This window comes from Pseudoclavibacter sp. RFBI5 (genome assembly GCF_002931395.1).
In the GTDB taxonomy this organism is placed as follows: Bacteria; Actinomycetota; Actinomycetes; order Actinomycetales; family Microbacteriaceae; genus Pseudoclavibacter.
This window is the reverse complement of record NZ_PSYA01000002.1, coordinates 1-56,004: the sequence shown is the minus strand read 5'-3', so window position 1 is coordinate 56,004 and position 56,004 is coordinate 1. Positions and strand designations below refer to the sequence as shown.

The following is a 56,004-nucleotide window of genomic DNA, read 5'->3' as shown; positions in this document are numbered from 1 at the left end:
CCCTCAAGACGAGAACCGCGCCGCCCGACGCAGCTGTCCGCCAGAGCGTGGATGCGTTCCGCCGGCTGTCCGAGGCAGGCGCACGCCAGCTGTACTTCAAGTACTGCTCGACCTTCGACTCGACCGAGCAGGGCAACATCGGCCCCGTCATCGACGCCATGCTCGCCGAGCTCGACCTCACGACGACGATCGTCGTCCCATCGTTTCCCGGCAACGGGCGAACCGTGCGCGACGGCCAGCTCTCCGTCTGGGGCGAGCTGCTCGAGCACAGCTCGATGCGCCACCACCCGCTGACGCCCATGACCGAATCCGACGTGCGTCTGCTGCTCAGCCGGCAGGCGCAGACCCCGGTCGGCTTCATCGACCTCGCGACGGTTCGCGACGGCGCGGAGGCGCTGAGCGCGGCGCTCGAGGGCGCCTCGACTCCAAGCGCGGTGGTCATCGACGCCGTCACGGACGCCGACCTCACCACCATCGCGGCAGCCAGCGCAGAGCTGAGGTTCGTCACGGGCGGATCCGGACTCGCGCTCGGCATCCCAGTGCCCGAACGTCGCGCAGCCGAGGCGCCCCGACTCGCGGCGCTCGCTGGCCACCGCGTCATCCTCTGCGGCAGCGCCTCCAAGCGGACCCAGGAGCAGGTGCAGGCAGCCAAGAAGGCGGGATTCCTCAGCCTGCAGGTCGATCCGCGCGCCGGCACCGAGCAGACCGTGTCCATCGTCAGGTGGGCCCGTGAATACTGGGCGGAGCGCCCAGACGTACCCGTCCTCGTCTACGCGACCGGCTCCCCCGACGACCTCGCCACCGACGACGCGTCAGCGCACGCCGACGCCGCCGATCGCATCGAGCGCACGCTCGCCGAGGCCGCAGTCGCGCTCATCGACGCCGGCGCCGTCGAGGTCATCTCGGCAGGCGGCGAGACCTCCGGCCGCATCGTGACCGAGCTGGGGATCAGCAGCCTCAAGCTCGGACAGCCGATCTGCCCTGGCGTGAGTTGGGCCCGAGCGACGACCGCAGACAGCCACGTGATCAACCTGGCCCTCAAGTCCGGGAACTTCGGCTCCACCGAGTTCTTCGTCGAGGCCTGGGACGAGCTCGCGTGAGCCCGACCGCCAAGCTCGACCAGGTCGCCGAACTCCTCGACGCCGGCCGCCGACTCTCCGACCTCGGACTCAGCCCCGGCACCTCAGGCAACATCTCCATGCGATTGGGCGAGCGGATGCTCATGAGCCCGACCGGCACGGAGCTCGGACGCCTCCAGGCCGACCACCTCTCCGAGGTCTCCCTGGCGGACGGCGCGCACCTCGCCGGCCCCCGACCGTCGAAGGAGCATCCGCTGCACCGGGCGTTCTACGAGCGCAACCCGGGCACGCACGCCGTCATCCACCTGCACTCCATGCACGCCGTCGCCGTGTCCCTGCTGGACCCGTGGACCACGAGGTCGGCGCTCCCGCCGCTCACCCCGTACTTCGTCATGCGCGTGGGGCAGACCCCGCTTGTGCCCTACGCGCACCCCGGCGATCACGACCAGGCCGACGGCATCCGCGCACTCGACTTCGCGTTCGACGCCGTGCTCATCCAGAACCACGGGCCAGTGACGAGCGGCGCCAGCATGGACGCCGCGATCCAGGCCGCGATCGAACTCGAAGAGGTCAGCAAGATAGCCCTCATCACCCGAGGGCACCGGGTCGCCCAGCTCACCCAGACGCAGGCGCAGGAACTCGCGCTGCAGTACGGACGGAACTGGGACTGACCCGGGCCGAGCCGGCTGCTAGAGCGCGCCGCCTGCCGCCGCAGGCGCGTCCGCGTCCTGGCCGCTGTCGCCGATGGTCTCGCGGGCGATGAAGTTCTCGATGTCGAACAGGTTGTCGCCCGCGCGCTTCGCGATCGTGACGAGCGTCGACATGGAGGCGACCTCCTCGACCTGCTCCTTGAGGAACCAGAGCATCGCCTGCTCGCCGATCGCGTCGCCGTCAGCACGCGCAGCGCGGAACAGCGCCTCGATCTGCGAGGTCACCTCCTGCTCCTGCGCGAGGGCAAGCGCGATGGGCTCGACCACATCTGCGAACTCGGTCTTCGGCGCGGCGACGCCGGGGATCGTGACGCCGAGGTCGCGGTCGAGGCGGTACTGCACGAGCATCATCGCGTGGTTCCGCTCCTCGACCGACTGCTGGTAGAAGTGCGCCGCGAGCTGCGGGAGGTCGTGGTTGTCGAACCAGACGGCGATCGCGATGTACTGCTGCGAGGCCGAGAACTCGTTGCCGATCTGGGCGGTCAGAAGGTCATTGAACGTAGATGAAGTCACGCCGCAACGCTACTCCTGGCAGGTTTCGCGTGGCGGTCAAGTTTCGTCGCGGTGCGAATCGTCCACAGGAGCAGGGCGACACCGGTCGCCGCCACGAAGGGGAGGCAGGTCAGGCCGAAGGCATCCCCGATGATCGCCCCCGTGCTCCCCCAGTACCTGGTCTGGTCCGCATCAACGCCGATCCCCGCGACGATGCTGTCCACGATGACGGCGACGCTCAGCGCTGCGCAGGCGGATGCAGCCAGGACGGCGACCGAGGCAAGCCACAGCAGCGACGCTCGCAGGCTCAGCGCGATGGCCCTCGTCACATCGAGCGCCAGCCATACGCCGAGCACCACCGCTGCCGCGATGCTCGCGTACGCGATCGGGATGAGCGTGCCGGCGAGGCGCGCACCCTCGGCGGAGTCGCGATCAACGTCGGATCCGGCAGCCGCGTTCGGGAACACCAGCAGCATGTACGCCAGGTACCCGGCGATGATGACGAGCAGCACCGCCCTGATCGCGGCGCGCGCGACCCAGCCACGGTCAGCACCAGCGCTCGTCTCGCTCATGACCGCAACGCTAGAGCCAGGCGCGCCCAACACCAAACGACGCGGGCGGGCCGGTCGGCGAAAGCTAGGCTTGAACGGAACCCCGGAGGCTGCATGAGCGACGCACACGACCACGACGAGATCGGCGTGGGCTCCGTGCACCGCGAGGTCGACCCGGCCACGGTCGGACCGCAGCCGGGCGACCTCGAGCGTGCCATCGCCATCCAGGTGCGCGCGTACCGCCTCGCGACCGGGATGTCGGTCGCCGAGATGGCCGACAAGGTCGGCATCTCCAAGGCCATGCTCTCGAAGATCGAGAACGCCCTCACCTCCTGCAGCCTCACCACCCTCGGCCGCCTCGCGCACGGCCTCGACGTGCCCGTCACCGCCCTCTTCCGCGGCGTCGACTCCGACAGGGAGGCCGTCTACGTGCCGGCAGGCCACGGGGCGCAGATCGTGCGCCGCGGCTCCCGATCCGGCCACCTCTACGAGCTCCTCGGCGCCCTGCGCGGCCAGCACAAGCGCATGGAGGCGGTGCTCGTGACGCTGACCGAGGCGAGCGAGGTGTTCCCCCTCTTCCAGCATCCGGGCACCGAGCTGCTCTACATGCTCGAGGGCCGCATGGCCTACGGGCACGGGGACGCGCGCTACGAGATGGGCCCCGGCGACACCCTGCAGTTCGACGGCGAGGGCCCCCACGGCCCGGAGGAGCTCATCGAGCTCCCGGCGCGTTTCCTCTCCGTCACGGCGTACGGAGACCGCGCGGAGGGCTGAGCCTCGGCTGGTACCTTGGCCGGCACGACGACTCGCGCACCTGCCAGGGGGAACCATGGAACAGCCCGACCACATCCCGACCATCGGCCCCGAGGAAGCGAAGCCGCTGCTCGCCGAAGATCTGCTGCTGCTGCTCTTCAATCCAGACGACGGAACGATCGGCGGCGAAGGCACCCTCTTCTACGTGCTCGCCGGTGCCGTGCTCACCGAGCTGGCCCTGAACGACCAGGTCGCTATCGAGAAGGCCGGCCTGCGCGGGACCCTGGTGCTCTCCGTGGGTGAGACGGCGCCGGAGGACGAGATCCTCCGGGGCGCGTGGGAGTACTCCGACGGGAAGCGGCGCGAGGTGCAGGGCATGCTCGCGTCCATCGGCCCCCAGCTGCGCGGCCAGCTGCTGGAGAGCCTCATCTTCCGTGGCGACCTGCACCGCGAGCAGGGCAAGACGTTCGGGTTCATCCCCAAGACCACCATCAGTCTGGGCGACACGGGCCGACGAGCCGCACTCATGAGCCGAGTCCAAGCCGTGCTCATCGACGGCGCCGAGCCCGACGCCCGCACCGCCGCACTCGCGGCGCTGCTCTCCGCGAGCGGCTCGCTGCCCACCCTGCACCGAGAGCTCCCGTGGGAAACCGAAGTGATCAACCGAGCGAAGGCACTCGAGGCCGGCGACTGGGGAGCTGCCGCCGCGAGCTCGGCGGTCTCGCGCACCATGAACGCGATCACCATCAACGCCGCCGTCGCCGCGAGCGTCGCCGCCAACGCGAACGCAGCGAACAGCTAGCCCTGCGCTGCCCCGGGCACGCGCGAACCCCGCGAACCCCGCGGCCCCCGCGACCCCCGCGAGCAGTTTCCGGGTGGGTTCCACGCCTCGGGATGGCTTGCACCCCATCCCGAAGCGTCAAAGCCATCCCGAACACGGTAGGAAAGCGCACGCAACGCGCGCCCGCCCGCCGGAACCCACGCGGACCCGACCGACCCCCGCGGCCCCCGCGAGCAGTCTCCGGGTGGGTTCCACGCCTCGGGATGGCTTGCACCCCATCCCGAAGCGTCAAAGCCATCCCGAACGCGGTAGGAGAGCGCGCGCAGCGCGAGCCCGACCGAACCCCGCGGCCCCGACCGAGCCCCGCGGCCCCCGTGGCCCCCGCGAGCAGTTTCCGGGTGGGTTCCACGCTTCGGGATGGCTTGCACCCCATCCCGAAGCGTCAAACCCATCCCGAACACGGTAGGAGAGCGGACGAGACGCTCGCCCGCCGACAACTACCGAACCGCAACCGGCTCCGAAACAGCCGCCGCCGGGGCCGCCGCTGGCTTGAGGCGCTCCCGGCGCCGCTTGAGCGCGATCGACAGGGTGGTGAGCGCGAGGGCGGCGACGAGCCAGACGGTGAGCATCCCGTATGCCTCGCCGATGCCGATCGACCCGCCGGCCACGAGTGAGCGGAACGCCGTGACGGCGTAGTTCAGCGGCAGCCAGGAGTGGATCAGCTGGAAGAACGCGGGCGCCGTCTCGACCGGGTAGGTGCCGCCGGCCGAAGAGAGCTGGAGCACGATCATGACGAGCGCGAGGAATCGACCAGGAGGGCCGAGCAGCGCGTTGAAGGCCTGGTTGACGGCGACGAACGTGACGCTCGTGAGCAGCGCGAGCGCGACGAGCCCGAGCATGTTCGCCGGCTCGAGGCCGAGACCGAACCGCACGATCGTGAGCATGAGGAGGCTCTGGGCCGCGCCGAGCATCGCACCGGGTGCGAAGCTGCGCAGTGCCACGACGATCGCTGGCTGGCGGCCGAGCACGAGCCGCTCCCGCAGCGGCGGGAACATCAGGTAGAAGGCGAGCGCGCCGACCCAGAGGCCGAGCGTCATGAAGTACGGCGCGAGACCGTAGCCGTATGCCGGCACCTCGTTGAGGCGGGTCTTCGTGATCTCCACGGGCGTCGACGTGACCCCGGCGAGGTGGTCGGCCTGCGCATCCGTGTAGCTGGGGATGTCGGAGACCCCGTCGTCGAGGCCGTCGGCGAGGGTCTTGCTGCCGTCCGCGAGCTGCGTGATGCCGTCGTTCAGCTCGGTGCCGCCCGACTCCGCGTCGGCCGTCCCGTCGGCGAGCGTCGTCGCGCCCTGCTCGAGCTGCGTCGCGCCGGAGGCGAGCTGCGGCGTCGACTGCGCGAGGGTGGATGCACCAGCCGAGAGCGTCTGCGTTCCCGTCGCGAGCGTGGATGCGCCATCGGCGAGGGACTGCGTGCCCGTCGCCAACGTGGCTGCGCCGTCGGCGAGCGACTGCGTGCCCGTCGCGAGGGTCGACGCGCCGGATGAGAGCTGCGAAGCGCCAGCCGCGAGTTCTGCGGACTTCGTCGAAGCCGTCGAGATCGCCGCGACGAGCTCGTCGGCCTTGCCGCTGAGCGGCGCGACGGATTCGGAGAGCTGGGTTGCACCGGCCGCGAGGCCTGCCGACTTCGACTGGAGGAAGCTGAGCCCCGTACCGGCCGCCGCGTCGCCGACCAGGCCCGTCATGCCGGCGCTGAGCCCCGCGGCTTGCGTGTCGGCGGCTTGTGCGGATGCGGAGAGCTGCGTGATCTGCTCCTTGCGCTGCTCGTCCGAGAGCGTGTCCCAGCTCGAGAGCAGCGAGTCGACGTCACCCGAGAGCTCGCTGGTGCTCGACGCCAGCTGCGACGCCCCGCCGTTGAGTGTCTCGGCTCCGGTCAAGGCGGTGTCCACTCCGCCGGCAAGAGCTGTCGCCCCTGTGTCGAGCGCCGTGGCACCGGATGTGAGGGCGGTGACCTTCCCTGGCAGGTCGGTGGCGGCCGTGGACAGCTCCGCGAGTCCATCGCTGAGGAGCTGCGCACCGGAGCTCGCCGTGCCCAGCCCCGTGCTGAGCTCCTGCGCGCCGCCGTTCGCGCTGGCCGCGCCCGCGCTGAGCTGCTGCGCGCCCGTGTTCGCGTCCGCGGCGCCGGAGCTGAGCTGCTGGGCACCCGAGTTGGCGGTGACGAGGCCGGTGTTGAGCTGCTGCACCCCCGCATCCACCTGGGTCGCCCCATCGGCGAGGGTCGCGCTGCCGTCGGCGAGCGCGAGGCCGCCCTCACGCAGCTGCCCGAGACCCACAACCAGCTCACCGGACCCCGTGCGCGCCTGCTCGGCGCCGTCGTTGAGCTCGGTCGCGCCGTCGGCAGCCTCCGAGACGCTCTCGTGGATGTCGGTGAAGCCCACGTAGACGTTGCGGAGGTACTCGTCGGAGACCTCGGCGGCGAGCTCGTCGGCAACCGTGGTGCCGACCGTCGACGCGATGTTGCCGACGATGATGTTCGCGCCGTCGTTGGTGGTGATGGAGAGGCGGGCGATCGCCGCATCGAGCGGGTCGTCGCCGCCCGCCGAGACAGCTGCCGCCGAGAAGCCCGCCGGAATGTCGAGCACGGCGAGCACCTTGCCGGACTCGAGCGCGCTCTGCGCCTCGTCCGCCGACATCTCGTGCCAGCTGAAGTTGTTCGACTCGGTGCTGTCGACGAGCTTCTCGGTGAGCGTCGCGCCGAGGTCGACGGGCTCGGCGGGCTCGCCGTCGGTCGTCGTTGCGGGCGTCGCAGCCTGGTCGCTGTTCACGATCGCCGCGTTGATGTGGTCGAGGCGGTGCGTCGGGTCCTCGTTCGACCAGATCAGCGAGCCCGCGTAGATGAGGGGGATGAGCATGATGCCGACGATGACGACGAGCGTCCGCCGGTGCGTGCGCACGAAGTCGGGGAGGGAGAAGGAACGCATGGGCGTGGGGAGTCCTATGAGCGAGCGTGCTCGACGCGGAGGGCGTCAAGCTCGGCGACAGTCGCGCCGGAGGATGCGAGAAGCAGGGAGGAGAGGCGTTCGACGAGCTCGTCGATGGATGCGCGTGCATCCGCTGCCGTGCCGGCTGCCGTGGCCGCCTCGGCCGGGGCATCGGCCGGGGTCGCGACCTCAGCGGCGGCGAAGAGCCACCTCGTGACGTGCCACATCGCGCCGGCCGCGAGGAACTCGGCGCGATCCTGCGGGGTGTCGGGACCGCGGCGGCGGCGGATGACGGGGCCGAGCGGCGACGACTCGAGCAGGCGCGTCGCGAGGTAGGCGATGATGTCGCCCGTCAGGAGGCCGAAGCTGCTCTCGAGCGCCGCCCGGTAGAAGGGCGCGTCGGCGGCGAGCTCGCCGAGCAGGGCGCGCAGCGTGCCCCGCACGAAGGTCGGCCACGACGGGTCGTCGCCGACGCTCGGGATGCGGTCGAAAGCCGACTGCAGACGCCGCAGCGCGGCCTCGCGGATGAGGGCGGCGGTGTCGTCGAAGTGCTTGTAGAAGGTGGGGCGGCTCACTCCTGCGCGACCGACGATGTCGGTGATGCTGAGCTGCGCCGCATCCGTCCCCTCATCCAGCAGTTCGACGACGGCTGCGACGAGCGCCGCCCGCGAACGGACGAACCTCGCATCTTCCTGGCTCACGGCACTCCTCGATCACATCTAATTTACAAATGTAAATTAGCACGATCGAGTGAGAACGCAAGGGCCAGACCGGAGATGGCCAGGGTAAGGCCAGAGCGGACCGGGGTCGAACCAGGGACGGACGCCAGATGCCCGCAAGCCCTGACCAACATCAGTGCAGAAACCTGCAGATTCGGGCGCGGGGCCGCGAAACGAAGCCGAATTGCACTGAAGTTGGTCAGGCGTCGCGGCGAGCGACCCCCGGCGCACCGCCAGCGCGCGGGCCGCCGCGCTACCGCAGCACGCGCCGCGTGAAGTCGTTGGCGAAGACGCCGCTGGGGTCGTAGCGTTCGACGAGCTTCCGGAAGTCGGCGAAGCGCGGGTACAGTTCCGAGGCCTTCACGCGCTCGTCGAACACCTTGCCCCAGTGGGGGCGCCCGCCGAGCGGCGCGAAGATCTCGTCGAGCAGCGGCAGCAGCTCGGCGACCTCCGGGTCCTGCTTCCACGTGAAGTGCAGGCCGACGACGTCGTTGCCGTGCATGGGGCTCAGCCACAGCGAGTCGCGCGCGACCGTCCGCACCTCGTTGACCAGCAGGTGGGGGCGGATGCGGTCGGCGATGCCCGCGAGCGCGAGCAGCGCATCCTGCGCCCGAAGCCGTGGGATGAGGTACTCGCTCTGCAGCTCGGCGCCGTTGGAGGGCTGGAACTCGAGCTTGAAGTGCGGCAGGCGCTCGTACCAGGGGCCGGCGACGCCGAACTGCTCGCTGCAGGCCACGGCGGAGACGCCGCGGATGGGGTGCATCGCCTCGGTGGCAGGTGTTGCGCCGAAGAAGTCGCCAGGTGCCACCTCGCTCGCGAGCTGCTTCACCCACACCTGGTCGATGAGCTCGTGCTCCGCCCACGTCGTGAAGGCGCTCACGCTGTACCCGGCGCCCGTGATCTCGTCGAAGTTCTCGAGCAGCGCCGCGAACGGCAGGTTCTCGAAGACGCGCTGCCGCACCTCGAAGTGGGGCACGACGTCGAGGCGGATGCGCGTGACGACGCCGAGAGCGCCAAGCGACACGACGGCCCCGTCGAACCCCTCGTCTCCCCGCTCGAGCACGACGACATCCCCATCGCCGGCGACGAACTCGATGGCGGCGACGGCTGCCGCGAGGCTCCGGTTGGTGTTGCCGGAGCCGTGCGTTCCCGTGGCGACCGCGCCGGCGATGGAGATGTGCGGGAGGGAGGCGAGGTTCGCGAGCGCCAGGCCGTGTTCGGCGAGGTCGATCGCGAGCTCGCCGTAGCGGGTGCCCGCTCCGATGGACACCCACCGACGGTCCTCGTCGATGCGGAGCGGGCTGCGCAGGCCGCGCGTCGAGACCTGCACGCCGCCCGTGTCCGCTATGCGGTTGAACGAGTGCCCACTGCCGAGCGCGCGCACCGAGTGCCCGCCGGCCACCGCAGTCCGCACCACCTCGCTGACCTCGGCCGTGCTCGTGGGGGTGGCGATCTGCTCCGCCTCGAAGGTGATGTTCCCGGCCCAGTTGGAGGTCACTGCGGTCCTGCTTTCTGCGACGTTGCGAAGTGGATGCACCCGGCGGAGCCAGGCCAGAGAGTCAGGCCCGAAGCTCCACCGCCGACCACCATACGGGGGCAAGGCGGGTTGATCAGTCGCTGGCCGACTTCCGCGACCAAACCCGCACGTCCGACTCGGGCAACACGCTGGCCCGCCTGACCAACATGAGTGCGATTTCGCGCCGAATCGCCGCCGGACACCGGCAACGCGCTGTCTTCGCACTGATGTTGGCCAGCCGAGCGCGAGCTCGCGGACCCGCCCCCTGGCGGTGAAGATGCGCACCACCTAGGCTCGCCTGCCATGCGGATCGTCGTGTCGGGAACCCACGCAAGCGGCAAGAGCACGCTCATCGGCGACTTCGTGGCCGCGCATCCGGAATACCGTGTCCTCCCCGACCCGTTCGAGGAGCTCCTCGACGACCGCTTCGATGACCTCGACGCGGCCCTCTTCAGCCGCCAGCTCGACATCGCCGCCCACCGGCTTGCCGAGCTGCCTAAAGGCTCGGACGTCATCGCGGAGCGCGGCCCTCTCGACTTCCTCGCCTACCTGCACGCGCTCGAGGCGCTCGGCAGGCCCGGGCGCTCGCGCGCGGCGATCCGGCGCGGTGCAGCGCTCACCCGGCACGCGGCCGAGCGGGTGGATCTCCTGGTACTGCTCCCCCTCGCTTACCGCGACCAGATCTCGGTGAGCGATGACGAGGACCTCGAACTCCGGGATGCCATGAACGACGCGCTCCTGGACCTCGCCGCCGAGCCGGAGCTCAGCAGCCCACGCGTCGTGGAGCTCACGGGCGACCGAGCGGAGCGCCTCGCGGGGCTCGAGGCGGCCTGCCTCGAGCTCTGACCAGCCTCCGTGACAAGACCCCCAGCTCCGGGGCTTCAAAGCCGGGAGGTGGGGGTCTCGTCACGGAAGTCGGTCAGGCGGCGTCGGTGGCCGCAGACCGGCCGTCGCCCTAGTACTGCTTGCCGGGGATCCAGCTCGTGCCGGCGAGCGGCACGTTCGCCATCGCGGCCGACTCGACGGTCAGCGCGACGAGGTCCTCCGGCTCGAGGTTGCGGATGTGCGACTTGCCGCACGCGCGGGCGATGGTCTGCGCCTCCATGGTGAGCACGCGCAGGTAGTTCGCGAGGCGACGCCCTCCCTCGACGGGGTTGAGGCGGGAGGCGAGCTCCGGGTCCTGCGTCGAGATGCCGGCCGGGTCGCGCCCGTCCTGGAAGTCGTCGTAGAAGCCGGCGGCCGAGCCGATGTCGGCGTACTCCTGCTGGTAGCGGGGGTCGTTGTCGCCGAGCGCGATGAGCGCGGCCGTGCCGATCGCGACGGCGTCGGCGCCGAGCGCCATGGCCTTCGCGACGTCGGCTCCCGTGCGGATGCCGCCGGACACGATGAGCTGCACCTTGCGGTGCATGCCGAGCTCCTGGAGCGCCGCGACGGCCTGCGGGATCGCGGCGAGCGTCGGAATGCCGACGTTCTCGATGAACACCTGCTGCGTCGCAGCCGTGCCTCCCTGCATGCCGTCGAGCACCACCACGTCGGCACCGGCCTTCACCGCGAGCGCCGTGTCGTAGTAGGGGCGGGATGCCCCGATCTTCACGTAGATCGGCTTCTCCCAGCCGGTGATCTCGCGAAGCTCGGCGATCTTGATGGTCAGGTCGTCCGGGCCCGTCCAGTCGGGGTGGCGGCTCGCGGATCGCTGGTCGATGCCGATCGGCAGGGTCCGCATCCCGGCGACGCGCTCGGTGATCTTCTGCCCGAGCAGCATGCCGCCGCCGCCCGGCTTCGCGCCCTGGCCGAGGACGATCTCGATCGCATCCGCCTTGCGCAGATCGTCGGGGTTCATGCCGTACCGGGAGGGCAGGTACTGGTAGACGAGGTGCTTCGACTGTCCACGCTCCTCCGGCGTCATGCCGCCGTCGCCCGTCGTCGTCGAGGTGCCGACCTCGGAGGCGCCGCGCCCGAGGGCCTCCTTGGCGTTCGCGGAGAGAGCGCCGAAGCTCATCCCGGCGATCGTGACCGGAATGTCGAGGTGCAGGGGCTTCGAGGCGAAGCGGTCGCCGAGCACGACGTCGGTGCCGCAGCGCTCGCGGTACCCCTCGAGCGGGTAGCGCGACATGGATGCGCCGAGGAACAGCAGGTCGTCGAAGTGCGGCAGCTGCCGCTTCGCGCCCCACCCGCGGATGTCGTAGATGCCCGTGCGGGCGGCGCGCTGGATGTCGGAGATCGTCGCGCGGTCGAACGTCGCGGACTCGCGGAGGCCGAGCTCGGCGAGGCGAGCGGGTGACTGCGGTGCGCCGACGGTGGACGTGGGCTGGTCGATGAGAGTCATGAGTGGCGCTTCCTGCTCGGCCTAGTAGGCGTTGTCGACGTTGAAGTGGTAGAGCTTGCGGGCCGAGCCGTAGCGCTTGAACGCGGCCGGGTCGTCGTCGCGGCCGGCTGCGATGAGCAGCTCGGCGAGCTCGGCGAGGTGCTCCTCGCGCATGGGCTTCTCGATGCAGTCGGCGCCAAGCGATTCGACGGTGCCCTGCACGTAGATGCGGGTCTCGTAGATGGAGTCGCCGAGAGCTTCCCCGGCGTCGCCGCACACGACGAGGCGGCCGGCCTGCGCCATGAACGCAGACATGTGCCCGATGCTTCCCCCCACGACGATGTCGACGCCCTTCATGGAGATGCCGCAGCGGGCTCCGGCGTTGCCGTCGATGACGACGAGGCCACCATGGCCGGTCGCGGCGGCCGACTGGGAGGCGTCGCCCGTGACGTGCACGCTGCCGCTCATGATGTTCTCGGCGAGCCCGACTCCGGCGTTGCCGTTGATGGTGACGGCGCCCCGCTGGTGCATTCCGGCGGCGTAGTAGCCGACGTGCCCGTCGATCGTGACGTCGATGGCCGAGCTGATGCCGACGGCCACGTTGTGCTTGCCGGCAGGGTGCTGGATGCTCCACCTGGTTCCGTCTTCCGCCGCCTGGACGGCTGCGTTCACGACTCGCACATCCTGGCCGGCGAGGTCGATCGTGGTGGGGCTGGCCTCAGCAGTCGCGGACGACGAGGGGGCCGCCGCGGGAGCAGCGGCGCGAGGAGCTGCGGGTGCGGCCGCTGGGGCTGCCGCGTACTGGGTGCTGTCTAGAGTGACCACGTGTAGACCTTTCCGGGGACTGGTTCGAAGATGTCGGCGGACTCGATGCCGGGGAGCTGCGCGAGGGCGCGGTACTCGGAGGCCATGGCCACGTAGTCGTCGGTGACGGCCACGATGGCGGGCTTGCAGGCGATGGGGTCGCGCACGATGGCCATGCTGTCGGCGGTCGTGACGACAAGCGTGTAGAAGCCGTCGAAGACGTCGCCGAGGTTGATGAGCGCCTCCTCGAGGGTGTCGCCCTGCTCGAGGCGGGAGGCGATGTAGCGCGCACCGACCTCGGTGTCGTTCTCGGAGTCGAACTGCACGCCCGTGCGCTTCAGCTCGCGACGGATGGAGGCGTGGTTCGAGAAGGACCCGTTGTGCACGAGGCAGAGGTCGTCGGCGACGGCGAAGGGGTGCGTGCCGCCCGCGGTCACGGCCGATTCGGTGGCCATGCGGGTGTGCGAGACGCCCTGGCTCCCCGACATGGACTCGAGGCCGTGGTTGGAGGCGACGTCCATGGGATTGCCGACGCTCTTCATGACGGCGAGGTGGCCGCCGCGGCCGATGATCGTGGCGGTGGGGAGGGCCGCGCTGACCGCATCCGCGAGGATGCTCGTCGACAGCTCGCCGCTCACGAGCGTCGTGTCACCCACGACGGACACCTTCGGCGCCGCCCCGGCTGGGAGGGTGCGCTCGAGTTCGGCGGTGAGCTCCTCCACGGTGAGCAGCTGCGTGCCGCCGAGGAGGCTGAGCGTCGACGCGGCGCTGCCCGTGAGGTCGGGGTTGTCGTACACGGCGAGGCCCGCGGAGTCGGGTCCACGGTCGACCATCTCGCAGAGCATGGTCTGGAGCAGGTCGCCCATCTGCGGCCTGAGCTGGGGGTTGCGCAACTGCAGCGCGGCGATTCCACACACGGGCGTGGTCCTTTCGGGGTGGTCTTGTCTGGTCTCTGGATGCGGGTGGATCAGAAGGCGGTGAGGTAGGTGTCGAGCTCCCAGTCGCTGACCTGCGCGTGCCAGGTGAGGAACTCGGTCTCCTTCGCGTCGGCGAAGTAGCGGCCGGTGGCCTCGTCGCCGCTGAGGCTGGCGAGGATCACGGGATCGCGGCGCAGCGCCTCGACGGCGTGGAGGAGCGTCGCGGGCAGCACGGCCGCGCCTTCGGGCGCCTGGCCTGGACCGGAGGGGTTGCCTGGGTCGATGCTGTTGTCGATGCCATCGAGGCCGGCCATGATCGAGGTCGCGACCGCCAGGTAGGGGTTCGCTGCACCGTCCCCCGAGCGGAGCTCGACGCGCTTGTTGTCCGGGACCCGCACCATGTGCGTGCGGTCGTTGCCACCGTACGACGCCTTTCGCGGCGACCAGGTCGCGCCCGAGCTGGACGTGGCCGTGCCGATCCGCTTGTACGAGTTCACCGAGGGAGCGAGGAACGCCTGCAGGGCGGGCGCGTGCTCGAGGAGCCCTGCCACGAAGCCGTACGCGACGGGCGAGAGACCGAGGCCCCGCGCATCCGGTGCCGACTCGCTCGCGGCGTCGCCGGTGGATGCGGCGGTGCCGCTCGCGCTCGGGTCCGCCGGGAAGAGCGGCTCGTCCTGCTCGCTCCACAGCGACAGGTGGAGGTGCAGGCCCGTGCCCGTGCGGTTCGTGAAGGGCTTCGGCATGAACGTCGCCGTCATGCCGCGCTCTTCGGCGAGCACGTTGAGGATGTAGCGGAGCGTGATGACGCGGTCGGCGGTCGTGAGCGCGTCGGCGTAGTCGAAGTTCTGCTCGAACTGGCCGGCGCCGTCTTCGTGGTCGTTGGCGTAGTTGCCCCAGCCGAGCGAGTTGATGGCGGTCGAGACGGAGGCGAGGTGGTCGTACATGCGAGTCACGCCGCGGGCGTCGTAGCAGGGGCGAGGGCCGTTGTCGCGCTTGTCGGCGGGGGCGAGGGTGCCGTCTTCGGCGCGGTCGACGAGGAAGTACTCGACCTCGGCGCCGACCTTGGCGGTCATGCCGCGCGTGGCGAGCTCGGCGATGGCGCGCTTCAGGATGTTGCGGGGCGCGTACGGCCACGGCTCCCCGTTGACGTGCGGGTCGCAGTGCACGAGCGCGAGGCCCTCGCGGACGAACGGCAGAGGGGTGAACGAGTCGAGGTCGGGGATCGCGATGAGGTCGGGGTCGTGCTGCTCCTGGCCGATGAGGCCGGCGGCGAAGCCCGCGAAGCCGAGGGCGCCCGCCTCGAGCTCGTCGGCGGCCGAGGTCGGCACGAGCTTCGCGCACGGCTTGCCGTTGAGGTCGACGAACGTGGCGAGGATGAACTGCACGCCGTGCGCCTGGGCGAGGTCGCGGAGCGTGATGCGGTCGCCTGCCGCGAGCTCTCCTTCGACCAGCTTGGGGGCTAGTTGTGTCATGGTCGTCTCCCGCATGGTGTTGATGTTACCTGACATGAAACCTTGTTCGCCAATAGTAGACAGACGGATGTTTCCACAGCGTTCGCCCCTGTAAACACTGGGTTACGGGAAACGGGGTGAGGGCCGCCCATCCCATCCGCAGACCTCGCGCATCCGCAGACCTCGCGCCTGCGCACCTCAGCTGGCGCCTTCCGGTGCCCTAGCCCCAGGTCTGCAGCCGACAGGCCAGGCCACAGGGCGCGGGGCAGGGCAGGGCAGGGCAGGGCGCAGCGCAGGCCAGGGCGCAGGGCAGGGCAGGGCGCGAAGCAGGGGGCACTGCCAGGGCCTCCCTGGTGTCGGTGGTGCGACATACGCTCCTGGCATGGAGCACACGAACCTCGGCCGCACCGGCCTCCGCGTCAGCCGCCTCGCACTCGGCTGCATGAGCTTCGGCGACCCGACACGCGGCCTGCACAGCTGGACCCTCGACGACGACGCGGCAGCACCGCTGCTCCGCCAGGCGGTCGAGCTCGGCATCACCTTCTGGGACACGGCGAACGTGTACCAGCAGGGCACGAGCGAGGAGATCATCGGGCGCGCGATGCGTCGCTTCAGCCGCCGGGAGGAGATCGTGCTCGCGACGAAGCTCTCCGGCAAGATGCACGACGGCCCCGGCGGCTCCGGCCTGTCCCGCACGGCGATCCTCGAACAGGCGAACGCGTCCCTCGAGCGACTCGGCACCGACCACATCGATGTGCTCTACATCCACCGCTTCGACGACAGCACCCCCGTCGAGGAGACCATGCAGGCGCTCGACGACCTCGTGCGTGCCGGCAAGGTGCGCTATCTCGGCGCATCGTCGATGTACGCGTGGCAGTTCGCGAAGCTGCAGCAGGCCGCCGCGGTAGGCGGATGGACCCCGTTCGTCGCCATGCAGGACCAGTACAACCTGCTGAAGCGCGAGGAGGAGCGGGAGATGATCCCCATGTGCGCCGACATGGGCGTCGGCCTCGTCCCGTACTCGCCGAACGGCAAGGGGCGCCTGACCCGGCCGCGCGGCGAATCGACGGCACGCGCCGAGCTCGACTCGGTCGCGAAGGCGTTCGATGCCGATGCCGACGGCCCCATCATCGATGTCGTCGAGCAGATCGCGGCCGAGCGCGAGGTCCCGATGGCACGAGTCGCACTGGCGTGGGTGCTGCGCAACCCGACGGTCGCAGCGCCCATCGTCGGGGCGACCAAGGCGAAGCACCTCGATGACGCCGTCGCGGCCCTCGAGCTGACGCTCACCGAGGACGAGGTCGCGCGACTCGAGGCGCCGTACGTGACCCAGCCTCCATTCTGGTGGTGACCCGACGCCTCTGGCGGTGATCGAGCGGCGGGCGTAAACACTGCGTTAAGAGCGGTCGCAGGCAGGTTTCCGGAGGGTCATCGCGCCCTTCCGGGGCGATGGAATGGGCGCATCCACCACATTCGCGAAAGGCGCACCATGCCAGCTGCTCCCCTGTTCGACCTCTCCGACACTCGCGTCGTCGTCACCGGCGGCACAAAAGGCATCGGCTTCGGCATCGCCAGCGTGTTCGCACGGGCGGGCGCGCGGGTCGCGGTCGCTGGTCGCTCGCAGGCGGGGGTGGATACGGCCGTCGCCGCGCTCTCGCTCGTCGCCGACGCGGACGCGAACGCAGACACTCGGGCCCAGATCTCGGGGTTCACGGTCGACGTCACCGACCCCGAGTCGTGCCGCGCGCTTGCGGCGTCGACCGCGGCGGCGTTCGGCGGCATCGATGTGCTCTGCGCCAACGCGGGGATCTTCCCGCAGGCGGACCTCGCGACGATGACGCCGGCGCAGCTCGACGAAGTGCTCGACACGAACGTGAAGGGCACCATCTACGCCGTGCAGGCCTGCCTGCCAGCCCTACAGGAATCAGGCCGCGGCCGGGTCGTGCTGACCTCATCCATCACGGGCCCGACGACCGGCTACCCGGGCTGGTCGCACTACGGGGCCTCCAAGGCCGCGCAGCTGGGCTTCATGCGCACGGCCGCGATCGAGCTCGCGAAGCACGCCATCACCGTGAACGCAGTCCTGCCCGGCAATGTCGAATCCGCTGGACTCGACGAGATGGGCGAGGACTACCTCGCGTCGATGACCTCCGCAGTCCCGCTGCGGAGACTTGGCCGCGCCGAGGAGATCGGCTACGCCGCGGCGTTCCTCGCCAGCCGCGAGGCGGGATACATCACGGGTCAGACGATCGTCATCGACGGCGGCCAGACGCTCCCCGAGTCTCCGGATGCACTGGGCTGACCCGAGCAGCACCGCGTCCAGCGAACCCTGTGGCGACTCTCAGGATTAGCTAGCTAACCTAACTATCCGATCATCCACTCTTGAACCGAGGAACCCCATGAGCCTGCTCGAGATCCCCCGCGAGTCCACGACCCGAGCGGTCGTCGATTCCGCTCCTCGACAGCTCCGCTGGCTCTCCCCCGCGAACGGACTCTGGGTCGCGATGCGGGAGACGGCCTCCGGCGACGACTTCGCCGGGTTCGTGGAGCTCGTGCACGGAGAGTTTCGCGCACACGACGGGCAGGGCACCTTCCTCGGCGCCTTCGCGACCCGCGAGGCCGGGCGAGACGCCATCGAGGGCGCAGTCCGCAGCTGAACAGGCGCACCGGGCGGCCGGAGGCCGGAACCGACCAGCTGGTAAAGTTGGGTCCACCAGACACCAACGACCAGCGACGCTTCCGTCGCCGGCCGTCACGCGCCAGGGCTGAGCCCGCGCGAAGCGGTCCGCCGAGGACGCTGCTGGCCTACCGCGAGATTGGATCCCATCCCGCATGCCTCTCCTCACCATCCTCATCGGTGCCGCCCTCGTCGTGACGGGCGCGATCGCCTATTTCGTCAGCGACACCGGCAGCCTCACGGCCCTCATCCCGGCCGCCGTCGGCCTCCTGCTCGTCATCGCCGGCCTCATCGCCCGCAACCCGAAGCTCCGCAAGCACGCCATCCACGGCGCGCTCGCCGTCGCGCTCCTCGGCGCGCTCGGGTCGCTCATGAACGTCGCCCAGCTGGGGGACCTCTTCGCCGGCACCGCCGAGCGCCCCGGCGCGATCATCAGCAGCACCGTCATGCTGGTCCTGCTCGTCGCCCTCATCACGGCCGGCGTGCGCTCGTTCATCGCCGCCCGCCGCAGCCGTCAGACGTCAGCCGTCACGAGCTAGCGGCAGCTCCCCGCCCCAGGCTCGCCTGGAAGCGGATCAAGTACCCGTCGGGGTCCGTCACAAGGAATTGGCGGACCCCGACTTCGTCCCCACCCACCCGGTACCACTTCGTTTCCGGCGGCATGAAGAGCTCCCGACCGGTCGCGAGGACAGCCGCCGCGACCTCGTCAGCATCGGCCACGGAGATCTGGAAGTTGATGCCCCTCCCGAGCGGCGGCTCGAGCGGCCCGGTTACCCAGTTCCGGCCGACGCCGCGCTGTTCGAGCATGAGATGAGCGTTGCCACGGGTCAGATACGCGAACCCCTCCTCGGGTCGGTCGTACTTCACCTCGAAACCGCATCCATCGACCCAGAACGCAAGGCTGATTCGGACGTCGGTGACGAGCAGCTCGGGTACGAGGTCGGGCAGATACTCGGATGGGTCGAGAGCACTCATGTCCGCATCGTCGCACGTCGATGCAGCCATGTTCCCGTCGTGTCACCGAGCTACGGCGTGACCCGCATCCGCCGCCCGCTTCCACTGACCCGACGCCCAGTCTCGCGACGTACCGTCGATCGATGATCGGACTCAACCCAATGCACACCGTCGTGATGGTCGCCTACTTCGCGGTCATCCTTGCGATCCTGGTCCTCACCATCTGGGCACTGATCCTCGCCATCAAAGCCCTTCGCAAGTACCTGCGCACCCCGGATGCGCAGCAGCGGCTGCAGCCGCCAGCTCCGCCCGAGATCGACTGAGATCGACTGAACCCGGACTCGGGACTCCGACCTGCCCCGAGGTCCCGCGCGTCGAGGCCTAGACCCGGGTGAGCACGCGGAGCCCGGCGATCGCGCAGTCGGTGCTCCCGTAGCCGTCGAGGTCGCGCACCGAATCTCCCGGCGCGAGCCGCGATTCGGTGGATGCGAGCACGCGCTGGGCTGCGTTCACGACGCTCACGTCGCCGAACTCACGCAGCGCCGGGAGCAGCTCTCGTTCGACGTCGTCGACGAGGAGGTCCATGGCGACGACGCCGAGGAATCGCCGCCCGTTCCAGACGGGCATGCTGACGGTGAGCGTGTACTCGTCGCTGCACAGGTAGTCGACGTGCGGGCCCGCGACATGACCCTCGCCGGTCTCCCGGGGCACGCGGAACCATTCGAATCCGCTGTAGTCGATGTGCTCTCGGCTTGGCGTCTGCGCTGCGAGCCGCAGCTGCGAGCGCATCGGGCCCTGCCACCAGGACAGGTGGCCGCGGGACGGGCCGCGAAGGTCGAGGGATGCGACGAATCCGGCCCCGAACGCGGCCGGCCAGGTACGAGTGAAGACCGCGAGCGCGAGCGGCTCGACCAGCTCGTCGAGGCGACGGTCGCTGAGTTCGCCCCGCGACTCGAGGTCGCCGAGCACGGCACCGAGGTCGCGGCTGAGCGTTTCGAGCACGTTGAGTGTCGATCGGAAGTAGTCGTCGAGGAGCGCAGCTGGGCCGCGTCGAACCGCGGTGGCGTCGATCGTCATGGAGCGGCTCCTCTGCCTCGGTGTTGGCCGATGGTACACAGCGGAGGGCCGCTTTCACTGGGTCGACCGGCGAAGATCGGCGAGAGCCCGTTCCGCGTCACCAGGCGAGCGGCGACATGCGACCATTCAACAGCACCCGCAGCGCCGCGTGCACCTCGAGCGCGTTCCTTCGGTGGTCGTCGGGTGCGACGTCCCGCGCCGCACGGAGGCACACTCCCTCGAGGTCTCGTTCTGTGACCCCGTCGGGGAGGCACAGCATCCACTGCACCGCCCGCGGGGGCGCCGGCACCCCAGCATCTGCGAGGTACTGGACCATGTCGTCGTGGATCCCGCTGATGTCCTCCTCACTTAAGAAGGTGCCGTCGGCTGGCCCGCCGACACGCTGGCCACCGCCGTCCGTCTCGACGACGGGGTCGTACCGCGCCGGCTCCTGATACACCCAGCTGGGGCCGGCGAGGTAGGCGATGAGCGCCAGCCACCCGTTCGGCTCCAGCCTCATGAGATTGGTGGTCTGCATCACGTTCTCCGTGAAGTCGCTCCAAGACCAGTTCGGCAGCCCCGCGAGTGCGGCGATCCTCACCTCGTTGTCGTTGATCGGCATACGTTGGCCCCCCAGCCATAGTCGTTCCCCGGCACCCGGCACCATCACGGCGCCGGCGCGCCTACCGCTCGAGCAGCGACCTGCGCTTTGCCTCGAGCCGTTCGACGACGTCGCTCACCGTCGCGCGCAGAGTCTCGCGCGCGCCAGCGGTGTCCCCCCGAGCGACATCATCGACGAGTCCAAGTATCTCGCCTCGCTGCGCCTCCCGCTCGGCGTCGTCCACAGCGAGCAGCCCGAGCAGCGGCGAGAGCTCGGATTGCACGCGCATCTGCTCCTTGGTGAGCCGCACCGACTGCCCGAGTGCGCACAGTTCGACGACGATGTCGTCGGCGACGTGTCGCCAGAGCGCGGGCGTCGGCTGAGCCTGCCGCCCGGAGATCGCGGCGTCGCCGAACGCCGTGAGCCGAGCGCGGATCGCGTCGACCTCGCTCGGCGCAGCCCTGGAGGCTGCGAGTTCGAGGCAGCCAGCGGTGACGGCGAAGTAATGGGCGGCGAGGTCACGCAGCGCCGTGCGGGAGATGGATGCGAGCTCGGCGGCGGCGTGTGAGGCAGGGTCGGCGCCCGCGGTGACGAAGCTGCCGCCTCCGCGTCCTCGTTTCGTCGTGACGAGGCCGCGTTGCCGCAGGAGGACCAGCGCTTCGCGAACGGTGACCGGCGAGACCCCGAGCGACTTGGCGAGCTCGCTCTCTGGGGGCAGGCGCTCCCCTGCCTGCAGAACGCCGCGGTTGATGGCGACGCTCAAGCGACGCTCGACGAGCGCGGCCTTGCCCTGGTCGGCGACGGACCGAAACACCGCGTTGCGCAGGCGCGACGGCACCCCGGCTTCGGGGTTTGTCCGCTGCGGCGTTGGCACCCCGCCATTGTCGCCCATCCGCCCCTGTACTGGCAGGGTGCAGATGAGACGCGGCGGGCGCGGCGGCCCCTGTCCAACATGAGTGCAGAATCGGCCCCTGAATCGCCAGTGACGTCCAGAGGCGACGAGTCTGCACTGAAGATGGTCAGCCCCGCAGGCGCGGACTGAAGAACGGCAGCGCGATGGGGGCGAACACCACGCCGCGCGAGGCCTTCACGCTGCCCACGATCGAGAACACGATGTGCGTCACGGAGACGGCGAACCAGAGCGTGATGGGGATGCCGATGGGGAAGAACGACCCAGAGTAGGTGTCGTCGAGGACGAAGAGGAACGCGATGTGCAGGGCGATGAGGATGATCGAGGAGAGCAGGTAGGTGAGCCCCCAGTTGGCGGCGTTGGTGCGGTTTCGCTCGCCTTCCTCGGTGGCGGGCGCGCGCGACCTGCCGGCCGCGATCATCACGATGCCTGCCGTGATGGCGGTCACGAACGGGAACGGGATCACCGCGATCAGCCCGAGGCTCCACTGTGTCGCGCCGTTCGCCAGCGGCCGCGTCAGGAAGACCGGCGAAGCCGACGCACCGGTGGGCGGGGCGAACTGCGGTGCGTTCGGGCTCGTCGGCGGGGCGCTCTGGGAGGGCAGGCTCGTCGCAGGGATATTCGGCGCCGCCTGGACCGGTGCCGCCTGGGCGGGCGGCTGCGGCTCTCCGGACGGCTCGAAGTAGAGGTTGCTCGCCCACGCCCCGGAGCCCGTCAGCTCCTGCAGCCGCTCCGGCGGCAGCTCGAGTGCTGTGCGGATGAGCGCGTCCACGTGCTGCTCGGTGTCGCAGACCATCCCCTGCGCCTCCCGGAGCATCTCGGGGTGCGGGTTCTCGTCGTCCGTGGCGCTGAGCACGTGGATCTCCGCGACCTCGAGCAGCAGGTAGCGTCCACGGTTCGCGGGGTCGCGCAGCACGCTGCGCGCCTCGGCGATCTGCCGCTGCGTCTCCTGGTCCTGCGGGAGCCGAGCGAAGAGGCGCTCGAGGTTGGCGACGCCCTGGTCGTAGTCGCCGAGGATCGCTGCCGCCGGCGCATCCCAGATCGTCGACGGCACCAGCCGACCAGACCCCGAGACGAGCAGCTCGTGCACGAGCGGCACATCCCAGTTCCACTCCGACAGCCCGGAGACACGAGCGAGCGGAGCCCCCTGCCCCGGAACCTCGTCGACAACGTAGAGATAGCTGCGGTTCGCCATCACGCGAGCCTAACGGGAGACGCCCGCACGCCGAGATCGCTCGCGGCGATCCGGGGTGCGGGCGTCGAGATCGACCCGGTCAGTCTTCGTCCTCATCCTCCAGCTCGGCCTTCTTCTCCACCTTCGGGAGGCAGTTGAAGAGGGCGTAGCCGATGAGGCCGACGACGATGGCCGAGATGATGGCCGGATGGAGGAGCGTCTCCGAGGCTCCCTCGATGAGCCAGGGCTGCGCGAAGATGAGCCCGATGACCTGGGCGAAGACGAGCACGAACGCCAGCAGCAGGAAGACGATCATCGCGATGCCGAAGAGCGGATGCAGGATGCGGTGCAGTGAGGTGCGCATGATTTCAGACTCCTATCCGCCGGGGACCGGGACGATCCCGAGCGCGATCAGGACGCCGAGCGCGAAGAACGGCACGACGTAGTAGATGATGAGCGGCACGAACGTGGACTCCGGTTTGGCTCCCGTGAGGCCGCTCGCGACGAAGATGGCGCCGGAGGCGGGCGGGGAGGCGCCCTCCGTCGAGGCGAACACGAGGATCGCGATGACGGCGAGCAGCGGGTCGATGCCCGCGGCGATGAGCGTAAACAGCGACACCTGACCGACGGCGGTGAGGGTTGCCGTCGACGACAGCGGGCCCGCGACCAGCACGATCAGCAGCCCGATGAACGTCACGAGCAGCCACAGCGGGATGTCGACGCCGCTCAGCAGGTTGTCGACGTCCTCCGCGAGGCCGAGCTCGGCGAGCACCTCGCTCGCGACGACGGCGAAGAAGAGGAGCGCGACGATCGTGTAGAACTTCGGCGCCCCGCTCGTGATGAGATCCCACCATCCGCGCGGCGAGCGCGGCAGGTCCTTCCAGGCGACGAGCGCGGCGAAGAACATGATGAGGACGGGGATCCACACGATGAGCGAGATCGATCCCATGGCTTCGGAGAGCACCGGCGACGCCTTGAGGGCGTCGGCGAGGGGCCCGACCGAGATCGCGATCGGGATGATCGCGCCAAGGAAGATGAGGGTCGACGTTCCGCCGCGCTTCATCGCGCTGCGCCACGGCAGGATCTCGGGTCCCGAGGCTGCCGTGATCTTGTCGCGCTTCACGAACCAGCCGATGAGGCCCATCCGGAACACGAACTGGTAGATGCCGGCGACGAGCAGCGCCAGGTAGACCTCGCTGGTCGTCACGAGCGTGCCGGCGAATCCGATCATGATGACCATGGACGCGCTCGGGGGAAGCGCGGTGCCGAGGCCCGCGTTGCCGGCGATGACGGTCGCGGCGCGCGAGCGCTTCCATCCGGTGCGCACCATCCACGGACCGGTGATCGCTCCGGAGGAGGCCGCGTTGCCCGTGTTGGAGCCGCCCGCGACGGCTCCCATGGCACCGGATGCGAGCGTGTCGACGATCGCGGGGCCGCCTGGCAGCTTGCCGAAGAGGGAGGAGAGAATGGCAATGAGGCGATCGATGACGCCGGTGCGCTCGACGAAGTGCGTCATGAAGACGAACGCGACGGCGGCGTAGAGGACCTGGTTCTCGGATGCTTCGACGACGGCGGTCACGGCGTACTCGGGGGCGTTGAACCCGGCGAAGGCGAGCGTGACGAGGAAGCCGAGGATCATGGCTTCCGCCATGTTCCGCTTGACGACGACGTTCCAGGTGACGATCGTCGCGATGAAGGCGACGAGGGCGATCAGTGCGACAGGCATGACCCTCCCCTGCGTCGGCGGGGCGGGTGCCCCCGGTCGGTGATGCTCATGGCAGCTCCTTTGCTGTCTATGGTCTGGTGCGCCGGATCAGGCGCTGGGATTCGCTTCGGCGCGCTGGCGCAGGATCTCGACACGGCGGCCCGCCTCGTCGGCGAGCACCGCCCGGCCTGCCCTGAGCGCGGCAGCCGCGCGGTCGATCGGGAGGACGAGCACGCCATCCTCGTCGGCGACCACGTAGTCGCCGGTCGAGCAGATGGCGCCTCCGAGCGAGATGGTCTCGCCGACCCGCCCGGGGCCGGACTTGTAGGGGCCCGCCGGGGAGACTGCGACGGCCCAGACGGGCAGGCCGATCTCGGCGATGGCGGAGACGTCGCGCACTGCGCCGTCGACGATGATGCCGCGCACCCCCGCGTTGACCGCGCGCTCCGCGATGAGCTCGCCGAGCAGCGCACGCTCGGCGTACCCGCCGCCCGCGATGACGAGCACCTCGCCGGGCCGGACCACCTTGAGCGCCTCGTGCAGGGCCCGGTTGTCGCCTGGATTGACGAGCACGGTGCGTGCGCGTCCGGCGATGGGGCCGGAGGGCCAGATGGGCTTGATGCTCGAGTGCGCGAATCCGAGCCGGTCCCCGCCGTCGCCGAGCGCCGCCGTCGGCACCGACTCGAGTTCCGCCGCGAAGTCGGGCTTCGCCTCGAGGGCGAGGTCGACGTGTCGGCGCCTGGCGCCTTCGGTGACGGGCCAGTTCCCCGGAAGCGCGCTCAGCAGCTCGAGGCTGTCGCCGAGCTCGTGGCTTCGCCGGTCTGCGTGGATGCGCGTGCCCTCGTCGAGACGCGTGACGGCAGCCTCTCCGTCGACCAGGGTCTCGACGATCTGGGCGCGCATCCACGCTTCCTCGCCAGCAGCACGGCCGGCGGACATGGCCTCGCTGATGAGCGCGCCGAGTCCCTTCATGTACACGCTGCGCAGGAGCTTGCGGCCGGATGCGTCCCCGATGGTGTCACTGACGACGTCCGCAGTGGCGCCGATGGAGCGCAGTACGTCGGCGGCCGAGTCCGCGTCGGGGCCGGAGAGGATGACGCGCACCTGCGCGCCGAACTTCTTCACCGAGCCGATCACGGCCCCGTCGACGACCTTGGCGCGTTCGCCGATCTCGTCGGCGACGGCCTGCTTCAGCTGCGGGGATCCGGCGTTGAGGTCGAGGAACACCGCGGTCGGCTCGAGGTGCGGTGCCGCGTCTCGCGCTGCCCCTGCGGCGTGGGCCGCCGTGGTGAGGCCGAGCACCGCGTCGGCGCCGGCAACCGCCTCGGCGATCGAGGTGGCGCTGGTCATTCCGGGGATCTCGACGCTCCTGGGGTCGAAGCCGACGACCTCCCAGGAGGCTTCGACGAACGCCTTCGCGTACATGCTTCCGGCTTCACCGAGGCCGAGGACAGCGATTCTCATGAACGACTCCGTTGTCATCAGGCAGAGTTTTCTATCACTCTGCGCAAGTTGATTTCGCGTAACGATAGCAGGCGTCCACGTTCGCGGCCAGGGACGGGACCAAGCAAGGTCTCGTTGCACCCGGTGGTACGTTGAGGAATCACCTGGCACGGAGGGGAAAACGCAGTGAGCGTTGAGCGCGTCAATCAAGGCCGGACGCTCGAACGAGCGCTCGACGTCATCGAGTGCGTCGAGGCATCACGGACGCCGCTGAAGCTGACGCAGATCTCCAAGGCCACCGGCCTGCACATCACGACCACGCAGCGCATCACCACGACCCTCGCGCGGCGCGGGTACCTCAACTCGACCGAGGCCGGCTACACGCTCGGCCCCGTCGTCCTCGCACACGCGCACGCGTTCATGCTCCAGGACCGGCTCGCCTCCGTCTCGCATCCGGTGCTGCAGAACCTCACCGAGACGACCGGATTCACGTCGTCCGTCTACGTGCGCTCGGGCTGGTCGCGCATCCTCGTCGCGCGCGTCGAGCCACCCGAGTCGCTCCGCTACCGGTTCCCGATCGGGCAGCGCCTCGACCTCGACGTCGGTGGCGGCAAGGTGCTGCTCGCGGCCGTCGCACCGGAAGAACTCGACGAGTTCCTGAAGGACTACTCGGGGCTCGCACTCGCCAGCGGACGGCATCAGACCGCCGACTCGCTTCGATCTGAGCTCGCCGAAGCCGCGGCGACGGGCACCTACGAGAGCCATTCAGAGCGCTACCCGGGAACGGTGAGCCTCACCGCCGCCATCACGGACTCGCGCGGCACCGTCATCGGCGTCGTGAATCTCGTGACGACGGAAGAGACGATCAGCGAGGACGGGCTCGCGAGGTTCAGGTCCCGCGTCATCCAGGCAGCTCGCGTCATCGGCGAGCAGCTCTGACGGATCAGGCTCCCAGCGCCGGCCCTTCTCCCGGGTGCGCCAAGGCGTGCATCACTTGCCGAACAGGTCTCCGAGGCCGGGGATGTCGAAGCCGAAGTTGCCTGCCTGCTCCTCGACGCCGCCGAGGAACTGGTCGCCCCCGCCCGTGAGCTGGTCGCCGGCGCCCGCGAACTGGTCGCCGAATCCGCTGACCTGGTCGCCGAGCCCCGAGACGGCCTCACCGATCCCGCCGAACTCGCCGAGGTCGGCCGTGAGCCCCTCGAAGCCCTCGATCCCGGACGCGGCGATGCCGTCGAAGTCGATTCCGGATGCCATCGCGTCGCCGATCAGCGGAAGCGCGACGGAGCTGGCGACGGCACCGCCGACGACGCCGAGCGCGATGCCGCCGAGCGCACCAGCCCCGACACCCGCCGCAGCTGCACCGGCGACGCCCGCGCCACGGCCGAAGCGAGCGGACCCGCCACGACTCGAGCCGGGCGTGAAGTTGGAGCCACCGCGGGAGCCCGCGATGCGCTTGCCCGCCCCGAGCACCTTCGCCATGAACCCGGGTCGCTGCACCTCGCCGCGCGTCGCCGCCCGTGCCAGGTCGTCAGGGGAGCTCGACTGCGGGCGGTCGTACGGACCGGACTCCGCGCTCAGGCGCTCACGCACCTGGTCGCGCTGCTCCGGCGTGAGTCGCTGGAACGCCTCACGGTGCGCCTGCTCAAGCTGGTCAGGCGCCGCGGTCTTGAGGAGGTAGTCGTACTTCGCAATGGCCGCCTTGTCCGCGGCAGTCCCTGAGCTCGGATTAGAGGCCGGGCGCGAGCCATAGCTCGGAGCGCTCGGCGGCTGCTGCCCGTACCGTGGGCCGGAGTCGCGGGCGGTGTACTGGTCAGACTGCTGGTACTGGTCGCGCTGCTGGTGCTGGTCACGCTGCTGCGCGGCGTCCCGGGCGGGGTAGCCCTGCTGGCCGCGTGGCTGCTGCCCATCCCCCGTCACCTGATCGGCGACCTTGCGGACCATGTCCTTCCAGTCCCCGGAGCCGCTCTTGCCGCCCCGGTTGCCCCCGGAATTGCCGGAGTTGCCGAGGGCCTTCGAGGCCGCGCCGAGGATCTTGTTGAAGTCAACCATGCGCTTATCGTCACCTATCGATCTATGGAGAACGTATGGAGCGCGTGCGCGTCCGCTCAGAGCGTCTTCGGCAGCATCCGGCAGAGTCCGACAACCGACCTCTTCTGCCCGACGCCCGCAGGCCGTATCGTTCGCAGAGCGGCGCCCCCACGCCGCAGACCGGAGCATCATGCCTTCCTTCCTCCCCTCGAGCCACACGACCGCAGAACGGCCTGCGCCTGGCCGCCCGTCCCGCCGAGCACTGCTCTCGACCGCGGCCTGGACCACCCCTGTCTTCGCCGCCGCCCTGGCAACTCCCCTCGCCGCCGCATCCACGGCCCTCTCCACGATCGAAGGCAACTTCACGCCCTTCGACACCGAGCTGGCAGTCGGCCAGAGCACGGAGGCGGTCATCGCCTTCATCGAGACCTCCGGCGTCGACTACACGGGCACCGTGTCGATCCTCATCTCCCCCTCCCGCGAGACGGATACGGTGATCGCCACCCTCTCCGCGTTCGGCCCGATCACCACCGACCCGGAGACGACCGGACAATGGAGCTACGCGCAGGAGGGCACCAAGCTGCGCGTCACCTACTCGGGCTACATGGAGGGCTCCGTCGGCATCCGCGGCTACCTGCAGTCGGACACGAATTCCGGGATCACGGTCGACACCGGCGGACAGTACCTGCTCACGGAGACCAGCCACACCATCGAGGTCGAGTCGGCGAAAGCCGTCGCCGACAACGTGCAGACGGCGTGGACGATGACCTACGGCACTGACGGCATCGGCGCCCCCTGATCTGGTGCGGGTAGCGTGACGCCATGAAGTTCACCGTCGAACCTGCATCCGTTCCCCGCCGATGAACACGCGTGCTGTGCAGGCCGGTGCGGCCGCGGAGGTGCTCGGCCCGTATCTGGAGCGGCTCCGCACCGAGCTCGAGATCCCGGCCGACTACCCAGCCGACGCGCGAGCCGAGGCCGAGGTAGCCGCAGCCCACGAGTTCGGCTCGGACTCCGGGCGACACGATCTCCGCGAGCTGCCGTTCGTGACCCTCGACCCTGTCGGCTCGCGTGACCTCGACCAGGCATTCTTCCTTCGCCGCGTCGAGGCCACCGGCGAGGACGCTGACGGCTTCGAGGTGTTCTACGCGATCGCGGACGTCGCATCCTTCGTCGAGCCCGGTGGGGCGCTGGACGCGGAGACGCACCGCCGCGCCCTCACCGTCTACGGGCCGGACGGCCGATTCGGCCTGCACCCGGCCGTGCTCAGCGAGGGCGCCGCGAGCCTGCTCCCCGGGGTCGATCGGCCCGCCGTCGTGTGGCGGATGCGTCTCGACAGCTCGGGCGCGCTGCTCGATGACATCGAGGTGCGTCGATCCATGGTGCGTTCCCGGGCGCAACTCGACTACCCCTCGGTTCAGGCACGGCTCGACGCCGGAACCGCCGACGAGCTGCTCGGGCTGCTGGCGGAGATCGGCCGGCTGCGCATCGACGCCCAGTTCGCGCGCGGCGGCGCGACGCTCGAGGTGCCCGACCAGGAGATCGAGCGCAGCGACGACGACAAGCGCTACCGGCTCGTGCTGCGGGAGCCGCTCGCCTGCGAGGAGTTCAACGCGCAGCTGTCGCTGCTCACGGGAATCGCAGCCGCGACCCTGCAGCGACGGGCGGGAGTGGGAATCTGGCGCACCCTGGATCCCGCCCGCGACGAGGACGTCGAGCGCCTGCGTCGCGTCGCCGCCTCCCTCGGCTTCGACTGGGCACCGGAGGTCTCGTACGCCCAGTTCGTCAGGACCATCGACGTGGCCCGGCCCGAGTACGCGGCGTTCGCGACCGAAGCCACCCGCCTGTTCCGCGGAGCCGGGTACGCGGCCTTCGGCACGCGGGAGCATCCGGACGTGCCGAGCGCCGCATCCCACAGCGCCATCGCCGCCGAGTACGCGCACGTGACCGCCCCGCTGCGGCGCCTCGTCGACCGCTACGGCACCGAGATCGCGCTGGCGTTCTGCGCCGGAGAACCCGTGCCGTCGTGGGTCGTGGATGCGCTCGAGGCGCTGCCCGGCGAGATGGCCGAGGGCTCACGCCGTGCGAACGCGTACGAGCGGGCGGCGGTCGATCTGCTCGAGGCGGTCCTGCTCGCGCCCCGTGTGGGCGAGGAGCTCGACGGGATCGTCGTCGATTCGTCGCCCACCGGGCCCGCCGATGCGGGTCAGGCGAAGGCGACCGTGCTGCTGCGCGACCCCGCAGTCCGGGCGAGGGTCGTCGGCGGCGCCGCGGCCCTGGAGCTGGGCGCCGCCATACGAGTCCGCGTCGACTCGGCTGATCCGGAGAAGCGCGCCGTCACGCTGAGCGTCGCATGATCCGCCCCTGCCGCCGAGTAGGGCGCTTTCAGCCCGTCGCGGGGGCCCAGGTGGGGCGAAAGTGACCCGCTTGAGCCGCGCGAGCTCGCCTGAACCGCGCGACGCCGCGCTGCCACCCCCGCCGCCGCCGCCAAGTAGGCCACCTTCAGCCCATCCCGGGAGCCCAAGTGGGACGAAAGTGGCCCATCTGGACCGGATGAGCCCGCCTGGCCTGCGCGAGCCCGCCGAACCGCGCAGCGCCGCGGGCGCCGCGCTACCGCCGCCAAGAAGGCCACTTTCAGCCCATCCCGGCAGCCCAAGTGGGGCGAAAGTGGCCCGCCTGGCCCGCGCGACGCCGCTGCCGCCGCCGCCAAGTAGGCCACTTTCAGCCCATCCCGGCAGCCCGAGTGGGGCGAAAGTGACCCGCCTGAACCGCATGAGCCCGCCTGGCCTGCGCGAGCCCGCTGAACCGCGCAGCGCCGCGGGCGCCGCGCTGCCGCTGCCGCTGCCGCTGCCAAGAAGGCCACTTTCAGCCCATCTCGGGAGCCCAGGTGGGGCGAAAGTGGCCCATCTGAACCGCGTGAGCCCGCTCTACCTGCGCGACGCCGCGGCGCCGCCCCTTACACCGCTGCCGCTGCCGGCGCCGAGTAGGCCACTTTCATCCCGTTGCGGGGCCCGGGTGGGGCGAAAGTGACCCGCTTGAGCCGCGTGAGCTTGCCGGATCCGCTTGAGCCCGGCTGAGCCGCATGAGCCCGCTTGAACCGCGCGACGCCGCGCCGCGTATCCGCCGCCGCCGAGTAGGCCACTTTCTGCCCGCTCCGGGAGCCCGGGTGGGGCGAAAGTGACCTTCTTGCCGCAGATGCGTTGCCCGGCGGTGCGCAGGCGACGCGCGCAGAAGGCGCGGTCAGGAGAAGCCGACCAGGGCGAACCAATCAGGCCAAACCGGTCGGGACAGAGCTATCAGGACGAACCAATCAGGCCGAACGGAGCATCCACGACCTCGCCGGAGACGCCTTAGAGCGAGGTCCAGGTGAACGAGTAGCCGTTGCCGTTGCGGTGGCAGGCCTCGGTGATCTTGGTCCACGAGCTGATGTAGGTGCGCTGCACGGCCTGGCAGTCGGCGAGCGATCCGCCGGTCCAGTACGACTGCGTGGTGCCGGCGCTTGCTATCGCGGGTGCTGAGACGGCGATGCCGACGGCGAAGAGGGCTGCGGTGACGGTCGAGACGATGCGACGCATGTTGACTCCTTCGACTGGCCCGGCTGGTCCGGGGTGTCGGCGAGCGTAGTCCCGCGCATTGGGGTGGGCTGGTGGATCCGCGCTCCACGGCGGGGCGGGGAGAACTCCCCTCCCCCGAACCGGCGGGCGAAGCGGCGCAGAGCTGGGCGTTTCCTTGGCGATCTCGCCGGGTCTTGGAGCAGAGAGTGCTATCCACCCGGAGGAGAAACAGGATCAGCCGGACCATGTGAGCAGTTCAGCAGGGCCCGCCTCCATTTGCCGGTCGAGGAAGCGCCATGTCCGGATCCCGCTCGGCACCGCGGTCGGCCAAGGCGAAGTCATCTCGGGTCAAGACGAGCAGCCGTTCGCTCTCGCGGCGGCTCAGCTCGTGGAATCCCAGACGCTCCGCGAGCCTGAGCGATCCGGTGTTGCGCGAATGCACGACCGCGAGGACCATCCGGGCATGCACAGCCTCGAATGCGAACTGGATGACGGCCTCCGCCGCCTCCCGCGCGTATCCATTGCCCTGAGCATCGGGATGCAGCACCCACCCGATCTCGACGCTGCGCACTTCGCTGGCAACGGCCCGCAGCTGCAGGGAGATATCACCGATGAGCCGCCCCTCGAGTTCGACGGCCAGCGCCATGAAGTCCTCGGCCCTGCAGAGCCTCGTGGACTGCGTGCGGACACGGAGGTGGCGCAGTGCCTGGCCGCGACTCCTCGGTGGCCAGTTCAGGAACTCGCGAACTCGCGCTTCCTCGTGGAGGAGGAACCACTCCTCAGCGCTCGCCAGAGTGTGGGCGCGCAGAAGGAGACGTCGAGTCTCGAGCGTCGGAGCGGAGACCGCTTCGCCGATGCCTTTCCCCCGGAGTCGCCCCACGCTCGCCCTCAGGAAAGCGCGGAAGCTCATGCTTTCCCATCACCTGATCCCGTCTCCCTCTGCCGGAATGCCGACCGCCGGCCGACGAAGGTCAGCAGCAACGCCACCGCCCCGAGCAGCATCATGGCAGCGGGCAGGACAAGGCCATCGAAGACTTCGAGGAGCCCTGCGCCGAGAATGCCGGCGCCGAAGATCGCGAGATTAAACGCGACGGGAAGGAATGAGTTCGCGACGTCCGAATTCTCGCCCCCGGCTCGCGTGAGCGCGTTCTGCAGCTGCGGCGAAGCCCCTCCGAAGCTCACACCCCACAGCGCCGCCGCCGCCAGGAGCGCGACGGGCGAGCCCTGCCCTGCCAGCAGCACGACCGCAGCGACGATGAAGGCCAGCACGCTGAGGTGGAGCAGCAGGCTCGGATACCTATCGAGGAGCAGGCCGGTCACCGCCACGCCGAGTAGAGAAGCGATCCCGTAGGCGAGCAGCATCAGGTCCGGGGTTATCGCGGTGCCCGTCTCACGGAGGTAGGGCGCGACGTACGTGTAGATCGTGCTGTGCGCGAGCATCCAGACGAAGATCACCGCGAGCACGACGGGGACCCCTCGCAGGCGGAGCACCCGCGCCATGGGCAGGCCCGCGAGCGCGGGACGGCCTGGCGCGTCCGGGACGACAAGGACAACCGCTATGGCGACCAGTGCTGCGAGCGCGGAGAGACCGGCGAACGACCATCTCCAGTCGGACACGGCTCCGATCCAAGCCCCAAGTGGCGTCCCGAACGCGAACCCGAGGGGCGCGCCGATCGCGACGATCGCGATCGCGGCCCCCAGCCGCGAGGGCGGACTGATTCGCACGGCGTAGGGCGCGAGCATCCCCCAGATCACTCCAGAGAATGCCCCGGCGATGAACCTCGTGACGAGTGACAGCGCGATGTCAGACGAGAACGCGGTCACGGTGTTGGCCGCAACCAACCCCGCGATGCTGACGAGCAGCAGGGGCTTTCGACGGAGGCGGCGCGTCAGCGAGATGGCGGGAATCGTGACGATGACCGTGCCAAGTGCGTAGGCGCTGACGAAGAGCCCCACGGTGCCCTCCGCGGCTTTCAGCCCGTCGGCGATCTCCGGCAGAAGACCGGCGGGCATGGTCTCCATCGCGACCAGGATGAATCCCATGAGTGCGAGGACGATGAGCGGTGCGAGGCGCAGCTGCGGAGCCCTCGCGCCTCCAGTGGACGCCGGCGCTTCGGATGTGCGCGATGAGGGTGAGGTCATTCGGCGGACACCGTTCCAGTCGCAGGCACAGCAGCACGCACTGCCTCGACGTCTTCGAACGTGCCAATCGGGATGATCCCGGGGAAGTGACCGACGGAGTCGTAGTAGAGGACGAGCCCCTCATTGGGTGCGTAGTAGCCGATCGTCCCCGCTTCGGCGGCGCTTCCGGACGGCATGCCCTCGAGGGAGAGCGCCCTGGGGAGGGTCGCGATCTTCTCCTGACCGCCGAAGTCCTCGAACGACAGCTCGAGGGGCAGCTGCGTGAGGAGATCGGCGGAGGTCGCGGACTGGTTCAGCACGCCGCGGACGGTGACGTCGCCCATGCTGATCGTGATGTTCGTCGTGGTGGGCATCAGGTCTTCGCCCTCCGTTTCGCTCGCCGCCGATGGTGGTGTCGAGCTCGTGGCGCCAGTAGCGTGCGGTGCCGCCTCGCTCGCGCTCTCTCCGGAGGCATCCACACCCGTGCAGCCCGCCAGCAGGAGTCCTGCCGCGAGCAGGCCCGCGGCGGCAGCGCGCACCTTCCCTGCGCAGTCGATTGCGATGCTGCTCATGTTGTCCTCTCCGAGGGAGCGGTCGTCGTCCCTGTGTCGTCCAGCAGTCAACGCCTCACGTGAGGTGGGAGGGAGAGTCCCGCTAAAGGGGTTCCAGCAGAGGCACCCCAGAAGGCGGGCACTGGTCGTACCGTGGATCCATGGACAACCGGGGCGAAGTGCGAGCATTCATCAGCTCCCGCAGAGGCAGGCTGACCCCAGAGCAGGCGGGGATCGACCCGGGCACGACTCGACGGCGTGTGACCGGCCTCCGACGGGATGAGGTGGCACGGCTCGCGGGGGTGAGCGTGGAGTACTACACCCGCGTGGACCGGGGCAACCTGACGGGTGTCTCCGAGAACGTGCTCGATGCTGTGGCTCGGGCACTGCAACTCTCCCAGGCGGAGCACGACCACCTGAGGGATCTCGCTCGGACGGCCAACCTGGGCGCGAAGGTCCGCTCTCCCAAGCCGCGGGCGTCCGGGCTGCGCCCGACCGCGCAGCATCTGCTCGACTCGATCACGGGCGGTGCCGCGATCATCGGGAACAACCGCATGGATATCGTGGCCGCGAACGAGCTCGGCTTCGCGCTCTATTCGGAGATGTACCGGGGCACTGCGCGGCCCGCGAACCACTCCCGATTCATCTTCCTCGACCCTCGTGCGCGCGACTTCTACCCTGACTGGGAGCGGGCAGCCAACGTCAACGTCGAGATCCTCCGGCGGGAGGCCGGCCGTTCGCCATTCGACAGGCAGCTCACGGACCTGGTCGGAGAGCTGTCTGTGCGCAGCGACGAGTTCCGCATCCGATGGGCAGCCCACGATGTCCGCCGACATTACTCCGGCGCGAAGCATTTCCGACACTCGACGGTCGGCGCACTCGAGCTGGTGTACCACGCGATGGACCTCGAAGACGACCCCGGCCACACCATGACGGTCTACACCGCCGTGCCAGGCAGCTCTTCCGAGGAAGGCCTGCGTCTGCTCTCGTCCTGGGCCGCCACGGAGAACATCGCGGGCATCGCCCGCGAAGGAGCGGCGCGGAGCATCGGGCAGGCTGACCGCGCTGACGTATAGCAGCGTCGCGTCGGTCGAGGGCTACCTGCCGGGTCCGTCGAGCTCCGACTACGATCGATCGCGTGCATTTCTCGAGCTCCCCCAAGCAGGCAGGCGCCGTCACGCAGTCGAGGTCGATCCGATGAGGCTCGCCGTCATCGGTGCCGGCCAGATCGTCGCAGACTTTCTGCCGCACGTCGCGAACGTACCCGGGCTGGAGCTGGCGGCGATCTACGGTCGCCCGCCGCGTCTCCAGCACCTGGAGGAACTGCAGGAGCGGTTCGGCATCGAGCGCGTCTTCACCGACCTCGACGAGTGCCTCGCCGACCCGAGCGTCGACACGGTCTGGGTCGCCGTCCCGAACTCGCTGCATTTCGAGGTGTCGCGCAAGGCGCTCGAGGCGGGGAAGCACGTCATCTGCGAGAAGCCGTTCGTGCTCCAAGAACGGGAGCTGCAGGAGCTGCGCAGACTCGCGGCGGCGCGTGAGCTGATCCTCATCGAGGCGATCACGACGCAGTACCTCGCGAACTACCGGTGGATCAAGGAGCATCTCGACCTCGTCGGCAGGATCAAGGTCGTCCAGTCGGACTACTCCCAGTACTCGTCCCGCTACGACGCCTTCCGCGAGGGCACGGTGCTGCCGGCGTTCGACCCCGCGCAGGGCGGCGGTGCGCTCATGGACCTCGGCATCTACGCCATCCACTTCGTCGTGGGGCTGCTCGGCCGGCCGAAGCGGGTCAGCTACACCGCGAACGTGCAGCGCGGCGTCGACACGTCCGGCGTGCTGATCCTCGACTACGGCGAGACCACGGCGGTCTGCGTGTGCGCGAAGGACTCGGACGGCCCCATCCGCAGCAAGATCCAGGGCGAGGACGGGTGGATCGTGGCCGACGGCTCCCCGAATGTCCTGCCATCGCTGAGCTACGCGACCCGCGGCGGCGAGGCCGAGCAGCTCGACCTCACGAAGTACCCGCACCGCATGGTGGAGGAGTTCCGAGAGTTCGAGCGCATCATCCGCGAGCACGATACCAACGAACGCGACCGGCGCCTCGACCACAGCGCCGACGTGCTCTCCGTCCTGACCATCGCCCGAGAGGGGCTCGCATGACCACACCACTCATCCTCGTCGCGAACGCAGGCGAAGGCTCGATCTCGGTCTTCCGCTTCGACGGCGCCTCCCTCGAGCGGACCTCGGTCGCGACGGACCTGCAGGGATGCTCGAACTTCGTCGTCGACGCCAGCCGCGACCTCGTCTACGCCGCGGTGAAGGGCAGCCCCGCGGCGATCGTCACGCTGCGCCTCGACCGCGAAGCGGGCGAGCTCACCCCGATCTCGCGTCGCGAGACGCCCCGCGGCGGTCTGAACTACGTCGCGCTCACACGGGACGGATCCGCGCTGCTCGGCGCGGCCTACTCCGCCAGCTACGGCCTCATCGCGCCGATCGACGAGGGCACGGTCGGCGAGCCGACGACGATCGTGGAGCATCTGCACCTGCACTCCGTCGTGGCGAGCAAGGACGGCCGTTTCGCGTACTTCGTGTCGCTCGGCGACGATCTCGTCGGGCAGTACGCCATCACCGATGACCTCGAGCTCGAGGCGCTCCACCCGGTGGGTGCGACCGCGCCGACCGGCAGCGGCCCGCGCCACATCGTGCTCAACGGTGCCCAGACGCAGGCCTACGTGATCACCGAGTTCAGCGGCGAGGTGCTGCGCTTCGAACGCGACACGAGCACCGGTGTGCTCTCGCTCCTCGATTCGGCGAGCTACGCGGACGCGCTGCAGGGCCTGCAGCGCGGAACCCTCGGCGCGAATCCGCTGGAGCCCCGCTCGATCTGGGGTGCCGACGTGCACTGGGGCGCTGACGAGCGGTTCCTGTGGACCTCGGAGCGCACGACGAGCACCCTCGCGCCGCTCGAGGTCGCCGAGGACGGCTCCCTCGAGGATGCGCGGTCGTTCACCGTCACCCAGCAGCATCCCCGCGGGTTCGCGCTCAGCCCCGACGGCCGCTTCCTCGTCGCCGCAGGCGAGGGTGGGGCGCAGGTGTCGCTCTACGAAGTGCGCGGCGACCACCTCGCCGAGTTGCAGCAGGTCGAGACCGGCGCCGGCGCGAATTGGGTGCGCTGGGCCTGAGGCCGGGGTCGGCTGTTAGCGTCGTGCCGTGACCGAGCCGATCATCCGCCCCGCCGTTCCCTCCGATGTCCCGCAGATCCTCGACCTCATCCGCGGCCTCGCCGTGTACGAGCGCGAACCGGATGCGGTGAAGACGACCGAGGCGCAGCTGCACAGGAGCTTCTTCGGCGAGCGGCCTGCGGTGTTCGCGACCGTCGCCGAGGCGGCGGGAGCGAGCACAAGCGAGCCCGGTGCCCCTCGCCTCGACGGCATGGCGCTCTGGTTCCTGAGCTACTCGACGTGGGAGGGCGAGCACGGCATCTGGCTCGAAGATCTCTACGTGCGCGAGGCTACGCGCGGCGGCGGCCTCGGGACGGCACTCCTCCGCTCGCTCGCGCAGGAGTGCGTCGCGGAGGGCTACCGGCGCCTCGAGTGGTCGGTCCTCAAGTGGAACGAGCCGTCCATCGGCTTCTACAGGAGCCTCGGCGCGTTCCCCATGGACGAGTGGGACACGTTCCGGCTCACGGGCGATCCGCTGCAGGCGCTGGGCGGCTGAGCAGGATCTCGCCGAGCCAGGCGGCGGCGGGTGGTACGGCTCCCCTTCGGGTGACGTACGACACGTGCCGCTCCCCCAGGTCCTGCACGGCGGGCCGCAGCACGACGTCGAAGTCGTGGTCGATGGCGGCGTCCGTCGAGAGGGCGAAGCCGAGCCCCTCGGCGACGAGGCCGTGGATCATGTAGAGGTCGTCCGTGCGCATGAGCTCACGCACCGGGTAGCCGAGCGATTGGCCGACGCGGCGCAGCACGCGGTCTGAGGCCTCGTCGTTGCTGCGGCTGAAGACCCACGGCACCTCCCGCAGGTCGGCGAAGTCGATGCTGTCGCGGCTCGCCCATTCGCTGTCGCGCGCGACCATCACGCCGTATGGCTCGGTGAGGAGACGCTGCAGCATGAGGTCCGGGACGGCGAAGGCGGGCTCGACGGACACGTCGAAGATGAGCCCCGCGTGCACCTCGCCGCTCCTGAGCATCCGCACGATCTCCGTCGGCTCCCCTTCGACCACCTCGACCCGCACCGACGTGCGCTTCTGCAGGCTGGCGATCGCCGAGGGAAGCAGGCGTGAGCCCATCGAGGCGAACGTGCCCACGCGCAGGGTGACGACGCCCGCGTCGCGCTGATCGGCGACCAGCTGCTCGGCCCGGTCGATACGCGCGATCGCCTGCTCGATCTCGGCGGCGAACGACACTCCGAGCGGGGTCAGCGACGTGCCCCGCCGCCCGCGGTCGACGAGGCGGGCGCCGAGGTGCGACTCGAGGCTGCGCAGATGGTGCGTCACCGTCGGCACCCCGTACTGCAGCGCCTTCGCAGCCCCCGTGAGGCTTCCGTGCTCCTGGACGGCGAGGAGCACGCGGAACTGCTGGAGGTTCATCACCCCTAGACCGTATGTCACTGACGGCAGGATCCTGCTATATCGCCGTCTCCACTTCGTTCCTAACCTGAACGCATGTCCATCCTCCACACACCCGTCCCGAGCAGCGCAGCTCAGGTCGACGGCATCACGACCCCCGCCGGGCACCGCATCCCGCGAGCGCAGTTCGAGACCCCGTACGCCGACGCTCTCCGCTCCCTCGCCACCCACGACTGGCAGCGGATGCACGTGCCGGCACATCACGCGAAGGCGGTGAATGCGCCCGGCGTCGCGAGCATCGTCGGGGCCGACGCGCTGAGCCTCGACTTCCCGATGCTGTTCAGCGGCGTCGACCAGGACACGTGGCGCCTCACGACGCCGGGCCGAGTCACCCCGCTCATGCGGGCGCAGGACCTCGCCGCCGATGCGTGGGGAGCGAGCCGCGTCTGGTTCACGACCAACGGAGCCTCCGGCGGCAACCACGTCGCGACGACCGTCGTGCGTGGCCTCGGCACCGAGTTCGCGGTGCAGCGCAGCGTGCACTCGAGCGTCATCGACGGCATCACGCACGCCAACCTGACCCCGCACTTCGTGCACGGCGCCGTCGACTCCGGCCTGGGTGCCGCGCACGGGGTGACTGCGGAGCAGGTCGCGGCGACCCTCGCCGAGCATCCCCGATCCGCTGCCGTCTACATCGTCTCGCCGAGCTACTTCGGGGCGGTGGCCGATGTCGCGGCGATCGCGGCAGTCGCCCACGGGCACGGGGTGCCGCTCATCGTCGACGAGGCGTGGGGTTCGCACTTCGGGATGCACCCGGCGCTCCCCACGAACGCGGCACGCCTCGGCGCAGACCTCGTCATCTCCAGCACCCACAAGGGCGCGGGCTCGCTCACGCAGTCGGCCATGCTGCAACTCGGCCACGGGCCCCACGCCCGGCACCTGGAGTCGCTCGTCGACCGGGTCGTCCGCTCCTACCAGTCGACGAGCTGCAGCGCCCTGTTGCTCGCCTCGCTCGACGAGGCGAGGAGGCATCTCGTGACGCGGCCAGACGCGGTCGACAATGCTCTCGCATCCGCCCAGCGCATCCGCCGACTCGTGCACGACGACCGCAGGTACCGCGACGCGACTCCCGACATCCTCGCCAGCCCCGATGCCATCGCGAACGACCCCTTCAAGATCGCCATCGACACTCGAGGCGCCGGCATCACCGGCACGGATGCGCACTACCAGCTGCTCCGCGACCACCGTGTCTACTGCGAGCTGTCGACCCCCTCCGCGCTGCTGGTGCTGGTCGGCGCGACGGCTCGGGTGGACGTCGAGCGCCTGTGGGGCGCACTGCAGGCGCTCCCCGAGGCGGAGGTCGAGCCGATTCGCCCCGTCTCGCTCCCCGCGAGCTGCGAGCGCGCGATGGGCCTCTCGGACGCGTTCTTCAGCCCCGTCGAGACGGTGCCGCACACGGAGGCGGTCGGCCGCATCTCCGCCGACTCGCTCGCCGCCTACCCGCCGGGTGTGCCCAACGTGCTGCCAGGCGAGGTGCTCAGCCAGGAGGTCATCGACTTCCTGCGGCACACGGGCGCAGCGCCGTCCGGCTACGTGCGCGGCGCGAACGACCCGGCGCTCTCCACGTTCCGCGTCGTCGCCTGAACCTCGATCCTGCCAACGACCACCAGCGCGCACACGGCGCCCAACCTCAGCACCACGACATCAGCACAAGGGAGTGTCATGTCCACGACAACCACCGCGCATCCGCCTCAAGGCGAGATGCAGCGCGGCCTCAAGAACCGCCACCTGCAGCTCATCGCCATCGGCGGCGCCATCGGAACGGGGCTGTTCCTCGGCTCCGGCAAGCTCATCAGCGTCTCCGGGCCGTCGATCATCTTCGTCTACATGGTGATCGGGTTCTTCGTCTTCTTCATCATGCGCGCCCTCGGCGAGCTGCTGCTCTCGAACCTGCACTACAAGACCTTCGGCGACATCGCGAAGGACATGCTCGGGCCGTGGGCGGGCTTCTTCGTCTCCTGGAACTACTGGTTCTCGTGGGTGATCGCGTGCGTCGCCGACATCGTCGCCATCACCGCCTACGTGCAGTGGTTCAACGCCGACATCCCGAACTGGCTGCCCGCGCTCATCGCCGTCGTCGTGCTCACCGTCCTGAACCTCCAGCCCGTGAAGTGGTTCGGGGAGACCGAGTTCTGGTTCGCGATCATCAAGATCGTCGCCATCCTCGGCCTCATCGCCGTGGGCATCGTGCTCATCCTCACCCGGTTCCAGAGCCCAGACGGTGACACCGCCACACTCGCGAACCTCTGGGAGCACGGCGGGATGTTCCCCATGGGCGCGAGCGGGTTCGTGCTCGGCTTCCAGATGGGCATCTTCTCGTTCATCGGCGTCGAGCTCGTCGGCACGGCCGCCGCAGAGACCGAGAACCCGCGCAAGACGCTGCCGAAGGCCATCAACTCGATCGTCGCTCGCATCCTCATCTTCTACGTGGGCGCCCTCATCGTCATCATGAGCGTCACGCCGTGGGACAAGATCGAGCCGGGCAAGAGCCCGTTCGTGTCGACCCTCGCGATCGCCGGGTTCGGCCTCGCCGCGTTCGCGATCCAGCTGGTGGTGCTCAGCTCGGCCGCGTCGAGCGCCAACTCCGGCCTGTACTCGGGCACGCGGATGCTGTTCGGGCTCTCGAAGGACGGCCACGCCCCGAAGGCGTTCGCGATGACCAGCAGCCAGGGCGTGCCGACGAAGGCCGTCTTCTTCACCTGCGTCTTCCTGTTCTCCGCCATCCCGCTGCTCTTCGCGGGCGACGAGGTCATCGCCGCCTTCACGTTCGTCTCCTCGATGTGCGCGACCCTCATCCTCTTCACCTGGGGCTCCATCGTGGTCAGCTACATCGTGTACCTGCGCCGCTTCCCCGAGAAGCACCGCGCGTCGAAGTTCAAGATGTCGATGGCGCGCGTCGCCCCCTGGCTCGTGCTCGCCTTCTTCGTCTTCATCGCCGGCACGCTGCTGTACGGCGACGACACCCGGCTGCCGTTCCTCGCGGCCCCGGTCTGGTTCGTCATCCTCACCTTCCTGTGGCAGCTGCGGAAGCGGAAGCTGCAGCGGGAGGGTCGTCCGCTGACCGCCCCGATCCCGACCATCCCGCATCCGCTCGACGAGCGGGACTGACCGGGTGGAGGTGCGGCATGCGCGCCGCACCTCCACCCTCCGCCCAGGACGGCCGGGCATGCTCTGCGCATGAGGAAGCTGATGCTGAACACGTACCTGTGGGTGGCGGTCGCCTTCTACGTCGTCGCCCTCGCCGATCTCGCGAACGACGGCAGCATCTGGATCGTCTGGTTCGCCCTCGGCATGGTGTTCACGGTCATCGCCTTCCGGAGGCCGAAGCCCGAGCCTCACCCCGAGACCGCCGAGCAGGAGGAGAGACCGTGACCGCAGATCTGAGCAAGGGCGACCGCGTGAGCTGGAACACCCCGCAGGGCCGCACGCAGGGCGAGGTCGTCGAGAAGAAGACGAAGGACTTCCAGTTCGACAAGCAGAAGTTCACCGCCTCAGAAGACGAGCCGGCGTACATCATCGAGTCGGAGAAGTCTGGGGCGAGGGCCGCGCACAAGGGATCAGCGCTGCGCAAGCTCTCGTAGGCTGGAGCGCATGGCAGATACCGTTCTCGAGACCGCCGACCGCCACTACGAGTCCTCGCTCGAGGGCAACGACGTGCGCCTCGTCGTCGCCGACATGGACGGCACGCTGCTGCTCGACGACCACACGGTTCCCGACGCGTTCTGGGCTCTCCTGCAGCGGATGCGCGAGGCCGGCGTCGAGTTCACCCCCGCGAGCGGCCGACAGTACGCAACCCTCGCGAAGCTCTTCGAACGCGACTCCGACGGCATGTCGTTCATCGCCGAAAACGGCACGTTCGTGGTCCGCGACGGCCAGGAGGTCAGCTCGCTGACGCTCGATGAGTCGTTCATCCGGCAGGCGATCGCGCTGCTGCGCGGCCTCATCGAGAGAGGTCACGACCTCGGGATCGTGCTGTGCGGCAAGAAGTCGGCATACATCGAACGCGGCGACGACGTGTTCATCGCAGAAGCCCGCAACTACTACGAGGCGCTCACGGTCGTCGACGACATGCTCGACACCGATGACGAGTACGTGAAGATCGCCGTCTACGACTTCGCCGAGGTCGAGACCGGGGCGGCCGCCGAGGTGGACGAGCTGCGCGAGTCCCACCGGGTCGTCGTGTCGGGCCACCACTGGATGGACATCATGCCGCCTGAGGCCAACAAGGGCCTCGCTGTGCGACAGCTGCAGGAGCGCCTCGGAGTGACTGCGGCGCAGACAGCGGTCTTCGGCGACTTCTTCAACGACGTCGAGATGTTCGCCGAGGCCGAGCGCTCCTACGCGATGGTTGGCGCGCATCCCGAGGTCAAGGAACTCGCGAAGTACCTCGCCCCCTCCAACCAGGAGCAGGGCGTCGTCACCGTCGTGAGCGCGCTCCTCGACGCGCAGGCGTAGCGCTCCGGATCAGTCGCTCCCCGAGCCGCGGGGATGCGTCCGGGCCGGGTATCGGCGACCGAGATGGGTTCCCGTGACCGTGATGGGTTTTCGCGCGGCCTCGTGATGGGTTTTCGCGACTGGTGATGGGTTAATTCCCATCACGGTCACCGAAACCCATCACGGCCACCGCTCGGGGCACCGGCAGAGCACCCAGGGCCCGCGCGAGGGGCTCCACAGGCAAGGCCGGCGCCACAGACAGTTGTGGGCCGACGCTGTCGCGCAAGGTTGTGGGGTGACGCTGTCGCGCGGTGGCGGGCCGACGCTGTCGCAGACAGTTGTGGCCTAGTGCTGTTCCACGGAAGGGGAACGGTACCAGGCCACAACTCTGCCGCGGAGGAGTGGGCCGGGGCTGTCGCGCAGAGTCGTGGGCCGGCAGTGTCGCGCGGAGTGGTGGGCTGGCACTGCCGCGGAGCAGTGGGCCGACGCTGCCGCGGACAGTTGTGGGCTGACGCTTTTCCACGGAGAGGGAACGGTACCAGGCCACAACTCTGCCGCGGAGTGGTGGGCTGGCACTGCCGCGGACAGTTGTGGGCTGACGCTGTTCCACGGAGAGGGAACGGCACCAGGCCACAACTCTGCCGCGGAGGAGTGGGCCGAGGCTGTCGCGCGAAGTCGTGGGCCGACAGTGTCGCGCGAAGTCGTGGGCCGACAGTGTCGCGCGGAGTGGTGGGCTGACGCTGCCGCGCGGGCCGACGCTGCCGCAGACAGTTGTGGCCTGGTGCTGTTCCACGGAGAGGGAACGACACCAGGCCACAACTCTGCCGCGTGGATGCGCGCGGCCGGCGGGCGCATCCGCCGGCCGCGCGCGGCCCCGCCAGCCTCAGCCCTCGCGGGCGCGAGCACGAGCACGCGCAGCCTGGCGGGGCGGACCCGCGCGGGCTACACGCGGTCGGGGGCCGCTTCGATGAACGTCGTCGGCACGTAGCGCTTCAGCTGCGTGACGTGCGACGGGTTCAGCTCCTCGAGGGAGTGCGCACCGAGCAGCTTCATGGTGCGGATGATCTCGTCGGAGAGGATCGCGATGGTGCGGTCGACACCCTCGCGCCCGCCGGCCATGAGGCCGTACAGGTAGGCGCGGCCGATCATCGTGAAGTTCGCGCCGAGTGCCACGGACGCGACGATGTCGGCGCCGTTCATGATGCCCGTGTCGACGCCGATCTCGAGATCTTTGCCGACCTCGCGTGCAACGGCGGGGAGCAGGTGGAAGGGGATCGGAGCCCGATCCAGCTGCCGCCCGCCGTGGTTGGAGAGGACGATGCCGTCGACGCCGAGGTCGGCGAACGTCTTGGAGTCCTCCAGGTTCTGGACGCCCTTGATGACGATCTTGCCCGGCCACATCTCGCGGATGACCTTGAGGTCCTCGAAGTTGATCGTCGGGTCCATCGCCGAGTCGAGCAGCTCGCCGACCGTGCCGCCCGTCGTCGCGAGCGACGCGAACTCGAGCTTCGGGGTCGTGAGGAAGTCGATCCACCACCAGGGGCGCGGGATGGCGTTGATGATCGTGCCGACGGTCAGCTGCGGCGGGATCGAGAAGCCGTTGCGCTTGTCGCGCAGGCGCGCGCCTGCGACGGGGGTGTCGACCGTGAAGTGCAGCGTGTCGAAGCCAGCCTTCGCGGCGCGCTCCACGAGGCCGTAGGAGATCGAGCGGTCCTTCATGACGTACAGCTGGAACCAGTTGCGGCCGTTCGGGTTGACCTTCGCGACCTCTTCGATCGTCGTCGTGCCGAGCGTCGACAGGGTGAAGGGGATGCCCGCGGCGGCGGCGGCGCCGGCACCGGCGGTCTCGCCCTCGGTCTGCATGAGGCGCGTGAACCCGGTCGGGGCGATCGCGAACGGCATCGCCATCGGCCCGCCGAGCACAGTGCTCGACGTGTCGACGTTCGCGACGTCGCGCAGCACGGACGGGTTGAACTCCACATCCCGGAACGCGGTGCGCGCGCGGCGCAGCGACAGCTCGCCCTCGGCGGCGCCGTCGGTGTAGTCGAACGCCGCCTTCGGGGTGCGCCGCTTCGCGATGCGCCGCAGGTCCTCGATCGTGAGCGCCGAGTTGAGGCGGCGGCGACGGCCGTTGAGGTCGGGTTTCTTGAACTGCATGAGCTCGAGCAGCTCGAGGGGCTTGGGGGCTTGACGTTTCACCATGGGGCAGCTGCCTTTGCTTCTATCGGGTGATCTTCGGGTCGTAGCGGATGATCTGCGTCGATCTGGCGACGATGGAGCGGATCTCAGAGAGACTGTCGGGGATCCAGCCGTGCGCGCGCGCCTGCACAAGCAGGTTACCCATCGCGGTCGCCTCGACGGGGCCCGCGAGCACGGGCATCCCGGATCGGTCGGCCGTCGCCTGGCAGAGGAGCGCGTTCTGCGATCCGCCGCCGACGATGTGGATGACGCTCACCGGATGCTCGGCGAGCGCGGCGGCTGTCGTGACGGCCTCGGCGAAGGCCTGCGCGAGGCTCTCCACGATCGAGCGGACGATGCCGGCTGGCGTCGTCGGTGCCTCGAGGCCACGCTGGGTGAGCCACTCGGCGATGCGCCCTGGGATGTCGCCTGGCGCCATGAAGACGGGGTCGTTGACGTCGAAGATCGGCACGTCGCCGCCTACCTGGGCGGCGTCGGCGAGCAGCTGCTGGAGGGTGCTCGAGCGCTGCGCGTCCGTCGCCGCCGGCTCCCAGTGCCGCTGCGATTCCGACAGCAGCCAGAGGCCCATGACGTTGTGCAGGAAGCGCACGCGGCCGTCGACGCCGCCCTCGTTCGTGAAGTTCGCCTCGCGGGCGGCGTCGGTGACGACCGCCTCGTCGAGCTCTAGGCCGACGAGGCCCCACGTGCCGCACGAGATGTACGCGAAGTCGCGCCCCTCGTTGGGGATGGCGACGATCGCGGAGGCCGTGTCATGGGAGCCGACCGCGACGACGTCGATGTCACGCCCGACGACGCGGGCCGCCTCGCCCTCGAGCGAGCCGAGCACGGCACCAGGGTCGACGAGGTGCGGCAGGATGCGGGCGGGGACCCCCACGCGCTCGGCGAGCTCCGCATCCCACTCACGCGTGTCGGCGCGAAGCAGACCCGTCGTGGAGGCGTTGGTGCGCTCGGCGACCTGCGCGCCCGTCAGCCAGTAGGCAAGCAGGTCGGGCAGGAGCAGCAGCTGGTCGGCGAGGCCCAGCAGCTCACCGTCGGTCGCGAGCTGGAAGACCGTGTTGAAGGGCAGGTGCTGGAGGCCGTTGCGGCGGTAGAGCTCCTCGGCGGAGGCGATGGCGTGCACGGCTTCGACGCCCCGGGCGGTCCGCTCGTCGCGGTACGCGTACGGGACCCCGAGGACACGGCCCTCGCGCAGCAGCGCGTAGTCGACCGCCCACGAGTCGATGCCGATGCTCGCGATCTGGCCTGGCGCGTCCCGCTCAGCGGCGGCCAGCCCGTCGAGGACATGCTGGTAGAGGCCGAGGAGGTTCCAGTGCAGCCCGTCGCGTGTGCGGACGGGGTTGTTCGGGAAGCGCGCCTCGTGGCGCATCGTGAGCACGCCGTCCGTGATCGTGCCCGTGATGACGCGACCGCTCGTGGCTCCGAGATCGACCGCCGCGACCGTGCGGGGCGCATCCGCCCCGCCCCGGCCTGCGGCGCTCGATCCCTGCGCAGCAGACTCGGTCATCGCAGGAAGGCCGCCGCGACGCCCGAGTCGACGGGGATGTGCAGACCGGTCGTGCGTGTGAGCTCCGGGCCCGTGAGCACGTACACCGCGTCGGCGACGTTCTCCGGCACGACCTCGCGCTTGAGGATGGTGCGGTTCGCGTAGTACTGGCCGAGGTCCTCTTCCTTGACGCCGTAGGTCGCGGCGCGGTTGGCGCCCCAGCCTGCCGCGAAGATGCCGGAGCCGCGGACGACGCCGTCGGGGTTGATGCCGTTGACGCGGATGCCGTGCTCGCCGAGCTCGACCGCGAGGAGGCGGACCTGGTGGGCCTGGTCGGCCTTCGTCGCCGAGTACGCGATGTTGTTCGGGCCAGCGAAGACGGAGTTCTTCGAGGAGATGTAGATGACGTCGCCGCCGAGCTTCTGCTCGATGAGCGCCTTGGCGGCGGCCTTCGACACGAGGAAGGAGCCCTTCGCCATGACGTCGTGCTGCAGGTCCCAGTCCTTCTCGGTCGTCTCGAGGAGCGGCTTCGAGAGGGAGAGGCCGGCGTTGTTGACGACGAGGTCGATGCCGCCGAACGCGAGGAGGGTCGCGTCGATGGCGGCCTGCACGCCTGCGGCGTCCGCGACGTTCGCTGCGACGCCGATCGCGACGTCGGTGCCGCCGAGCTCGGCGGCGGCGGCCTGCGCCTTCTCGAGGTCGAGGTCGGCGACGACGACGCACGCGCCTTCGGCTGCGAGGCGGGTCGCGATGGCCTTGCCGATACCGGATGCGGCGCCCGTGACGAAGGCGATGCGGCCCTGGTGCGTCTTCGGCTTCGGCATGCGCTGCAGCTTCGCCTCCTCGAGCGCCCAGTACTCGATGCGGAACTTCTCCTCGTCGGAGATCGGGGAGTAGCTCGAGAGCGCCTCGGCGCCGCGCATCACGTTGATCGCGTTCAAGTAGAACTCACCGGCGACGCGCGCGGTCTGCTTGTTCTTGCCGTAGGAGAACATGCCGACGCCGGGGACGAGCACGATGAGCGGGTCGGCACCACGGATGGCGGGCGACTCGGCCGTCGCGAACTTGTCGTAGTAGGCCTTGTAGTCGGCGCGGTACGCAGAGTGGAGTTCCTCGAGGCGGGCGAGCTGCTCCTCGACGGATGCCGTGGTCGGCAGGTCGAGCACGAGCGGCTTGACCTTGGTGCGCAGGAAGTGGTCGGGGCAGCTCGTGCCGAGGGCGGCGAGCTCGGTGAGCTTCTCGCTCGCGAGGAAGTCGAGCACTCGCTCGTCGTCGGTGAAGTGCCCGATCATGGGGGCGTCGTGCGAGGCGACGGCGCGGATCGACGGCGCGAGGGCCGCTGCGCGTGCACGGCGCTCGTCGGCGGGGAGCGCCTCGAAGCCGCTCACGACGCCGCCGAAGGGGTCGGCCTTGCCGTGTGCATCGATGTACGCCGCTGCAGTGTCGATGATCCAGAGCGAGTTGCGCTCCGATTCCTCGGAGGTGTCGCCCCACGCGGTGATGCCGTGCCCGCCGAGGATGCAGCCGATGGCCTGCGGGTTCTCGTCCTTGATGTTGGCGATGTCGAGGCCGAGCTGGAAGCCGGGGCGGCGCCAGGGCACCCAGACGACCTTGTCGCCGAAGATCTTCGCCGTCAGCTCCTCGCCGTCGGCCGCTGTCGCGATCGCGATGCCCGAGTCGGGGTGCAGGTGGTCGACGTGCGCCGCATCCACGAGGCCGTGCATGGCGGTGTCGATCGACGGGGCCGCGCCTCCCTTGCCGTGGAGGCAGAAGTCGAAGGCTGCGACCATCTCGTCCTCGCGCTCGACGCCAGGGTAGACGTTCGTGAGCGCGCGGAAGCGGTCGAGGCGGAGCACGGCGAGGCCCTGCTCGGTGAGCGTTCCGAGGTCTCCCCCGGAGCCCTTCACCCAGAGCAGCTCGACGGGTTCGCCCGTCACCGGGTCGGTCTCGGTGCCCTTCGCGGAGGTGTTCCCACCCGCGTAGTTCGTGTTCTTCGGGTCTTCGCCGAGGCGGTTGCTGCGCGAGATGAGATCGGCTGCTGCTGGGTTCGTCATGTCAGTTCCTTCGAAGCTCGTGAGGTCGGTGAGGGGTGACGCTTACGCGCCCCAGCTGGCCTGGACGCCGCCGACGCGCTCCTCGGCGACCTGCTGCTCGTACCCGGATGCACGGAACGCGGCGAGCGGGTTCGCGGGCAGGCCGCGCGACTCGCGCCACTCGGCGAGAGCGGGGCGCACGTCGGTCGAGAACGCGTCCATGTAGATCTCGTGTGCGACGAGCACGTCGCCGGCCTTCTGCGCCGCCGTGAGGGCGTCCTTGTCGATGAGCAGCGCGCGGGCCGTCATCTCCTGCACGTTGAGGACGGAGCGCATCTGGCCCTGGATCTTCGACTCCACGTTGTGGCACTGGTCGAGCATGAAGGCCACGTCGGGGTTGTTGAGCCCACCGCCGCGGATGACCTCGGCGAGGATGCGGAACAGCTGGAACGGGTCGGCCGAGCCGACGATGAGGTCGTCGTCGGCGTAGAAGCGCGAGTTGAAGTCGAAGGAGCCGAGGCGTCCGAGGCGCAGCAGCTGCATGACGATGAACTCGATGTTGGTGCCGGGCGCGTGGTGGCCGGTGTCGAGGCAGACCATGGCCTTCTCGCCGAGGGCCGCGACCTGCACGTAGCTCGTGCCCCAGTCCGGAACGTCGGTGTGGTAGAACGCCGGTTCGAAGAACTTGTACTCGAGCACGAGGCGCTGGTCGTCGCCGATGCGGGCGTAGATCTCCTGCAGCGAGTCGTGCAGGCGGTCCTGACGGCCGCGCAGGTCGGCCTGGCCGGGGTAGTTGGAGCCCTCGGCGAGCCAGATCTTCAGGTCGCGCGATCCGGTCTCGTCCATGACGTCGATGCAGCGGAGGTGGTGGTCGATGGCCTTGCGGCGCACCGCTGCGTCCTCGTGCGTGAGGGCGCCGAACTTGTAGTCGTCGTCCTGGAACGTGTTGGAGTTGATCGTGCCGAGCTCGACGCCAAGGTCTTCGGCGTGCTTGCGGAGCGCGCCGAAGTCGTCGACGACGTCCCACGGGATGTGCAGGGCCACGCTCGGGGCGAGCGCGGTGTACGTGTTGACCTGGGCTGCGTCGGAGATCTTCTCGAACGGGTCGCGCGGCGTGCCTGCCGTCTGGAACACCTTGAATCGGGTGCCTGAGTTGCCGAACGCCCAGGACGGGAGCTCGATGCCCTGTCCTTCGAGCGCTGCAAGCTGGTCTGCGGAGAGGATGCTCACGGTTCGTCGCCTTCGTTGGTCGGTTGCGGATGCGCTCCCGGGCCGAACGACGTCGTCCACGGCTTCGGGAACTCGATTCACGGTATGCGGGCGAGCGGGGATGCCTGTTCGCGCCGAACCGTATTGAATCGTTTCAGTGATCTCAGATTACGAGCCGGAGTGAATCGTGTCAAGCACGTGCGGCGGTTCACGTCCGCCCACCGGGGTGAGCCGGGCGGGACATCCGCGTGAACACGGGCGAAACCCGCATCCACTACCCTCGGAAAGCGCATTCCAGGACACCGCACGAGCAGGGACCATCGCACGCACATGACACGAACCCACCCGATGGCCGAGCTGCCACACCCCCGCCGCCTCCTCGACCTCGGCCCCCACAACGGCGCCCACCGCGTCGCTGTCCGCGCTGGCATCTCCGTGGGCGTCCCCCTCCTGATCCTGTGGAGCATCGGGCACGTCGAGCTCGCGCTCTACTCGACCTTCGGCGCCTTCGTCTCGTTCTACGGGCGCAGCCACTCGCACGTGATCCGCGCCCGCCTGCAGAGCGGCGTGGCCGTCGGCATGGTCGGCGCTGTCAGCGTCGGCGCCGCGGTGAGCCTCTCCGAGCAGCGCGAGTGGCTCGTTCTCCCGGCGACCGCCGCCTACGCGGCGGTCATCACGGGCGCCGCCCAGCGGTTCGGATGGAAGCCGACTGGCGCGCTCTTTCCCGTCTTCGCACTCTCCGCGACGGCCTCCATCCCGGGAGGCGAGGCGGATGCGCTCCTCGCGGCCGGCACGGCGGCCGCGTCGGCGGCCTTCGCCCTGATCGTCTGCATCTCGGGCCTGGTCCGCCCAGCCGCCCGCGAGTTCGAGCGCCGGGCACGAGCATCCGCCGCCCCGACCAGACCCGAGAGACTGCGCATCAGCGCGGCAGTGGGGGCCGGCCTCGTCGTCGGCGTCGCGGGGCTCATCCCCACATCTCTCGGGCTCGACTACCCCTACTGGGCCATGGTCGCGGCCGCCGCCGCGCTCGCGACCTCGGGCCCCGACGAGCAGCTGGTGCGGGCCGGCCACCGCCTCACGGGGACCATCGCCGGAGTGGGCGTCGCGTGGCTGATCATGGCCGTCGACCTGCCTCCGCTGGTGACGATCGCCATCATCTGCGTGCTGCAGATGTGCGCGGAGCTGTTCGTCGTGCGCAACTACGGACTCGCCCTCGTCTTCGTCACCCCGCTGGCGCTGGTCATGCTCGACTTCGCGCACCCGCAGCCCGATCTCACCCTGCTCTTGGCCAGGATCCTGGAGACGGCCATCGGCGTCGCCGTCGTGATCGCGGCCGCCCTGGCCTGGCGCTGGACGGAGCGCTCGCGGGAGCCGACGGCGGGTTGAGACCTTCGTCACGATCGCACTTGACACGTTTCAGAGCGAGTGGCAAAGTGGAAAGCGCTTACCCGCTCCGAGTGGGATATCGACCACGGTCAAAGATGACGAGGATTTTCAATGACGAGAACACAGAGTGACACTGGTGCGGTGTCACAGGAGAACGAGGGCAAGACACCCCGCAAGGCCGCGCTCAGCGGATGGATCGGCAGCGTCCTCGAGTACTACGACTTCACGCTCTACTCGCAGGCGGCGGCGCTGGTCTTCCCCGTCGTCTTCTTCCCAACCGGCGACCCCACCGTCGCCCTCATCTCCTCGCTCGCGACCTACGCCGTCGGCTACGTCGCGCGCCCCATCGGCGCCATCGTGCTCGGCAACTGGGGAGACAAGCACGGCCGCAAGAACGTGCTCGTCATCGCGATGCTCCTCATGGGCCTCTCGACGATCGCCGTCGGGTTCCTCCCCACCTACGACCAGATCGGCCTCTGGGCGCCCCTGATCCTCGTGTTCCTGCGCCTCATCCAAGGCTTTGCCGTCGCCGGAGAGCTCGGCGGTGCGAGCGCCATGATCGTCGAGCACGCCCCAGCAGGCAGACGAGGGTTCTTCGCGAGCTTCGGCCTGCAGGGCACCCAGGCCGGCTCGATCATCGCGACCGCCGTGTTCATCCCCCTCACCGCGGTCCTCACGGACGAAGCCTTCATCGAGTGGGGCTGGCGCATCCCGTTCATGCTGAGTGCCGTCGTTGTCCTCGCCGGCTTCCTCATCCGCAAGCACGTCGAAGAGCCGCCGGCCTACACCCGCTCGCTCGCGGTCCAGCAGGCCCAGAACCGCCAGGCGCCCGTCATCGAGCTCTTCAAGAACAACGGCTGGACGGTCTTCCGCGCCATCCTCATGACCCTCGCCAACGTCGCCGGCGTCACGACCCTCGTCTTCGGAACGAGCTTCGCGACGCAGGAGGCCTACGGCGTCGCGATGCCCGCCTCCACCTTCCTGTGGGTGCCGCTCATCGCCAACGTGGCGGCCGTCATCGTCATCCCCGTCTTCGGCATGCTCTCCGACAAGATCGGGCGCCGCACGCTCATGATCGTCGGCTCGTTCGGATCCGGGCTCGTCGCGATCGGCTACCTCAGCGCCATCCAGTCCGGCAACCTCGTGCTCACGATCGTGCTCGCGATCCTCATGATGGGCGTGCTCTTCCAGATGTGGAACGCCACCTTCGCGACGTTCTTCCAGGAGCTGTTCCCGACGCAGACCCGAGTGACCGGCTTCGCGATCTCGCAGAACGTCGGCCTCATGATCGTCGCCTTCCTGCCCTCGATCTTCACGTTCGTGGCCCCTCCAGGCTCGGACAACGTGCCGCTGGTCGTCGGCGGGCTCACCCTCGCCATCGCCACCGTCTCAGCCCTCGCGACGCTGTTCACTCCGGAGACGCGCGGCAAGGACATCGAGAACCACGACTGAACCCACCCGAAGGGGCGTTGACCGAGGCCGTCCCCGCGCGGGGGCGGCCTCGACCGGCATCGAGGACACCGCACGCGCCGGCATCGGCGAGACTGCATCACGACGGAACGAGGACACCATGACGAGAATGCGCGCAGCCATCGTGGGCACCGGCGACGTCGCTCGACTGCACGCCGAGGCGATCGCCGCCAGGGACGACGCGGAGGTCGTGGTCGCCGTGGACGTCGACGCGGACCGGGCAGCCGCCTTCGCCCAGAAGTACGGCATCCCGCGCTCCGCGACCTCGCTGCCAGACGGGCACCTCGACGTCGTGCACCTCTGCACCCCTCCGGCAGGCCACGCGGCCCAGGCCGAAGAAGCCTTCGCGCGCGGAGCTCACGTCGTCGTCGAGAAGCCACCGGCGCTCACCCTCCACGACGTCGACCGGATGGTCGCAGCCGGCGAGGCCGCAGGCAGGCACCTCGCCGTGGTCTTCCAGCAGCGCACCGGCACCGCGACGGCGCACGTCAAGCGCCTCCTCGACGACGGCCACCTCGGGCGCCCGCTCCTCGCCCGCTGCGACACCTTCTGGTTCAGGGACGACACGTACTTCGCCGCGCCCTGGCGAGGCACGTGGGCGAACGAAGGCGGCGGGACGACCCTCGGCCACGGCATCCACCAGCTCGACCTGCTCGCCTACCTCCTCGGCGAGGTGGATGAGGTGCACGGCCAGACCTGGCGCCTCGCGCGCGACATCGAGACGGAGGACGTCTCGACGGCGGTGCTGCGCTTCGAGTCCGGCGTCGTCGCGACGGCGATGACCAGCGCCGTCTCGCCTAGGCAGGCGAGCTCCATCCGCATCGACACCGAGCTCGCGACGGTCGAGCTCGAGCACCTCTACGGGCACGGGCACGCCAACTGGCGCATCACCCCACGCCCGGGGGCGGATGCGCCGAGCAGCTGGGCGTTCCCCGCGGCCGAGCGGGCGAGCGGGCACGACGCCTACATCGACGCCGTCTACCCCGCCCTCGCGGCGGGTGCCGCGCTGCCGGACGTCGCCTCCGCGCCCGCCAGGTCCATGGAGATCGTGGCCGCCCTCTACGCGTCGAGCGAGCGCTCGGCCGCCGTCGCCCTCCGTGAGGTCAGGGAGTCGGGCGAGCTGCGCGGACAGATGTCCGCTCGGGTGCGCGACGAGCGCCGGTCATGAGCTCACCTTCCCGCGACGAGCTGCCCTTCGGCCTCGGCACGGTCGTGCACCGCGACCCGAGCGCGCTACCGATCGAGTCGCCCCGCCCCTACGTGCATCCGCTGCGAACCCCCGCGGGCACCGTCGTGAGCGACTTCCGTCCCGCCGACCACACCTGGCACTGGGGCCTCTCCGTGACCGTCGCGAACATCCGCATCGGCGACGCCGATCACGACATCAACCTGTGGGGCGGCGTGACCTGGGTGGATGGTCGAGGCTACGTGCAGCTCGACAACAACGGCTCGCAGACGGTCGACGAGACGCAGCCGGCCGAGGGCACGCAGCTCACGTGGCGCGAGGCCGACGGCTCCGCGTTCCTGCGGGAAGAGCGGATGCTCGACGCGAGCATCCGCGACGACGACGGGCGCAGCATCGGCGTCCTCGATGTCAGCAGCCGCTGGACGAACCTCCGCGACGCCGAGCTCGCGTTCGGCTCGCCCACGACCGCCGGCCGCCCGGACGCCGGCTACGGCGGACTGTTCCTGCGACTGCACCCCAGCTTCTCGGGCGCGCGCCCGCTGTCGCCGCTGCTGCCCGCCGACCCGGACGCCACCCTGCACGGCGCGGAAGCCGCCTGGCTGGGTCTCGAGAGCGGACCCGTGACCGTCGTCATGGGCGCGCATCCGGCGAACCCGGTCTCCCCCACCCCGTGGTTCGTGCGGAACGACGCCACCCCCATGCTCTGCGCGGCCCCGTTCTTCCACGAGGAGTGGAGGCTGGGGCCCGGCGAGGGCGCGACGTGGCGCTGGCGCATCCTCCTCTCCGACTCGCCGCTCCGCGCCGAACGCATCACCCACCTGCTCGACGAGGCCTGAGCGGCGAGCCTCCGTGGCCTTCGGAGTTGCCGCCCACGAGCGAGGCACCCGCCCCGCAGACCCCGCGTGCCCTAGCATCGCTGTACACCGAAGGAGGCCCATGGCAGTCAGCGTGCGCGACGTCGCGACACTCGCAGGCGTCTCCGTTGGCACGGTCTCGAACGTGCTGAACCACCCAGAGAAGGTCTCGAAGGCCACCGTCGACAAGGTGCAATCGGCCATCGAGGAGCTCGGCTTCGTGCGCAACGACGCCGCCAGGCAGCTGCGCGCCGGCGAGAGCCGCACCGTCGGCCTCATCGTCCTCGACCTCCGCAACCCGTTCTTCACCGAGGTCGCGCGAGGCGCCGAAGAGCGCGCCGCCGAGCTCGGCTTCTCCGTCCTCGTCGCCAACAGCGACGAGCAGGAGGAACGCGAGCGCACCCACCTCGGCCTCTTCGAGGAGCAGCGGGTCTTCGGCGTGCTCGTCACCCCCATGGCCGCCAACATGCCCCAGCTCGAGCGGCTCCACAAGCGCGGAACCCCCGTCGTGCTCGTCGACCGTGAGAGCGCCGACGAACGCTACCCGTCCGTCGCCGTGGACGACCGCACCGGCGGCCGCATCGCCGTCGAGCATCTCCTCGAGACGGGGCACCGCCGCGTCGCGTTCCTCGGTGGGCCGATGGAGATCCAGCAGGTCACCGACCGCTTCGAGGGCGCCCGCGACGCGGTGCGCGAGGTCCCGGACGCGACGCTCGAGGTACTGATGACGGATGCGCTCTCCATGTCCGAGGGCAGGCGGGCGGGGCTGCTCCTCGCCGAGCGCGACGGCGCCGATCTCCCCGACGCGGTCTTCGCGGCGAACGACATGCTCGCGCTCGGGCTCCTGCAGAGCCTCCAGGGCACCAGCCACGCGACGGTGCCCGAGAGCATCGCGCTCATCGGCTACGACGACATCGACTTCGCGGCTTTCGCCTCGACCTCGCTCAGCTCCATCCACCAGCCGGCGCACCTCATCGGCTCGAAGGCCATGGACCTGCTCGTCGCCGCGGCCCGGGACCCGAAGTCGACCCCCGAGCACATCCGCTTCACCCCTGAGCTGGTCGCCCGCGCCTCGACCGCACCCCACGCCTGACGCCCACAACTCAGCCCTGGGCGGCCGAGCGCTCCTACGCGATGGTTGGCGCGCATCCCGAGGTCAAGGAACTCGCGAAGTACCTCGCCCCCTCCAACCAGGAGCAGGGCGTCGTCACTGTCGTGAGCGCGCTCCTCGACGCGCAGGCGTAGCGCTCCGGATCAGTCGCTCCCCGAGCCGCGGGGATGCGTCCGGGC

At 69.7% G+C, this 56,004-nt stretch carries 55 protein-coding genes (1 of these 55 only partly in view); 28 read left to right on the top strand and 27 right to left on the bottom strand.

Annotation, left to right across the window (positions count from 1 at the left end):
• Together otnK and C5E06_RS00875 are read left to right on the top strand one after the other, a co-directional pair.
• On the top strand, nt 1–1,100 hold the 3' portion of the coding sequence (gene otnK / locus C5E06_RS00880) for a 3-oxo-tetronate kinase (RefSeq protein WP_219820165.1). It extends 154 nt beyond the left edge of the window; 1,100 of the gene's 1,254 nt are visible here — the last part of the coding sequence; its start codon lies off the left edge, out of view; its stop codon occupies nt 1,098–1,100.
• Nucleotides 1,097–1,750, top strand: coding sequence for a class II aldolase/adducin family protein (locus tag C5E06_RS00875; RefSeq protein ID WP_104305696.1), 654 nt, complete (start codon nt 1,097–1,099; stop codon nt 1,748–1,750). The genes otnK and C5E06_RS00875 overlap by 4 nt, the downstream gene beginning before the upstream one ends.
• 18 nt (nt 1,751–1,768) lie before the next feature.
• Here the strand turns inward: C5E06_RS00875 and C5E06_RS00870 are convergent, their stop codons facing one another.
• Nucleotides 1,769–2,302 carry a ferritin gene (locus C5E06_RS00870; RefSeq protein WP_104239975.1) on the bottom strand — a complete coding sequence of 178 codons (534 nt, stop codon included), beginning with the start codon at nt 2,300–2,302 and terminating at the stop codon, nt 1,769–1,771.
• A complete protein-coding gene (locus C5E06_RS00865; RefSeq protein WP_104305695.1) occupies nt 2,299–2,853 on the bottom strand; it encodes a hypothetical protein in 555 nt (184 codons plus the stop codon). The genes C5E06_RS00870 and C5E06_RS00865 overlap by 4 nt, the downstream gene beginning before the upstream one ends.
• A gap of 93 nt (nt 2,854–2,946) precedes the next feature.
• Between C5E06_RS00865 and C5E06_RS00860 the strand changes: the two genes are divergently transcribed.
• The gene (locus tag C5E06_RS00860) at nt 2,947–3,606 is read left to right on the top strand and encodes an XRE family transcriptional regulator (protein WP_104239973.1); all 660 of its coding nucleotides are present in this window, start codon (nt 2,947–2,949) and stop codon (nt 3,604–3,606) included.
• A 55-nt stretch (nt 3,607–3,661) separates the two neighbouring features.
• Nucleotides 3,662–4,387 (top strand): GPP34 family phosphoprotein, encoded by a 726-nt coding sequence (locus C5E06_RS00855; protein ID WP_104305694.1) that lies wholly within the window; start codon nt 3,662–3,664, stop codon nt 4,385–4,387.
• 476 nt (nt 4,388–4,863) lie between these two features.
• Here C5E06_RS00855 and C5E06_RS00850 read toward each other — a convergent pair whose 3' ends face one another.
• The 3 genes from C5E06_RS00850 to C5E06_RS00840 form a co-directional block, all read right to left on the bottom strand.
• A complete protein-coding gene (locus tag C5E06_RS00850) occupies nt 4,864–7,344 on the bottom strand; it encodes a YhgE/Pip domain-containing protein (RefSeq protein ID WP_104305693.1) in 2,481 nt (826 codons plus the stop codon).
• 14 nt (nt 7,345–7,358) lie between these two features.
• Nucleotides 7,359–8,045, bottom strand: coding sequence for a TetR/AcrR family transcriptional regulator (locus tag C5E06_RS00845; RefSeq protein WP_104305692.1), 687 nt, complete (start codon nt 8,043–8,045; stop codon nt 7,359–7,361).
• 271 nt (nt 8,046–8,316) lie between these two features.
• The gene (locus C5E06_RS00840; RefSeq protein WP_219820164.1) at nt 8,317–9,561 is read right to left on the bottom strand and encodes an FAD-binding protein; all 1,245 of its coding nucleotides are present in this window, start codon (nt 9,559–9,561) and stop codon (nt 8,317–8,319) included.
• Between the two features lie 321 nt (nt 9,562–9,882).
• On the opposite strand from C5E06_RS00840, the gene C5E06_RS00835 reads away from it, so the two are divergent.
• Nucleotides 9,883–10,425 carry an AAA family ATPase gene (locus tag C5E06_RS00835; protein ID WP_104305690.1) on the top strand — a complete coding sequence of 181 codons (543 nt, stop codon included), beginning with the start codon at nt 9,883–9,885 and terminating at the stop codon, nt 10,423–10,425.
• A 109-nt stretch (nt 10,426–10,534) separates the two neighbouring features.
• Here the strand turns inward: C5E06_RS00835 and C5E06_RS00830 are convergent, their stop codons facing one another.
• Genes C5E06_RS00830 through glnT form a run of 4 tightly spaced genes read right to left on the bottom strand, consistent with a single transcriptional unit; the run spans nt 10,535 to nt 15,113 of the window.
• Nucleotides 10,535–11,905 (bottom strand): FMN-binding glutamate synthase family protein, encoded by a 1,371-nt coding sequence (locus C5E06_RS00830; protein WP_201297698.1) that lies wholly within the window; start codon nt 11,903–11,905, stop codon nt 10,535–10,537.
• A 21-nt stretch (nt 11,906–11,926) separates the two neighbouring features.
• The gene (locus tag C5E06_RS00825) at nt 11,927–12,709 is read right to left on the bottom strand and encodes a protein glxC (RefSeq protein ID WP_104305689.1); all 783 of its coding nucleotides are present in this window, start codon (nt 12,707–12,709) and stop codon (nt 11,927–11,929) included.
• On the bottom strand, nt 12,697–13,605 hold the full coding sequence (locus C5E06_RS00820) for a glutamine amidotransferase (protein ID WP_104244798.1): 909 nt from the start codon (nt 13,603–13,605) through the stop codon (nt 12,697–12,699). Before C5E06_RS00820 ends, C5E06_RS00825 begins: the two co-directional genes overlap by 13 nt.
• A 50-nt stretch (nt 13,606–13,655) precedes the next feature.
• Nucleotides 13,656–15,113, bottom strand: coding sequence for a type III glutamate--ammonia ligase (glnT, locus tag C5E06_RS00815; RefSeq protein ID WP_258064890.1), 1,458 nt, complete (start codon nt 15,111–15,113; stop codon nt 13,656–13,658).
• A gap of 325 nt (nt 15,114–15,438) precedes the next feature.
• On the opposite strand from glnT, the gene C5E06_RS00810 reads away from it, so the two are divergent.
• The 4 genes from C5E06_RS00810 (at nt 15,439) to C5E06_RS00795 (ending at nt 18,272) form a co-directional block, all read left to right on the top strand.
• Entirely contained in the window at nt 15,439–16,407 is a 969-nt protein-coding gene (locus C5E06_RS00810) for an aldo/keto reductase (protein ID WP_104305688.1), read from the top strand.
• 138 nt (nt 16,408–16,545) lie between these two features.
• Nucleotides 16,546–17,358, top strand: a complete 813-nt coding sequence (gene fabG / locus C5E06_RS00805) for a 3-oxoacyl-ACP reductase FabG (RefSeq protein ID WP_219820163.1) — start codon at nt 16,546–16,548, stop codon at nt 17,356–17,358.
• Nucleotides 17,359–17,455: 97 nt separating this feature from the next.
• A complete protein-coding gene (locus tag C5E06_RS00800; protein ID WP_104244802.1) occupies nt 17,456–17,713 on the top strand; it encodes a hypothetical protein in 258 nt (85 codons plus the stop codon).
• Nucleotides 17,714–17,888: 175 nt separating this feature from the next.
• A complete protein-coding gene (locus C5E06_RS00795; protein WP_104305687.1) occupies nt 17,889–18,272 on the top strand; it encodes a hypothetical protein in 384 nt (127 codons plus the stop codon).
• Here the strand turns inward: C5E06_RS00795 and C5E06_RS00790 are convergent.
• Nucleotides 18,262–18,738, bottom strand: a complete 477-nt coding sequence (locus tag C5E06_RS00790; RefSeq protein ID WP_219820162.1) for a VOC family protein — start codon at nt 18,736–18,738, stop codon at nt 18,262–18,264. The genes C5E06_RS00795 and C5E06_RS00790 overlap by 11 nt on opposite strands.
• Before the next feature lie 92 nt (nt 18,739–18,830).
• Between C5E06_RS00790 and C5E06_RS00785 the strand changes: the two genes are divergently transcribed.
• Complete coding sequence (locus C5E06_RS00785; protein WP_104244806.1) at nt 18,831–19,010, top strand: hypothetical protein; 180 nt, start codon at nt 18,831–18,833, stop codon at nt 19,008–19,010.
• Nucleotides 19,011–19,068: 58 nt separating this feature from the next.
• Here C5E06_RS00785 and C5E06_RS00780 read toward each other — a convergent pair whose 3' ends face one another.
• From C5E06_RS00780 to C5E06_RS00750, 7 genes are all read right to left on the bottom strand, one after another.
• Nucleotides 19,069–19,764: a cache domain-containing protein gene (locus C5E06_RS00780; RefSeq protein WP_104244808.1), complete on the bottom strand. Its 696-nt coding sequence runs from the start codon at nt 19,762–19,764 to the stop codon at nt 19,069–19,071.
• A 97-nt stretch (nt 19,765–19,861) separates the two neighbouring features.
• On the bottom strand, nt 19,862–20,365 hold the full coding sequence (locus tag C5E06_RS00775; protein WP_104305685.1) for a DUF5956 family protein: 504 nt from the start codon (nt 20,363–20,365) through the stop codon (nt 19,862–19,864).
• A gap of 61 nt (nt 20,366–20,426) precedes the next feature.
• Nucleotides 20,427–21,218, bottom strand: coding sequence for a FadR/GntR family transcriptional regulator (locus C5E06_RS00770; RefSeq protein WP_181062847.1), 792 nt, complete (start codon nt 21,216–21,218; stop codon nt 20,427–20,429).
• 145 nt (nt 21,219–21,363) lie between these two features.
• The gene (locus C5E06_RS00765) at nt 21,364–22,449 is read right to left on the bottom strand and encodes a DUF4870 domain-containing protein (RefSeq protein ID WP_104305684.1); all 1,086 of its coding nucleotides are present in this window, start codon (nt 22,447–22,449) and stop codon (nt 21,364–21,366) included.
• A 79-nt stretch (nt 22,450–22,528) separates the two neighbouring features.
• Complete coding sequence (locus C5E06_RS00760) at nt 22,529–22,792, bottom strand: hypothetical protein (RefSeq protein WP_104244816.1); 264 nt, start codon at nt 22,790–22,792, stop codon at nt 22,529–22,531.
• 12 nt (nt 22,793–22,804) lie between these two features.
• Entirely contained in the window at nt 22,805–24,154 is a 1,350-nt protein-coding gene (locus C5E06_RS00755) for a TRAP transporter large permease subunit (RefSeq protein ID WP_104305683.1), read from the bottom strand.
• An 87-nt stretch (nt 24,155–24,241) separates the two neighbouring features.
• Nucleotides 24,242–25,597, bottom strand: a complete 1,356-nt coding sequence (locus C5E06_RS00750) for an NAD(P)-binding domain-containing protein (protein ID WP_104305827.1) — start codon at nt 25,595–25,597, stop codon at nt 24,242–24,244.
• A gap of 165 nt (nt 25,598–25,762) precedes the next feature.
• On the opposite strand from C5E06_RS00750, the gene C5E06_RS00745 reads away from it, so the two are divergent.
• Entirely contained in the window at nt 25,763–26,515 is a 753-nt protein-coding gene (locus C5E06_RS00745) for an IclR family transcriptional regulator (protein ID WP_219819551.1), read from the top strand.
• A 51-nt stretch (nt 26,516–26,566) separates the two neighbouring features.
• Here the strand turns inward: C5E06_RS00745 and C5E06_RS00740 are convergent, their stop codons facing one another.
• A complete protein-coding gene (locus C5E06_RS00740; protein ID WP_181062846.1) occupies nt 26,567–27,625 on the bottom strand; it encodes a cation-transporting ATPase in 1,059 nt (352 codons plus the stop codon).
• Between the two features lie 169 nt (nt 27,626–27,794).
• Between C5E06_RS00740 and C5E06_RS00735 the strand changes: the two genes are divergently transcribed.
• Entirely contained in the window at nt 27,795–28,403 is a 609-nt protein-coding gene (locus C5E06_RS00735) for a hypothetical protein (protein WP_104297956.1), read from the top strand.
• A gap of 61 nt (nt 28,404–28,464) precedes the next feature.
• Entirely contained in the window at nt 28,465–29,961 is a 1,497-nt protein-coding gene (locus C5E06_RS00730; protein ID WP_104305682.1) for an RNB domain-containing ribonuclease, read from the top strand.
• 993 nt (nt 29,962–30,954) lie between these two features.
• Here C5E06_RS00730 and C5E06_RS00725 read toward each other — a convergent pair.
• The 4 genes from C5E06_RS00725 to C5E06_RS00710 form a co-directional block, all read right to left on the bottom strand.
• The gene (locus tag C5E06_RS00725) at nt 30,955–31,179 is read right to left on the bottom strand and encodes a hypothetical protein (RefSeq protein ID WP_104244826.1); all 225 of its coding nucleotides are present in this window, start codon (nt 31,177–31,179) and stop codon (nt 30,955–30,957) included.
• A 235-nt stretch (nt 31,180–31,414) separates the two neighbouring features.
• Nucleotides 31,415–32,068, bottom strand: coding sequence for a GNAT family N-acetyltransferase (locus tag C5E06_RS00720; protein ID WP_104244828.1), 654 nt, complete (start codon nt 32,066–32,068; stop codon nt 31,415–31,417).
• Complete coding sequence (locus C5E06_RS00715; RefSeq protein WP_181059635.1) at nt 32,065–33,300, bottom strand: MFS transporter; 1,236 nt, start codon at nt 33,298–33,300, stop codon at nt 32,065–32,067. Before C5E06_RS00715 ends, C5E06_RS00720 begins: the two co-directional genes overlap by 4 nt.
• Nucleotides 33,297–33,851 (bottom strand): cyclophilin-like fold protein, encoded by a 555-nt coding sequence (locus C5E06_RS00710; protein WP_104305681.1) that lies wholly within the window; start codon nt 33,849–33,851, stop codon nt 33,297–33,299. The genes C5E06_RS00715 and C5E06_RS00710 overlap by 4 nt, the downstream gene beginning before the upstream one ends.
• A 140-nt stretch (nt 33,852–33,991) precedes the next feature.
• Between C5E06_RS00710 and C5E06_RS00705 the strand changes: the two genes are divergently transcribed.
• The 4 genes from C5E06_RS00705 to C5E06_RS00690 all read left to right on the top strand — a co-directional run bounded on the left by C5E06_RS00705 (nt 33,992) and on the right by C5E06_RS00690 (nt 37,550).
• Nucleotides 33,992–34,906: a helix-turn-helix transcriptional regulator gene (locus C5E06_RS00705; RefSeq protein WP_104305680.1), complete on the top strand. Its 915-nt coding sequence runs from the start codon at nt 33,992–33,994 to the stop codon at nt 34,904–34,906.
• 121 nt (nt 34,907–35,027) lie between these two features.
• Entirely contained in the window at nt 35,028–35,993 is a 966-nt protein-coding gene (locus C5E06_RS00700; protein WP_104305679.1) for a Gfo/Idh/MocA family protein, read from the top strand.
• A complete protein-coding gene (locus C5E06_RS00695; protein WP_104305678.1) occupies nt 35,990–37,015 on the top strand; it encodes a beta-propeller fold lactonase family protein in 1,026 nt (341 codons plus the stop codon). Before C5E06_RS00700 ends, C5E06_RS00695 begins: the two co-directional genes overlap by 4 nt.
• Nucleotides 37,016–37,043: 28 nt before the next feature.
• Nucleotides 37,044–37,550 carry a GNAT family N-acetyltransferase gene (locus C5E06_RS00690; RefSeq protein WP_104305677.1) on the top strand — a complete coding sequence of 169 codons (507 nt, stop codon included), beginning with the start codon at nt 37,044–37,046 and terminating at the stop codon, nt 37,548–37,550.
• Here C5E06_RS00690 and C5E06_RS00685 read toward each other — a convergent pair.
• Nucleotides 37,516–38,421 (bottom strand): LysR family transcriptional regulator, encoded by a 906-nt coding sequence (locus C5E06_RS00685; RefSeq protein WP_104305676.1) that lies wholly within the window; start codon nt 38,419–38,421, stop codon nt 37,516–37,518. The two genes, C5E06_RS00690 and C5E06_RS00685, sit on opposite strands and share 35 nt — an antisense overlap.
• Before the next feature lie 75 nt (nt 38,422–38,496).
• On the opposite strand from C5E06_RS00685, the gene C5E06_RS00680 reads away from it, so the two are divergent.
• The 5 genes from C5E06_RS00680 to C5E06_RS00660 all read left to right on the top strand — a co-directional run bounded on the left by C5E06_RS00680 (nt 38,497) and on the right by C5E06_RS00660 (nt 42,915).
• On the top strand, nt 38,497–40,044 hold the full coding sequence (locus C5E06_RS00680; protein WP_104305675.1) for an aminotransferase class I/II-fold pyridoxal phosphate-dependent enzyme: 1,548 nt from the start codon (nt 38,497–38,499) through the stop codon (nt 40,042–40,044).
• Between the two features lie 78 nt (nt 40,045–40,122).
• Nucleotides 40,123–41,568: an amino acid permease gene (locus tag C5E06_RS00675; RefSeq protein ID WP_104305674.1), complete on the top strand. Its 1,446-nt coding sequence runs from the start codon at nt 40,123–40,125 to the stop codon at nt 41,566–41,568.
• A gap of 69 nt (nt 41,569–41,637) precedes the next feature.
• Complete coding sequence (locus C5E06_RS00670) at nt 41,638–41,832, top strand: hypothetical protein (RefSeq protein WP_146081266.1); 195 nt, start codon at nt 41,638–41,640, stop codon at nt 41,830–41,832.
• Nucleotides 41,829–42,041 (top strand): DUF2945 domain-containing protein, encoded by a 213-nt coding sequence (locus C5E06_RS00665; protein WP_104244848.1) that lies wholly within the window; start codon nt 41,829–41,831, stop codon nt 42,039–42,041. Before C5E06_RS00670 ends, C5E06_RS00665 begins: the two co-directional genes overlap by 4 nt.
• Nucleotides 42,042–42,051: 10 nt before the next feature.
• Nucleotides 42,052–42,915 carry a Cof-type HAD-IIB family hydrolase gene (locus tag C5E06_RS00660; protein ID WP_104305672.1) on the top strand — a complete coding sequence of 288 codons (864 nt, stop codon included), beginning with the start codon at nt 42,052–42,054 and terminating at the stop codon, nt 42,913–42,915.
• Between the two features lie 921 nt (nt 42,916–43,836).
• Here C5E06_RS00660 and C5E06_RS00655 read toward each other — a convergent pair.
• The 4 genes from C5E06_RS00655 to rhaI are packed head-to-tail and all read right to left on the bottom strand — an operon-like array spanning nt 43,837 to nt 49,839.
• Nucleotides 43,837–45,096, bottom strand: coding sequence for an alpha-hydroxy acid oxidase (locus C5E06_RS00655; protein ID WP_104244852.1), 1,260 nt, complete (start codon nt 45,094–45,096; stop codon nt 43,837–43,839).
• Nucleotides 45,097–45,115: 19 nt separating this feature from the next.
• A complete protein-coding gene (locus C5E06_RS00650) occupies nt 45,116–46,597 on the bottom strand; it encodes a rhamnulokinase family protein (protein WP_104305671.1) in 1,482 nt (493 codons plus the stop codon).
• Nucleotides 46,594–48,630 (bottom strand): bifunctional aldolase/short-chain dehydrogenase, encoded by a 2,037-nt coding sequence (locus tag C5E06_RS00645; RefSeq protein ID WP_104305670.1) that lies wholly within the window; start codon nt 48,628–48,630, stop codon nt 46,594–46,596. The genes C5E06_RS00650 and C5E06_RS00645 overlap by 4 nt, the downstream gene beginning before the upstream one ends.
• A gap of 42 nt (nt 48,631–48,672) precedes the next feature.
• Nucleotides 48,673–49,839, bottom strand: a complete 1,167-nt coding sequence (rhaI, locus tag C5E06_RS00640; RefSeq protein WP_104305669.1) for an L-rhamnose isomerase — start codon at nt 49,837–49,839, stop codon at nt 48,673–48,675.
• A 309-nt stretch (nt 49,840–50,148) separates the two neighbouring features.
• Here rhaI and C5E06_RS18890 point away from each other — a divergent pair, with 309 nt between their 5' ends.
• From C5E06_RS18890 to C5E06_RS18885, 6 genes are all read left to right on the top strand, one after another.
• On the top strand, nt 50,149–51,204 hold the full coding sequence (locus tag C5E06_RS18890; protein WP_146081265.1) for an FUSC family protein: 1,056 nt from the start codon (nt 50,149–50,151) through the stop codon (nt 51,202–51,204).
• A 111-nt stretch (nt 51,205–51,315) separates the two neighbouring features.
• The gene (locus C5E06_RS00630) at nt 51,316–52,656 is read left to right on the top strand and encodes an MFS transporter (protein ID WP_104305668.1); all 1,341 of its coding nucleotides are present in this window, start codon (nt 51,316–51,318) and stop codon (nt 52,654–52,656) included.
• Nucleotides 52,657–52,774: 118 nt separating this feature from the next.
• Nucleotides 52,775–53,842: a Gfo/Idh/MocA family protein gene (locus C5E06_RS00625; RefSeq protein WP_104305667.1), complete on the top strand. Its 1,068-nt coding sequence runs from the start codon at nt 52,775–52,777 to the stop codon at nt 53,840–53,842.
• Nucleotides 53,839–54,696, top strand: a complete 858-nt coding sequence (locus C5E06_RS00620) for a DUF6807 family protein (protein WP_104305666.1) — start codon at nt 53,839–53,841, stop codon at nt 54,694–54,696. The genes C5E06_RS00625 and C5E06_RS00620 overlap by 4 nt, the downstream gene beginning before the upstream one ends.
• Before the next feature lie 100 nt (nt 54,697–54,796).
• Nucleotides 54,797–55,807 (top strand): LacI family DNA-binding transcriptional regulator, encoded by a 1,011-nt coding sequence (locus C5E06_RS00615; protein ID WP_104305665.1) that lies wholly within the window; start codon nt 54,797–54,799, stop codon nt 55,805–55,807.
• On the top strand, nt 55,804–55,959 hold the full coding sequence (locus tag C5E06_RS18885) for an HAD hydrolase family protein (RefSeq protein WP_258067461.1): 156 nt from the start codon (nt 55,804–55,806) through the stop codon (nt 55,957–55,959). Before C5E06_RS00615 ends, C5E06_RS18885 begins: the two co-directional genes overlap by 4 nt.
• Nucleotides 55,960–56,004 lie beyond the last annotated feature (45 nt).

Coding starts and splice junctions, on each gene's coding strand:
- C5E06_RS00865 (WP_104305695.1), bottom strand. CDS start 2,853: ATGAGCGAGACGAGCGCTGGTGCTGACCGTGGCTGGGTCGCGCGCGCC.
- C5E06_RS00860 (WP_104239973.1), top strand. CDS start 2,947: ATGAGCGACGCACACGACCACGACGAGATCGGCGTGGGCTCCGTGCAC.
- C5E06_RS00855 (WP_104305694.1), top strand. CDS start 3,662: ATGGAACAGCCCGACCACATCCCGACCATCGGCCCCGAGGAAGCGAAG.
- C5E06_RS00850 (WP_104305693.1), bottom strand. CDS start 7,344: ATGCGTTCCTTCTCCCTCCCCGACTTCGTGCGCACGCACCGGCGGACG.
- C5E06_RS00835 (WP_104305690.1), top strand. CDS start 9,883: ATGCGGATCGTCGTGTCGGGAACCCACGCAAGCGGCAAGAGCACGCTC.
- C5E06_RS00830 (WP_201297698.1), bottom strand. CDS start 11,905: ATGACTCTCATCGACCAGCCCACGTCCACCGTCGGCGCACCGCAGTCA.
- glnT (WP_258064890.1), bottom strand. CDS start 15,113: ATGTCAGGTAACATCAACACCATGCGGGAGACGACCATGACACAACTA.
- C5E06_RS00810 (WP_104305688.1), top strand. CDS start 15,439: ATGGAGCACACGAACCTCGGCCGCACCGGCCTCCGCGTCAGCCGCCTC.
- fabG (WP_219820163.1), top strand. CDS start 16,546: ATGCCAGCTGCTCCCCTGTTCGACCTCTCCGACACTCGCGTCGTCGTC.
- C5E06_RS00800 (WP_104244802.1), top strand. CDS start 17,456: ATGAGCCTGCTCGAGATCCCCCGCGAGTCCACGACCCGAGCGGTCGTC.
- C5E06_RS00795 (WP_104305687.1), top strand. CDS start 17,889: ATGCCTCTCCTCACCATCCTCATCGGTGCCGCCCTCGTCGTGACGGGC.
- C5E06_RS00790 (WP_219820162.1), bottom strand. CDS start 18,738: ATGGCTGCATCGACGTGCGACGATGCGGACATGAGTGCTCTCGACCCA.
- C5E06_RS00785 (WP_104244806.1), top strand. CDS start 18,831: ATGATCGGACTCAACCCAATGCACACCGTCGTGATGGTCGCCTACTTC.
- C5E06_RS00780 (WP_104244808.1), bottom strand. CDS start 19,764: ATGACGATCGACGCCACCGCGGTTCGACGCGGCCCAGCTGCGCTCCTC.
- C5E06_RS00775 (WP_104305685.1), bottom strand. CDS start 20,365: ATGCCGATCAACGACAACGAGGTGAGGATCGCCGCACTCGCGGGGCTG.
- C5E06_RS00765 (WP_104305684.1), bottom strand. CDS start 22,449: ATGGCGAACCGCAGCTATCTCTACGTTGTCGACGAGGTTCCGGGGCAG.
- C5E06_RS00760 (WP_104244816.1), bottom strand. CDS start 22,792: ATGCGCACCTCACTGCACCGCATCCTGCATCCGCTCTTCGGCATCGCG.
- C5E06_RS00755 (WP_104305683.1), bottom strand. CDS start 24,154: ATGCCTGTCGCACTGATCGCCCTCGTCGCCTTCATCGCGACGATCGTC.
- C5E06_RS00750 (WP_104305827.1), bottom strand. CDS start 25,597: ATGAGAATCGCTGTCCTCGGCCTCGGTGAAGCCGGAAGCATGTACGCG.
- C5E06_RS00740 (WP_181062846.1), bottom strand. CDS start 27,625: ATGGTTGACTTCAACAAGATCCTCGGCGCGGCCTCGAAGGCCCTCGGC.
- C5E06_RS00735 (WP_104297956.1), top strand. CDS start 27,795: ATGCCTTCCTTCCTCCCCTCGAGCCACACGACCGCAGAACGGCCTGCG.
- C5E06_RS00730 (WP_104305682.1), top strand. CDS start 28,465: ATGAACACGCGTGCTGTGCAGGCCGGTGCGGCCGCGGAGGTGCTCGGC.
- C5E06_RS00725 (WP_104244826.1), bottom strand. CDS start 31,179: ATGCGTCGCATCGTCTCGACCGTCACCGCAGCCCTCTTCGCCGTCGGC.
- C5E06_RS00720 (WP_104244828.1), bottom strand. CDS start 32,068: ATGAGCTTCCGCGCTTTCCTGAGGGCGAGCGTGGGGCGACTCCGGGGG.
- C5E06_RS00715 (WP_181059635.1), bottom strand. CDS start 33,300: ATGACCTCACCCTCATCGCGCACATCCGAAGCGCCGGCGTCCACTGGA.
- C5E06_RS00710 (WP_104305681.1), bottom strand. CDS start 33,851: ATGAGCAGCATCGCAATCGACTGCGCAGGGAAGGTGCGCGCTGCCGCC.
- C5E06_RS00705 (WP_104305680.1), top strand. CDS start 33,992: ATGGACAACCGGGGCGAAGTGCGAGCATTCATCAGCTCCCGCAGAGGC.
- C5E06_RS00700 (WP_104305679.1), top strand. CDS start 35,028: ATGAGGCTCGCCGTCATCGGTGCCGGCCAGATCGTCGCAGACTTTCTG.
- C5E06_RS00695 (WP_104305678.1), top strand. CDS start 35,990: ATGACCACACCACTCATCCTCGTCGCGAACGCAGGCGAAGGCTCGATC.
- C5E06_RS00685 (WP_104305676.1), bottom strand. CDS start 38,421: ATGAACCTCCAGCAGTTCCGCGTGCTCCTCGCCGTCCAGGAGCACGGA.
- C5E06_RS00680 (WP_104305675.1), top strand. CDS start 38,497: ATGTCCATCCTCCACACACCCGTCCCGAGCAGCGCAGCTCAGGTCGAC.
- C5E06_RS00675 (WP_104305674.1), top strand. CDS start 40,123: ATGTCCACGACAACCACCGCGCATCCGCCTCAAGGCGAGATGCAGCGC.
- C5E06_RS00670 (WP_146081266.1), top strand. CDS start 41,638: ATGAGGAAGCTGATGCTGAACACGTACCTGTGGGTGGCGGTCGCCTTC.
- C5E06_RS00660 (WP_104305672.1), top strand. CDS start 42,052: ATGGCAGATACCGTTCTCGAGACCGCCGACCGCCACTACGAGTCCTCG.
- C5E06_RS00655 (WP_104244852.1), bottom strand. CDS start 45,096: ATGGTGAAACGTCAAGCCCCCAAGCCCCTCGAGCTGCTCGAGCTCATG.
- C5E06_RS00650 (WP_104305671.1), bottom strand. CDS start 46,597: ATGACCGAGTCTGCTGCGCAGGGATCGAGCGCCGCAGGCCGGGGCGGG.
- C5E06_RS00645 (WP_104305670.1), bottom strand. CDS start 48,630: ATGACGAACCCAGCAGCAGCCGATCTCATCTCGCGCAGCAACCGCCTC.
- C5E06_RS18890 (WP_146081265.1), top strand. CDS start 50,149: ATGACACGAACCCACCCGATGGCCGAGCTGCCACACCCCCGCCGCCTC.
- C5E06_RS00630 (WP_104305668.1), top strand. CDS start 51,316: ATGACGAGAACACAGAGTGACACTGGTGCGGTGTCACAGGAGAACGAG.
- C5E06_RS00625 (WP_104305667.1), top strand. CDS start 52,775: ATGACGAGAATGCGCGCAGCCATCGTGGGCACCGGCGACGTCGCTCGA.
- C5E06_RS00620 (WP_104305666.1), top strand. CDS start 53,839: ATGAGCTCACCTTCCCGCGACGAGCTGCCCTTCGGCCTCGGCACGGTC.
- C5E06_RS00615 (WP_104305665.1), top strand. CDS start 54,797: ATGGCAGTCAGCGTGCGCGACGTCGCGACACTCGCAGGCGTCTCCGTT.